Below are 56,430 nucleotides of genomic sequence, written 5' to 3' on the forward strand. Positions count from 1 at the left end.
GTCGTCTCCAGGTCCGGGCCCCGGGCCCGTTCGCCAAATGCAGGTGCGGGGTGTGGACACCGATCGGTGACCACCCCGCTCTCGCATGTCCTAGTCCCGCGTGGCGAATTCGTCGACATCGAACCCACCCGGGTCCGACAGTGGGAAGACCTCGAACTCCAGGTGCGAGGACAGCGGGTTGCCGTACAGCGCGTCGGTGAGTTCCTCGTGGCTGGCCACCTCGTAGACATTCAGCCCGCCGGACTGTCCGGCAATGATCCAGCTGTGCTTGATGATGCCACGCTTCACGAGATCGACGTGGTGTGCGAATCCCTCCGGCAGCCGGTGCCGGAATTCGTCGGCGCTGATGCCGATGGGGTGCTGCTTGGTGAAGACGGCGAAGAGCGCCATGCTCGAAACTCCTTCTGGTGCGGGTGTTTTCTATCGGCCCGGCGCGACGGCAGCGGCCGCGACGCCGGGAGTTGTGCCGTCGAGTGCGACGGGCGTCGAGAAATGCGGCAGCACGTCCTCGGCGAAGAGTTGCACCGAGCGCCGCACGACGGCCTCGGGCGCGGTGCTGGGCGGCGTCTGCAGGCTGATCGTCACGTCGCCGAACGCCTCTCTGATACGAGCGATCTGATCGACGACCTGGGCCGGCGTCCCGACTATGGTCTTGTCGGCGGCGAGCTGGGCGGCGAAGGTCCCGCCCGCGACCCGGTCGACGATCTTCTCGTACCCCTCGTACTGGGTGCTGCGGGCGGTCGACCAGCCGGACACGGCCCGGGCCAGCGCACGGTGGTTGGCGTTCGCGAACTGCTCGCCGAGGCTGCGCGCGTCGCCCGCGTCGTCGGCGAGAAACGAGCTGTAGCTCAGATGCACTTCGGCTGTGGCGGGGTCGAATCCGGCGGCTTCCCGGGCCGCCCGATACCGGGCGATGATGTCCTGCACCTTCTCCCGCGGATTGATCGACGGCACCAGCAGCAGCCCGTACCCGGCCGCGCCGGCCCGCTCGGCGGACTCCGGGGTGATCGCCGTGGCCACCAGGATGCGCGGGTGCGGACTCTGAAAAGGACGCGGCTGCAGCGTCACCGGTCCGAACGAGTGGAAGCCGTTGTCGACGGTGACGTCGGATCCCGTCCACAGCTCCACGATCGCCGCCACGGTGGCGTCGAACCGTGGCCGCGAATCATCCAGGGGCAGTTGGAAAGCCGCGAACTCGTCCGGCAGGAATCCCCGTGCGACACCGACATCGAGCCGCCCGTGGCTGATGTTGTCCAGCACCGCCAGCCGCGCCGCGAGTTTGATCGGATGATCGAACGCGGGCACCACAGCGCCGGTGATCAGCCGGATCCGCTCCGTCCGGGCGGCGACTGCGGTCAGGAAGGTGGTGGGATCCGGGCTGTAGCCGCCGTATTCGAAGAAGTAGTGCTCGACGGTCTTGACGTGGTGGTAGCCGAGCTCTTCGGCGTAGACCGCGATCGACAGCGCGTGGTCGTAGTAGTCGACCGGCGCCTGGTCGTGCGGGCCGACGGTGGGAAAGAGGTTGATGCCGAACTTCATCGCGTCACGTCCTGGAGTGCGGAGGTGGGGGCCGGCAGCGCGAACTCGGCGGCCAGCAGTTCGTAACTGCGCACCCGCGCCCGATGGTCGTGCACCGTGGTGACGACGATGATCTCCTCGACGTCGAGACTCGCGGCGAGCGAACGGATTCGGTCACCGACGCGGTCGGGCGTGCCCCAGAAGTACCGGGGCCATTCGAAGTGCTCGTTTTCGAGGATGTCGCCGTAGCGGGCCAGCTCTGCCAGCGCGGTGTCCGGCTCCGGAATCGGCCGGACATCGTTGCGGAACAACCGATTACGCACCGCGCGCTGGGCCGAGTACAGTCGTGCGGCTTCGGCCTCGGTATCAGCGACCACCGCCGTGATGGCGACGATCGGCGACCGCCCGGGCGCGAGCCGGCGGTATGCATCGATGGCCTCCCGGGTCGCCCCCGGATTGATGAAATGCGCGAACGCGTAGTCGATGTCGGCCCGGCCCGCCGACGCGGCACTCCCGGGGCTGCTGCCCAGCAGCCAGACATCCGGTGCGGGCGCGTCGAGCGGAACCGCGACCGGGGCGCGCCGCGCACCGTCGACGGCCGGGGAGCCGGCCAGATGGGCGCGCAGCTGTTCGACCTTCGCGTCGATCGACGGTCCGCGTCCGGCCTCGGGTGACGGGCGCAGTGCGAGGGTCTCGACCTCGTCGGCGCCCGTGGACCGTCCGATGCCGAGGTCGATGCGGCCCGGATGCAGGGCCGTCAGCGTCCGGAACGTCTCGGCGACCTTGAACGGGCTGTAGTGCGTGAGCAGCACCCCGCCCGATCCGACCCGCAGCGTCGAGGTCGCCGAGGCGATCGCGGTCACCAGGATCTCGGGCGCCGAGATGGCGTGCGAGTACATGGCGTGGTGTTCGGCGACCCAGTAGCGGGTGTAGCCGAAGCGTTCGGCGTGGCGGGCGAGGTCGAGAGAATTGGCCAGGGCCTGCGACTGGGGCGTGCCCTCGGGGACCGGAGCCTGGTCGAGGATGGACAATCTGATGGTCATAGCGCCTCCAGGGTTTCGTCGAGCAGGGCTACCGCATTGCGGTGCAAGGGAAATGGCGTATCCGAGGGCAGTCCGGTGCGCTCCGCGCGGCGCGTCACCGCCGCGGTGATGAGCGCGAATTTGAATCCGGCCAGCACCTCGTAGAAGGTGAGATTTCGCAGCGTCCGGCCGGACAGCGCGGCGTACGCCTCGACGGTTCGGTCCCGGTCGGGCAGCCCGTACAGTCGCTGTGCGCCGATCCCCCGGCTCAGGTACCGGTCCAGGTACAGAAACCAGGCGAGATCGCTCTCGGGTTCGCCGTATCCGGTCATCTCCCAGTCGACGAGGGCGGCGACCTCGGTATCGCGGTAGATGATGTTGCCGAGCCTGGCGTCACCCCACAGCAGCGCGTACGGCGACCGGTGAACCGGAATATTGCCCGCCAGCCACCGCTGGGCCCGCCGGATCACCGGATCGTCCGCACAGCGGTAGAAGTCCAGCGCGTCGCTCCAATACCGCACCTGCGCAGCGGGACCCAGATCGGGCAGATCGGCGGTATCCGCCGTGATCGAATGCAGTCGTTCGAGCGCGGTCAGGGCCGCCCACCAGACCGCCGTGCGTTCGCTGGGCACCAGGTCGGCGACCCAGCCCGACCGGTGGTAGGACGGAAAGTCCGGCGGGACCCGCCCGTCGACGAACTCCATCAGGAAGAACGGCGCACCCAGCACGGTGGCATCGGGTTCGACGGCCAGCACCTCGGGCACGGGCACATCGCTGTGGCGGCGGACCGCCCGCAGCGCATCGGCCTGCGCCACGATCGATTCGGTGGGATAGATCCTCTCTCCGGTGGCGCCGACCCGGATGATCGAACGGTGGGCGCCGCCTGCGATATCGCGCGCGGTCACCTGAATGGTCTCCGCCGAGAAACCGTTGCGCGGCAGCGAGATATCGACGCTGTCCGGATCGATGTCGTACCCGGTCGAGGTACGGGACAGCCAGCCCAGCACCAGATCCCGGGTGCTATTCGGCGATCGCTGCAGTGGCACCGCCATGATGTGGCCTTTCGCCGGTGATGAGCGTGGATGTCGGACCGAGCGGAACTGCGGCGATATCGACGAATCCCACTGCGCGCAGCCACGTTTCGGCCTCCGCGACGGTGTACTCGCTGCCGCCGGAGGACCACACCAGCATGTTCAGGCTGGCGAGCAAGGCCGGTGGGGTGGGGCTGACCGGATCGAGCACCGGGTCGTAGATGGCGATGGTGCCGCCCTCCGGCAGCGCCGCGTAGGCGGCGGCGATGAGCTGCTGCCGCCGATGGACGGGCCAGTTGTGCAGGACATGCCCGAAAATGAGCACATCGGCGCTGGGCAGCGGATCGGTGAAGAAGTCGCCGGGCCGGAAGGCGATCCGGTCGGTCAACCCCAGTTCGGTGATGTGGGCGTCGAATTCGGGCTCGACCTCGGGTAGGTCGAAGACCTGTGCCGTGAGGTGCGAGTGAGCTCGCGCCAGTTCCGCGGCGATATTTCCGCGCGCGCCGCCGATATCGGCGAAGGTGGTGCGCTGCGACCAGTCCAGCCGGGACAGCGCCGCGCCGATGGGGGCGTTGAGCACATCCATCGCCTCGAAGAAGGCGCGACGATCGTCGGCGTCGGTGAACAGGGTGCCGTATGGATCACCGTCCGCCGCATCGGAATTGGCCGGCTTCCCGGATTTCAGGCTGGCGGCGAGCCCGGTCCAGGCCGGATGCAGGGTCTTGTCGAGGAAACGCAGGAATCCGCCGAGATAGTGGGGACGGCCACGCACCAGATAACGGTCCGCATCGGGACTGTTCGCGTAACGACCGTGATCGGTGATGAGCAGTCCGGTGGTGGCGACGGCATCGAGGAAATCGCGCGACCATTCGGGTTGAATCCCGGTGATCGTGGTGATTTCGGCTGCCGGAAGCTCCTTGTCGGCCAGTGCGGTGAACAGGTCGAGCTCCACCGCGGCCAGCACCACCTGGGCACGGCGGGCCCCGGAGACCAGGCCGAGAATGTGGGCGGGCGATCCTCCGGAATCGGTGTTGCCGAAAGTGTCACCGGGAGCGGGGATCAGCGGTGTGGAGACGTGACTCATCGAGTCCTCCTGAGGTTTGGCGTCGGAATCGACCGTAGAAAGCGCTGCTGCACGGCTCCTGGAGGATCTCTGGAGCGTGGATCCGGCATTCGGCCGTGCGCCCGAATTGCCGGATACGCTCCCGCCGTCGCAGTGAATCGCGTTGCAAGGGAGATGATTCGAATGATTCTCGTGGTCGGAGCCACCGGTATCGTCGGCACCGCGACGGTGGGGGAATTGTCGCGGCGGGGTGCGAAGGTCCGCGCCCTGACCAGAAATCCCGGCCGGACCGCCCCGGTGCCGGGTGTGGAATTCGTGGCCGGGGACCTCGATGTTCCCCGCACACTGGATCCGCTACTGGAGGGGGTGGATTCGGTCTTCATCGCGACCTCCGGCCATCTGAAGGCGAGGCAGGACGCCACCGTGGTCGCGGCCGCGGCGGCGGCGGGCGTGCGGCGGGTGGTCACGGTCTCGTCGCTGGCAGTGGACGAGAATCCGGACGGCGCGCTCGGCGGCTGGCATGCCGCGGGCGAGCGAGTGGCCGTCGAGTCCGGCATTCCGTCGATCGTGTTGCGGCCGAACGGGTTCTATTCCAATGCATTCGCGTGGATCCCTTCGATTCTCGGCACCGGCGTGGTCGAGGTAGCGCTGCCCGATCTGCCCGCGGCCCATCTCGATCCTCGCGATATCGGGCGGGTGGCAGCCCGGGCGCTGTCCGCGGAGACCGACCCCGCCGGCGCACCGGTGCTGCGGCTCAGCGGCCCGCGGGCGGTGAGCCCGCGTGAGCAGGTGGCCGTCCTCGCCGAGGTGCTCGGCCGGCCGATCGCCGTGCGGGAGATCTCGATCGAGCAGGAGCGGGAGCGGCTGGCCCGCCGGGTGCCCGCGACGGTCGCGGACGCGGTCACCGCCGCCCGTGCCGCCGCGGGCCCGGTCCGCGGCCGGATCTTCGATGACGTCGAAATACTCACCGGGACACCGCCGATCAGCTATGAGAAGTTCGTGCGCGACCACCGGGCGAGGTTCCTCGGCGACTCGTGAGGACCCTCGCCCGGCGCCGGTCACGGGCGGGCGGGACTGCTTTCGGTGGTCTCCAGAGCGGCATCGGACTCAGGTGCGTCGATCTCCGGCTCCGCCGGGGTCGCCGCCGTCGGTATGGGCGGCGCGACGGTCCGCAGACCGAAGGTGAAGCCCAGCGCTACCACCGCGAAGACCGCGCCGACACCGAACGCGGCGTGATAGCCGGACAGCAGCTCAGCGTGCGACGGCGGGTGGCCGCCGCTGCCGGAACCGGTCCGGGAGGCAGCGATGGTGGCCAGCACCGCCAGTCCGATGGCTCCACCGAATTGCCTGGTGGTGTTGATGATTCCGGAGGCCACGCCGGCCTCGGCGGGCGCCACGCCGCCGGTGGCGGCAATGACCAGCGGCACCATCAGCAACCCCGCACCGAGGGTGATCAGGACCTGGGGGATCAGCACATGCAGCGCGAAGGAGCCGTGATCCGGGACGAACGCGAGCCAGAGCAGTCCGAGCGCGCTCAACGCGGGCGCGCCGGTCAGCAGCGGGCGGACGCCCCCGAATCGCTTGACCAGCGGCGGACCCGAGTACGCGCCGATGGTCATCGCCACCGCGCCCGGCAGGAACGCGATGCCGGTGCGGAAGGCGTTGTAGCCCAGGATGTTCTGCATGTACAGCGACAGGAAGTAGAAGTGCGCGATCACCGCCGCGCCGATCCAGAACATGACGATATTGGCGAAGGCGACCGACCGGATCTTCAAGACGTACAACGGAATCAGCGGCGCGACCGCCACCTTCGCCTCGTGCAGGGTGAACCAGACCAGCAGCGCGGCCGCGCCTGCGATCGGCCCCCAGGTCGAGGATGCGGACCAGCCATGGTTCTGGGAGTCCACCGCGCCGAACACCAGCGCCACCAGCGCCGTGGTGACGAGCACGGCACCGACCCCGTCGAGCCGCTTCCCCGCCGCGCCCCGGCTCTCACCGAGCAACGGATAGGTCAGTGCCAGGGCCAGCGCACCGAGCGGGATATTGACGTAGAAGATCCACTGCCAGCTGGCGATATCGGTCAGTACACCGCCGAGCACCGACCCCAGTGCGGCACCGGCCCCCGAGATCGCACCCCAGGCCGCGGTGGCACGGGCCCGCGCCTTGCCCTCGGTGAAGGTGGTCGACAGGATCGCCAGGGTGGCGGGCGAGAGCAGCGCACCGCCGAAACCCTGGATGACGCGGGCGATCACCAGCCATTCCGACGATCTGGCCAGACCACCGGCCAGGCTGGCGAGGGTGAAAATGGTGAGGCCGATGAGGAACACCCGCCGGCGGCCGATCAGATCGGCGACCCGGCCGCCGAGCAACAGGAAGCCGGCGAAGGTGATGGCGTAGCCGTTGACCACCCACTGCAGTCCGGCGTCGGAGAAGTCGAGCGAACCCTGGATGGCGGGCAGCGCGACATTGACGATCGAAAGGTCGAGGACGACGATCAGCTGCCCCAGGCAGAGCAGGCTCAGCACCGCCCAATCCGGCGGACGGGAAATCCGGGACCGTGTGGTGTCGAGCGACGGAGACGGTGTGGACATGGATTGGGCTCCAATTCCCTTGGACACAAAGGTGATTCGAGTCCGATGGACTCATGGGTCCAATATCTGGACTCGTGAGTCCACCGTCAATCCGGCTCCAGCGGGACTCCAGCAAGACTCCAGCGGGACTCCAGTGGCGCTGCAGATCCCGCGCACATGCTGGAGACACGTGTTCGATCGATGAGAAGTGAGGACGATCGGTGTCCGATCCAACGACCGACCCGGTAGCGGCCGGGCAGCAGTCCGAGTACGTCTTCGTGAATGTCTTGCGTCTGGCGGGTCCGGCGGAGCGATTCGAATCGATCTATGCCGATGTCGCGGACTATTTCTCGCGGCAACCCGGCTTCCGGCATTACGAATTGCTCAAATCCGAGAGCGATCCGGACGTCTACATCAATATCGCTCGCTGGTCCGGCCGCGAGGCATTCCTGCGCGCGACCTCGAATCCGGAATTCCGCACCCGCACCCGGGTCGGTGAGGTGGCGGCCGGAGATCCGCAGCTGTGCCGGATCATTCGATCGGCCGGTCGGTCGGGGTGAGTGCACTCGACGAGGTCGCCGACGACGTCTTCGCCTATATCGAGCGCCCCGGCGGCTGGTGCGTGAGCAATGCCGCGCTCGTCCGCGCTGACGGCGAATCCGTTCTGGTGGACACGCTGGGCACCGAAAGCCGAGCCCGCGGTTTGCGTTCCGCGCTGATGCGGATGGGCGCGGGCTCACCGGCGATGGTGATCAACACCCACTGGCACGGGGACCACACGGCGGGGAACGCGCTGTTCGCCCCGGCTCCGGTCGTCGCGCATCGACGGTGCCGGCCGGCGATGGCTCGCAACGGCTGGGCGGTGCGAGCCCTGTGGCCCGAGATCGATTGGGGGGACCTGCCTTTGGTGCTGCCCGGTGTCGGGGTGGGTGAGCGGGCCCTCCTGCACGCCGGTGAGCGCGAGATCCACCTGCTCACCGGGGGTATCGGACACACCGACGCCGATCTGGCGGTGTGGGTGCCGCACGCACGGGTCCTCATCGCGGGTGATCTCGTCATGCCCGGCACGACACCGTTCCTGCTGTCGGGTTCGGTGCACGGCATGCTCGACTGGATCGATCGGCTGTGGGACCTCGCGCCCGAGACCATCATCGGCGGCCACGGTGAGGTCGCCGACCGTCACGTCCTCACCGAGACCCGCGACTATCTCGGCTGGCTGCTCGCGGTGGCCCGGGACGCGATGCCGTCCGGCGCGACGCCACTCGAGGCGGCCCGCCAGGTCGATCCGGCGCGACTGGGCGGCCATCCGTGGTCGTCGTGGAATGAACCGGAGCGTTTGGTGGCTAATCTCCATTGTGCGTACGCCGAGATCGCGGACACCGCCGCGCCGATCCGCTCGGGACCGGTCCTGGCGGATATGGCGGCCTTCCTGGGGCATTCGATCCCGGCCTCCGCCTGACCTCGGCACGCCCACCCGCCGATTGCCGATGTCACCAATTCGACTGTGCCGTAACAGATTATGAAATACTGACGAAGCCTTCCGATCACGGCGAGCGGGACGATTCCGCACCCGGCGGACGCTGGCTAGCCTGTGGAATCGGATCGCATTTCGAATGAAGGAGTGTGCCCATGGTGTCAGCTTCGTCCCGGGCCGCAGTCGCGCTGGAATCACGCGTGGCGAACAAGCGGTCGGTGATCGTGGATGCCGCCACGGACTCGTTCCTCGAATTCGGTTACGAGCGAACCAGTGTCGAGGCCATCGCCGAGCAGGCCGGCGTGTCCAAGCAGACGATCTACAACTACTTCGGCGACAAACGGACCCTGTTCCGGGTGGTACTCGCCGGGGTGCGGGCAGCGGCCGATACGGCCGACGAACTCGATCCGCGCCTGCTGCGGAATCCGGACACCGTCTTCGAGGATCTGGTCACCGTGGGGCGTTTGTTCCTCGCGGTGACCCTGTCCGAGCGGGTGTCCGCGGTACGGCGGCTGATCGTCGGTGAGGTGGCGCGGCATCCGGACCTGCATCAGGTCTGTGCCGATCAATCCGTGGCGCAGGGGCCGCGGATCGCCGGATGGCTCGCCCATCGCTTCGAAGTGCTCGCCGCGGCGGGCATTCTGGAGACGACCGAACCGGCGGAGGTGGCGGGCCAGTTCTTCGCGCAGCTGTCCCACGACGGCCAGCAGGCCTCGGCCTTCGGCACCATCGCGCTCACGCCGGACCGGGCCGCGGAGATCTCGGCGCGCGCCGCACGACTGATTCTGCGCGCCTACGCGATCGAACGACCAGCGTGACCGGATTTCCGGCGCGCTGAAATCTTCATACAGCTCGGGAGCTACACATGATCAAATTCGGGGTATTGGGATCACTGCAGTGCTGCATCGACGGTGTCGGCGCAGTCCCGAGCGCACCGAAGCAGCGCCAACTGCTCGCCCTGCTGTTGATGAACGCGAACCGGGTGATCTCGGCCGACTACTGCATCGAGGAACTGTGGGAGTCGGCACCGCCTTCCTCGGCGGCCTCCACGCTCCAGACCTATGTCATGCAGTTGCGCAAATGCCTCGGCGAACACAGCTCGAACCTGGATCGGGGCGAGTCCCGGCTGGAGACCCGCGAACGCGGCTACCTCCTGCATGTGGGTCCCGGGGAATTCGATGTCGACGTCTTCGAGGACAAGGTCCGGCTGGCCCGGATGGCACTGGCGGCCGAGGACGACGACAGCGCCGACAGCGCGCTGCGCGCGGCCCTGGCGGTGTGGCGCGGCCCGGTCTTCACCGACATCAAACCCGGTCCGGTGCTGACCATGTGGGCCACCAGCCTGAACGAGGTGCGGCTGTCGATCCTCGAACACCGCATCGAGGTGGATCTGCGGCTGGGCCGTCATCGCGAACTGATCGGTGAACTCAGCGGCATGGTGCAGCGCTCGCCGCTGCTGGAGAGCCTGCACGCGCATCTGATCATCGCGCTCTACCGCTCCGGCAGGCAGGCGCACGCGCTGCAGGTGTACGAGCGGTTGCGGCACCGGCTGGCCGAGGAGCTGGGCCTGGAGCCCACCCCGGCGCTGCAGCAACTGCACCACAAGGTGCTGCGCAGCGCCCCGGAGCTGGCTCCGCCACCGAAAATCGTCGCCGCCTCACGCTATTCGGCCGAGCTCATCGCGGGTCGACTACGACCGCAGGTGGATTCGCTCTGCGGCTGAAGCCGGACCGCGGCGAGCAGGGCCCGGGTGACATCGTGCTGGGGAGTGTCGAAGACCTGGTCGACACTCCCCTGCTCCACGATTCGGCCCGCGGCCATCACCGCCACGGAGTCGCTGAGGTGCTGCACGACCGCGAGATCGTGCGAAACGAACAGCATCGACAGTCCCCGTTGGGCTTTCAGATCCGCGAGCAGATCCAGGATCTGCGCCTGGATCGTGACGTCCAGGGCGGAGACCGGCTCGTCACAGATCAGGACGGCGGGATCGGAGGCCAGGGCGCGGGCGATGGCCACCCGCTGGCGCTGCCCGCCGGACATCTCGCCGGGCCGCCGCCGTTCGAAAGTCTGTGGCAGACCGACGGAATCGAGCAGGCTCAGGATTCGCTTGCGCCGATCGGCGGCGCTGCGCCCGCGCGCGGGCAGGGCCTCACCGATGATCCGGGTGACGTCCCAGCGGGGATCGAACGAACTCGCCGGGTCCTGCCAGACGACGCCGACCTGCGGACGCCGGGCCCGGCGGGCCCGCTCGGGCAGGGCGCTCCAGGGTTGGCCGCCGAGGGTGACGGTGCCGGCGTCCGGTCGCAGCAGGCCGAGAACCAGTGCGGCGGTGGTGCTCTTGCCGGAGCCGGATTCGCCGACCAGGCCCAGCGTGGTGCCGACCGGCAGCTCGAAGCCGACCTCGGTGACGGCCGCCACCGACCGGCCGCGGGCCACGCGGAACGACTTGCACAACCCCGTCACGGACAGGGCGGGCGGGGCGGATTCGGTCCCGGCGGCGGGGCGGGCCGCCGGTTCCGATCGCGCGGCGGCCCGGCCGTCCCCCGACAGCGGCCTGCCTCGTTTCTCGGGAGTCGGGACCGCCGCCAGCAGGCGGCGGGTGTAGGGGTGCTCGGGTGCGCCGAGAACCAGGGCGGCCGGGCCCTGTTCGACAATGCGGCCCTCGTGCATGACCGCGACCCGGTCGGCGATTCCGGCGACCACCGACAGGTCGTGACTGACCAGCAGCAGGGCGGTGCCGTCATCGCGCAGGGCGGCCAGCAGTTTCAGTATCCGGGCCTGCACGGTGGCGTCGAGGGCCGTCGTCGGCTCGTCGGCGATGATCACCTTCGGCCGCCCCGCGAGGGCGGAAGCGATCAATACCCGCTGCCGCTGTCCGCCCGAAAGCTGGTGGGGGCGCAGGGTCCTGCGCAATTCCGGATCGTCGATACCGACCGATCGCAGCAACTCGTCGACCCGGCGGGCGCGGTCGGCCGCGGAGTGCGCGAGCCGGTGCGCGCGGAGCGTGTCGCCTACCTCGGCCGCGACCGGCCGCAGCGGGTCGAGCGAGATCAGCGCGTCCTGCAAAATCAGCGCGATCTCCCGACCGCGCACGGAACGCCACTCGCGCGCGGACAATCGATCCAGATCGATATCGCCCAGGCGCAGGGACCGGGCGGCGACCGTCGAACCCGGTCCGGTCAGGCCCAGCAGCGCGCGGGCGGTGACGCTCTTGCCAGACCCGGATTCCCCCACGATCGCCAGGCATTCACCGGCCGCGAGCTCGAACCCGATGCCGCGCACCGCCGCTACCCGGTCACCGCCCCGGCCGAAGGAGACGTGCAGATCATCGGCGTGCAGAACGGGCAAGGCCGCCCTCCCAACGTTGTTGCAGTGCCCGGCCGAGCACGGTGACGGTGACGACGGTGAGGGTGATGGCGGCTCCGGGCGGAACAGCCACCCACCACGACTTGGACAACAGTTCACGGCCCGCCGCGAGCATCGAACCCCATTCGGGGATGGGCTCTTTCGGGCCGAGGCCCAGGAAACTCAGGGCCGAGCCGATCAAGATCGAGCTGCCGACGCCGAGGGTCGCCAGCACGACGGTCGGGCGCAGCGAGTTCGGGACGATGTGGCGCACGATCCGATATCCGGGCGAGCGGCCCAGCGCGATCGATGCCCGGACGTAGTCGGCGTTCCGCACCACCAGGGCCTGCGACCTGACCAGCCTGGCGTACGAGGCGGATTCGGCGATGGCGATCGCCGCGATCAGGCTGCCCGCCCCCTGCCCGAGCATCGCGATCACCAACAGCGTCAGCAGGACGCCCGGAAACGCCAGCACGATGTCCAGCCCCCGCGCGATGACGGTGTCGATGAGCCGGCCGCCGAGCGCCGCGCACAGCCCGATCAGCGTGCCGCCGAGGACGGCCAGCAGGGTCGCGGTGAGACCGACGAGGATCGAATAGCGGGCGCCGAAGACAATGCGCGCGAAGATGTCTCGTCCGAGCTGATCGGTGCCGAGGAAGTGGTGGCGACCGGGCGTCGCCAGCGCCTGACCCAGATCGACTTCGATGGGCGATCGCGTCGCGATCCAGCCGGGCACGAGGACACAGGCCGCCAGCACGACGGCGACGAGGCCGGGCAGGAGCAGCCGCGCATTCGGCGTCGCGGTCACCGGGCCACCTCCGAGGGCGTCGCCGAGCGCGGATCGATGACCCGGTAGGCCAGGTCCACCACGGAATTGACGGCGATGAACAGTAGCGAGCCGGACATGACCAGCGCGATGACCACCGGAAAATCGTGAGTAGTGACCGCCGACAACAAGACTCGCCCCAGACCGGGGCGCGCGAACACCGTCTCGACCAGCACCGCGCCGCTGAGCAGACCGCCGACCAGCCAACCGCTGACCGTGACGGCGGACAGCAGCGTGTGCCGCAGCGCGTGATGGATTCGGATGTCCAGCTCACCCAGCCCCCGGGCGCGGGCGCTGAGCACGAACGGGGACAGCATGACCGCGTCCACGCCGTCCCGCATCACCTGGGCCAGCAGCGCGCCGATGGGCACGGCCAGAGTGGTCGCGGGCAGGACCAGGGCCGCCGGACCGGACCCGGTCGAGGGAAACAGGTGCAGGCGGAACGAGAGACCCGCCAGCAGCAGGGTGCCGGTCCAAAAGGTCGGCGTGGATACCGCCATCAGCTCCAGCGCATGGGCGATCGCCCGCGGCGCGCGGCGTGTCCCCGAGGTCGCGACCACCGTGACCAGCGCACCCGCGACGCCGAGGGTGATGGCCGCTGCGGCGAGTTCCAGTGTCGGAGCGAGTTGTTCGCCGATCACGTGCAGTACCGGCTGCTGTCTCTGGAAGGACTCGCCGAAATCGCCGCGGGCCAGGCGGCCCAGATAGTGCAGGAACCGCTGCGGCAGCGGCTCGTCCAGGCCCATCTGCGCACGGATGGCGGCGAGGGTCGCCGGGGTCGCGGGCGCATTCCCGAGCATGGCGTAGGCCGGATCGCCGGGCACGAGGGACATGGCGAGGAACGTCACGGTCGCGACCCCCGTGAGGATTCCGGCGATTCCGAGTACCCGGCGCAGGATCGCACCGGCGACGGTCACCAGGGCGGCCATCAGTTCAGCCACGCATCGTAGAAGACCGGGTACGACGCCGGGGCCGCGGCGATACCGTGCAGCCGGGTCCGGGTCGCGACCTGGCTGGCGGGCACGAAGATCGGAACGAGCACCGCCTGATCGATGGCCCAGTGCTGGGCGGCGGCATAGTCCGCGCGCTGCGCGCCCGCGTCGAGGGTGCGCGCGGCATTGCCGACCCACGCGTCTACCTGCGGGTCGTTCACCCACGAAATATTCTGTCCCGCCATGGGTTTGGCGGTCGAGAGCAGGAAGCTGCGCATGATGTCCGGCGAGTTGGATGACCAGCTGGTGTCGAACAGGTCGTAGTCGCCGCGCGCGACGAGCTGGAAGAGCTCACCGGTCTGGACATTGGTGCGGACGATCTCGATGCCGACCTTCTTGGCCGAGGCGACGATGGCCAGCCCGACCAGGCCTCGATAGTTGGATTCGTCCTGTGCCTTGGTGGTCGTCCAGTTCGCGCGGAGCCGGACGCCATCCTTGACCCGGTAGCCCGCTGCGTCCCGCTGGTTCCACCCGGCCTCGTCGAGCAGCCGGTTGGCCTCGTCGGTACTGTAGTTCCACGAATTTTCCAGTGCCGCATCGTAGAACTGGGTGGCCGGGGTCAGGATGCTCCACGACCGGCTGTAGACGCCGAAATAGATCGAGGACAGGATCGAGTCGACATCGGTCGATACTTGCAACGCCCGGCGGACGCGTGGGTCCTGCCACGGACCCCGCCGCGTATTGATGTAGACGCCGTAGCCGGTGCCCTGTGCGTCGTAGCGGGTGTACCGAAGCGAAGGATCCGACTTCAGGTCGCTGACGTTCTGCGCGGGCACCGACAGCAGTCCGTCGACCTGGCCGCTGGTCAACGCCCCGATGCGGGTCGAGTTCTCCGGCACGAAACGGAACTCGACACCATCGAGGCGCGCGGGCCCCGCATGCGCCGAAGTCTCAGGGGCCCAGTCATATCCGGCGAACTTGGCGAGGCTGACGCTCTGCTGCGCGGTATGCCCGGCAAAGGTGAACGGACCCGACCCGACCACGTGATCGCAGAGCTTGCCGGCGTTGTCGGCGAAGTTCTTCGGCGACTGGATACCCAGGGCGGTGGTGCTCGCCGCCGCGAGGAACGGCTGGAATGGCTCGGTGAAGGCCACTTCGACGGTGTGCTCGCCGATCACGGTCGACCGGCTGTACGGTCCCAGCAGCGTTGCCGCCCATTGGGATTTGGTGTTCGGATCGACGATCCGGTCGAAGTTCGCTTTGACCGCGGCGGCGTCGAGCCGGGTGCCGTCGTGGAACACCACATCGTCGCGCAGGGTGAAGACGTACCGCGTCAGGTCATCGCTGATCGTCCAGCTCTTCGCCAGCCACGGGTGGAAGGTGTTGTCGTTGCCCTGCGCCACCAGGGAATCCACCACACCGCGATCGATCAGGGCGGTGGCGTCGGCGGGACTCACCCCCGGGTCCAGGCAACTCGGCTCCGAGGGCAGCGCGAAACGCAGCGTGCCGCCGGCCACCGGCGGCCCGTCCGATCCCCCGCCATCCGTACCCGGGGAGCAGCCCGCGACCAGCGCGGCAGCGGTCAACAGGGCGGCCAGCGGCCACACGGTTCTACCCATCATGGTTCGCAGTGTTGTCGCCGCTGATGCAGCCGCACTCCGGCGCCGCTGGAGGAACGCTGGAAAGCGTCCGGCGCTTGCTGGACAGCGTTGCGCGGCAGTCGTTTTGCTGGATCGCGTGAATACGCGAGACAGGACGGGTGTGCGATGAGAGCGGTAGTGACCACCGGCGACCGGCAGAGGCCGACGCGGCTGATCGAGGTCGGCGAGCCGACGCCGGAGCCCGGTGAGGTGCTGGTCCGGGTGCGGGCCATCGGGATCAACCGGGGTGAGCTGACCCGGGCGGAGCGACTTCCGGCGGGGTCCCGGCTCGGCTGGGACATTCTCGGCACGATCGAGGACGCCGGCGCGGACGGGCCGGCGCACTCGCGGGCCGTCGTCGCGCTCGCGCGCGGCGACGGGTGGGCCGATCGGGTCGCCGTGCCGCGCCGCGACGTCGCGGTCATCGACGACCCCGGCACGGCCGTCGATCTCGCCGCGCTGCCCGTGGCCGGGTTGACGGCGCTCGCGGCCATCCGGCGGGCCGGGCCGATCATCGGCAGGACGGTGCTGGTCACCGGAACGAGTGGCGGCGTCGGCGGGGTGCTGGCGCAACTCGCGCACACTGCCGGGGCCGAGGTGCTGTCGGTCCGGCACCGGTTCACCGGCACCGGTCTCGAAATCACCGGTGCCGGGCTCGATGTCGTCTCTCCGGAAGGCGAACCGGCCGCACCGAGGCCGGTCGACGTCGTGTTCGACAGTGTCGGCGGACCGACGCTGCAGGCGGCTTTCGAGCTGCTGAAACCGCGAGGTGTGCTGGTGAGTTTCGGCAATACCGTCCGCGCGCCGCTCGAGCTGCCGGTCGATTGGGGACATCGGCGGCCCGGGGTGAGTCTGAGCTACGTGAACCTGTTCGACGAGCTCGATGCCGGGATCGGAGCCGCCGACGACCTGCTCTGGCTCGGACGGCGCTGGGCCGCAGGGGATTTGAGCCTCGCCGTGAACCGGACCGGGCCGCTGGACACGCTCGACGACACGCTGTCCGCACTCCGGGAGCGGACCTTTCACGGCAAGGCGGTTCTGCACTGGTAGCAGGCGTCAGAACGCGAGGCCGCCGTTCACCTCGAGCACATGGCCGTTGACGTAGTCCGAGTCCGGACCCGCAAGGAACCGGGCCGCATCGGCGATCTCCTGGGCCCGCCCCGGCCTACCCGCCGCGATGGTCGGTAGGTACCGGCCCCACACCGGTGGATTCGCGATGAGATCGCGGCCCATCCCCTCGTCGACGAAACCGGGAGACAGGGCGTTCACCGAGATGGATTGCGGCGCAAGCTCTATCGCCGCGATGCGGACCAGGGCCTCGATGGCCGCCTTGCTGATCGAGTACGCGCCCGCGCCGGGCGCGATCCGCTGCGCCAGGGCCGACGACAGGGCGATGAACCGGGCGGACGCGGAGTCGGCCAGATAGGGCACCGCGGCCTGCAGGGTGAGAAACGTTCCGACGACATTGGTTTCGAGCACCGTGGTGAAATTCGCCGGCGGCGTGACCGCCAAGGGCCCGGGGCGGCTCACGCCGGCGTTCGCGAACACCACATCGACACCGCCGAGCCTGCTGCCGGCCTCGGCGAAGACCGCCGCCAGCTGCACGGCGTCGGTGACATCCGCAGTCACGGCGCTCCCGGCGGGATGCTCCTGAATCCACTGTGTCGCAGTCGATTCCCTGCCGACGATCATTACGCGCGCGCCGTGGCGGAGCAGATCCTCGGCCACCACGCGGCCCAGCCCGCGGCCACCGCCGGTGATCACGATGCGGCGTTCGGCCAGACCATTCGGCTGCACAGTCATTACTTCTCCTCCAGGTGGACAGTCGCCGCTCGACTGTGCCCACACCCGCCCGGCAACCGCCTACAGGATCGCTGGAGCAACCGATTCCAGTGGTCCTCCAGTATTCGTCGGCGTCGCCTCCAGCAGCCGATGCGAGTGTCGACGCCACTGACACGAAGTCGTGGCGATCGCCGGCAGTTGTTCCGAACTCGAAAGGATGGAACATGGCATACGTTGGGGCGCAAGCAAAGACAACAGAGGCGCACGGACCGCGCCGGGTCGCGATCACGGGAATCGGCGTACTGGCTCCCGGAGCGGTCGGCACCGGCCAGTTCTGGGACCTGCTCACCGCGGGCCGCACCGCCACCCGCCGGATCAGCTCGTTCGACACCGGCGGCTACCGGTCCCGGATCGCGGGCGAGATCGACTTCCGGCCCTACGACCACGGATTGAGCCGGCGCGAGGAGCGGGCCTGGGATCGGGTCACCCAGTTCGCGGTCACCACCGCCCGGGAAGCTTTGCAGGACAGTGGATTCGATCTCCACACAGTGGACCCCGCGCGGATCGGCATCAGCATCGGCAGCGCGGTCGGGTGCACGACGGGCCTGGAACGCGAGTACTCCCTGGTCAGCGATCAGGGCCGGGAATGGCTGGTGGACCCGGCCTGGGCTGTGGCGCAGCTCTTCGACTACCTGGTGCCCAGTTCCATTGCCGCGGAACTGGCTTGGACGATCGGCGCCGAAGGACCCACCTCGGTGGTCTCCACCGGTTGCACGTCCGGGCTGGACGCGGTCGGCCACGGCGCCGATCTGATCCGCGAGGGCGCCGCCGATATCGTCGTGACCGGCGCCAGCGAGGCCCCGATCTCACCGATCACGGTGGCCTGCTTCGATGCCATCAAGGCCACCAGCCCCAACAACGACGACCCGGAACACGCGTCGCGTCCGTTCGACCGGGATCGGGACGGCTTCGTCCTCGGCGAGGGTTCCGCGACCCTGATCCTCGAGGACTGGGACCGGGCCCGCGCCCGAGGCGCGCACATCTACGCCGAGTTCGCCGGATTCGCCACGCGCGGCAATGCCTTTCACATGACCGGCCTGCGGCCCGACGGAGTGGAGATGGCCGAGGCCATCGGCGCCGCGCTGAACCAGGCCCGGGTGAACCCCACCGCGGTCGATTACGTCAACGCCCACGGCTCCGGAACCAAACAGAACGATCTGCACGAGACCGCCGCGGTGAAAAGGGCGCTGGCCGACCATGCCCGGCGCGTTCCCATGAGCTCCATCAAGTCCATGATCGGGCACTCGCTCGGCGCTGTCGGCTCCCTCGAACTGGCCGCCTCGGCGCTGGCCATCGACACCGACGTCATCCCGCCGACCGCCAACCTGCACAACCCGGGCCCCGGCTGCGATCTCGACTACGTGCCGCTGACCGCGCGCGGCCAGCGCACCGACACCGTGCTGAGCGTCGGCAGCGGATTCGGCGGATTCCAGAGTGCCGCAGTGCTGGTCGCGCCATGACCGGACTCGCGGCCACGGTGGATCCCGCCGTCACCGGCATCGGCGTTCACGCGCCGACCGGAGTCACCGTGGCGGACTACTGGCGCAACACCCTCGCGGGGCGCTCGGCGATCGACCGGATCACCCGTTTCGATCCCAGTCCGTACACCGCCACCCTGGCCGGGGAGATTCGCGACTTCGACCCCTCGCCGCTGTCCGGCCGCCTGCTTCCGCAAACCGACATTTCCACCCGGCACGCCCTGGTGTCCTCCGACGCCGCGCTGCGTGACGCCGGCATCACCCCGGACGACCGGGACGACTTCGAACTCGGAGTGGTCACCGCCAGCACCAGCGGCGGCTTCGAGTTCGGGCAGAAGGAGCTGCAGAAACTATGGGCCCAGGGCAGTCGCCATGTCAGCGGGTATCAGTCTTTCGCCTGGTTCTACGCCGTGAACACCGGGCAGCTCGCGATCAGGCACGGCGCGCGCGGACCCTCGAGTGTCGTGGTGGCCGACCAGGCGGGCAGCCTCGACGCGGTCGGTAAGGCGCGCCGGCTGGTGCGCGCGGGCACCCCGCTGGTGCTCACCGGCGGTTTCGATTCCGTGCTCTCGCCGTGGGGCTGGCTGGCCACGCTCGCCGGGGGAAATGTCAGCACGAGCACCGACCCGAAACGGGCCTACCAGCCATTCGCCGACACCGCCGAGGGTTTCGTACCCGGCGAAGGCGGCGCCTTGACCGTCCTCGAACATCCGGACCGGGCACGCGACCGCGGCGCGCGCGTCTACGCCCACATCAGCGGGTATGCCAGCGGATTCGATCCGCGGCCCGGCTCGCCGCGGCCACCGGCGTTGGCCCGGATCATCCGGGCCGCGCTCGCCGACGCCCGCGCCGCGCCCGGGGAGATCGGGGTGGTGTTCGCCGACGCGGCCGGAGTCCGCGAACAGGACGATCACGAAATCGCCGCGCTCGACACGGTATTCGGCGCGCACCGGGTCCCGGTGACCGCACCCAAGACCGGGACCGGGCGACTGTTCGCGGGCGGCGGGGCGCTCGATATCGCCGCGGCCGCCCTCACGCTGGACAGCCGCACCATCCCGCCCACCCCCGGCCTCGAGCACTATCCCTGTCCCACCCGCCTGGACCTGGTCCGGGAGCCGCGTGAGCTGACCACGCCGGCCGCGCTCGTGCTCGCCCGCGGTGGGCGCGGATTCACCTCGGCGGTGGTCCTGCGCGGCGTCCGATGAAAATGCCACTCCCCCAACAGCACCCGACCGAGAAGGGAAGCACATGGTGTCTGCCAACCCAGCCGTGACCACCGATCAGCTGCGCGAGGTACTGCAGCGGGTCGCCGGCGAAGACGAGACCATCGACCTGAGCGGAGACATCACCGATCGCTCATTCGAGGACCTGGGATACGACTCCCTCGCGGTCCTGGAATTGTCCAACCAGATCGAAATCCGTTACGGGATAAAGCTTCTCGACAGTTCGGTGGTCGACGCCGTGACCGTTCGAGATTTTCTCGAGCTGGTCAATACCACCCTCGCGGAGGGCGCCGGCCAGGACGCCGGTGCCTCCGATCCATCCTCAGGAGCACTCGCATGAGCAAGCACGCCATTGTCACCGGCGCCACCAGTGGAATCGGCCTCGAGATCGCCCGCACGCTGGGCCTGGCCGGATATCAGGTCTTCATCAACGCCCGCGATGCGGAGAGGGTCAAGAGCACGGTCGAGGAGCTGAGCGCCGAAGGCATCACCATCGACGGCATCGCCGCCGATGTCCGATCGACCGACGACGTGCGGGCCTTCGTCGCGGCGGCGGTCGCGCGGTTCGGACCGGTCACGGTGCTGGTCAACAACGCGGGCCGTAACGGCGGCGGCGTCACCCGGGACATCGACGACTCGCTGTGGCAGGACGTGCTCGACATCAACCTGACCGGAACCTTCCGGGTGACGCGAGAAGTGTTGTCGCACGGAGGAATTCTCGACGCCCAGGACGGCCGCATCATCAATATCGCGTCGACCGGCGGGAAGCAGGGCGTGGTGCTCGGCGCACCCTATTCGGCGTCGAAGCATGGCGTCATCGGATTCACCAAGGCGCTCGGACTGGAACTGGCCAAGACCGGGGTGACGGTCAACGCCGTCTGCCCCGGATACGTCGAAACCCCACTGGCCGAACGGGTCCGGCGCGGCTACGCCGAGGTGTGGAACACCACCGAGGCCGCCGTGCTCGAGAAGTTCGAGGCCAAGATCCCGCTGGGACGGTATTCGACTCCGCTGGAGGTCGCGGGACTGGTCGGCTATCTCACCACGCCCGCCGCCGCGCCGATCACCGCGCAGGCCATCAATGTCTGCGGCGGACTGGGCAACTACTGAGCCACCGACAGATTGGGAGGTGGCTCGGATGAGCCTCCATCACACCGAACACGCCATCACGATCGCGGCGCCGGCCCAGGCCGTGCACGACGCGTTGCGGTCGGTCGTCAACTGGCCCGACATCTTTCCGCCGACAATCCACGCTGAGACCCTCGAGCACGACGCCTCCGGCGATCACATCCGGCTGTGGGCCACCGCGAACGAGTCGCTGAAGACCTGGACCTCACGCCGCACCTTCGACCCCGAACAGCGCCGGATCACCTTCCGGCAGGTGGTCTCCGCTCCCCCGGTCGCCTCCATGAGCGGGGAATGGGTGGTGCAGGAGATCGACGCCGACACCAGCCGAGTGCTGTTGCTGCACAGCTTCTCTCCCGACGACAGCGCGGGGGCCCGGGAATGGATCGAGGCCGCGGTCGACACCAACTCGACCCGGGAACTCGAATCGCTCAAGTCCGCGGCGGAGGCGCTGGCCCGGCGACCCGAGGCCACCGTCACCTTCGCGGACTCGCTGTGGATCGACGCCGAACCGGCGCGGGTCCGGGAATTCATCGACCGCGCCGACCTGTGGGCGGAGCGACTCGCCCACGTCGACGCCGTCACCCTCACCGAACCGGTACCCGGACACCAGTTTCTGAGCCTGGACACCCGGACACCGGAGGGGGACGTCCACACCACCGCCTCGTGGCGCGTGGTCCTCGACTCCGGCGACATCGTCTACAAGCAGACGCGGCTGCCCGCGCTGCTCTCCCTACACCGCGGTCGCTGGAGTTTCGCACCGCGCGACGGGGGGACGCTCGCGACCTCCGAGCACACCGTCGCCCTCATCACCGAGGCGATCCCCGCGATCCTCGGCACGGGCAAGACCCTCGCCGATGCCACGGTCTTCATTCGAAACGCCCTGGGCCGCAATTCCCTGTCCACCCTCGAGAACGCGAAGAAATGGGCCGAATCCACCGAACGGGGCTCCGATGTCCGACGCTGACCGCACCCGCCAGCTCTATGTCGACCTCCAGCAGTTCTATGCCGCGCACCTGCGCCTGCTCGACGACGGGCGCGTCGACGAATGGGCGGCCGAGTTCGAACCCGACGGGCTGTTGATCCATCCGCAGCGGGCCGCCATCCACACGGGGCGGGCCGAGATCGCCGACGGGCTACGCCGCACCGCGGAGCGACTCCGCGCCGCGGGCCTCGTGCGCCGCCATTGGCTGGGCAACCTGACCATCGAAGATGACGGCGCGGCAACAGGAACCATCCGCACCCGCTTCTACTCCCTGGTCGTCGAAGCCGGCCCCGGGCAGTCCCCGCGGCTGCACCTGAGCACCGATATCCGCGATCACCTCGTTCCGCACCGTGCCACGTGGCTGGTCCGCGAACGCAGCATCACCCACGACCCCATCCTCACCACTCCGAATTGAAAGTCATTCTCTTGCACAAGAACATCGGCCTCGCCCTGCTCACGGCCACCGCCCTGACCGCCCTACCCGCCACCGCACACGCCGAATCCGATACCGCGCCTGCCGACTCCGGCACCACCGGCCGAGTCGACTACACCGCGGTCCGCACCGACAGCGCGCTGACCATCACGACCGACGCCGGCTCCCTGGTGAACGACCACGGCACCTTCAAGATCGAAGCCGCCGACGGCACTACCCTCGCGGGCACCGAATTGTCCTTCCGCGTAGACGATTTCGTCTTTCCCATCACCGCCGATATCACAAACCGCACCGCCGTCCTCACCCCCCGCTTCGACCTCGACCACGCAACCTACCAACCCGTTGCCCTCCCCTACGAGAACCAGGCCCCCTGGAAGAACGAATACGACCGCGAACAAGCCGCCTGGGCCCGCCTCGGCACCACCCTCGTCACCGGCGCCGCCATCGGCACCCTGGTAGGCGGCCTGGGCGGCGCCGCCGTCGGCTGCCTCCTGGGCGGCGCAGCAGGCGCGGCCGCCGCCTCCGCCACCATCATCGGCCTCTTCGGCCCCTTCCTCCCCGCCGCCGCCGTCGGCTGCATCGGCGGCATCGCCGCCATCGCCCCCCTCGGCACCGTAGCCGGCCAACTCCTCATCACCGCCCCGGTAGCCATCCTCGCGGCCGCCCAATACTTCACCACCATCAACCAGCCCTTCACCCCACCGGCCACCAAATAGACCCAAACCACAAAGGAGCCGCAGGTCCCCGACCTGCGGCTCCTCTGATCATGGGCCTGCTCCGACCAATGTGGTGCCGACGTTGACAACCCTCGAGCGAGTTGCCGCCGCTCTCGATGCCGAGTTGTCGGTGTCCCTGGCCGCGTAGCCGCTGCGCGCTACGCCGCACTTCCATGATCGCTCAGAGTGCGGCCTTCTCGGGTTGGGTGGTCACCACGATGACCGTGGTGGTGCTGGATTCGAGCGCGAGCCGGAACTCCTTTTCGAGGTCTGCGGCGGAGGTGACGTCGACGGAATGGCAGCCCAATCCTCGTGCCACGGAGGCGATATCGAGACCCGGGAGGTCGAGTCCGGGGACACCCGGTGTCTGTTCCAGAGCGGCAAAGGATTTGAGGATGGAGTACTCGTGGTTGCGCATCACGACGTACACGATCGGCACATTGTGTTGTACTGCGGTCCACAGCGATTGGACCGAGTACTGGAACGAGCCGTCCCCGATCAGACCGATCACCGGGCGCGTGACACCACGGTCGCGGTCACCCAGTGCGACACCTACCGCAGCCGGTGCGGCCCAGCCGATACCACCACTGGCCGTGGCGAACATCGAGTCCGGCTCCACAGCCGGCAGCCAGTTGGCGTGCTGGGTCATGGTCGAGGTGGACTCGTTGACGAAGACGGCGTGTTCGGGACGGACTTCGCTGAGAGCCGCGTAGACCTCGGCAGGCGTGAGCGTCCCGTTCGACGTTTCCGGCAGCCTCCGGTCGCGCGGCATGGGCTTGGGCACCTCACGGCCGGCGCCGTCGCCCACCAGTTCGGTGAGGAGCTCGATCGACAGCCGGGCATCGCCCAGGAGGCTGTCCCCGACACGGGCGGCCGCGGCAATCCCCGGATCGTCGGTGATCTGCAGCAACTCGGTTCCGGCGGGCAGGATGTCGCCGGGTACGTAGGGGTAGTAGCGGAAGACCTCGGCCCCGATCACCACGACGAGATCGTGTCCGGCCAGCCGTTCGCCGATGGCCTTGACCGACATACCGACCGAACCCTGGAACAACGGGTGGTCCTCGGGGAAGGAGGCACGATCCGGAAGCGGAGGGCTGTACACCGAGGCCCGCAACTTCTCCGCCAGCGCGACGCCGGCGTCCCACCCTCGGGCCCGGTCCACGTCGGGCCCGAGGATCAGAGCCGGCCGCCGACTCACCGTGATGCGCTCGGCGAAGCGCCGCAGACGCTCCGGATCGGGTGCGTAGGTCGTGCTGACATCCCGCAGTACCGCGGGCCCTTCCAGTGGCTGGTTCCAGTCGTCGAGCGGGATCGACAAGAACACAGGTCCGGCAGGCGGCTGCACTGCCATCGCATAGGCACGCATGAACGCTTCGGGCACGGCCTCGGCGCGTGCGGGCTCATAGGACCACTTCACCCACGGCCTCGGCATCGCCACCGCGTCGCGGTTACTCAGGTACGGGTCGCCGATCAACAACTCGCGGTGCTGCTGACCGGCCACGACGATCAGCGGCGTGTGTCCGTGATAGGCCGCGACCAGGTTGCCGATACTGTTGCCCAGCCCCGCCGAAGAATGCAGGTTCACCAACGCAGGACGCCGCGTGGTCTGGGCGAAGCCGTCCGCCATGGCGATGACAGACGCTTCCTGCAACCCCAGAACGTAGGTGAAATCATCGGGGAAGTTCTTGAGAAATGTCTCCTCCGTCGAACCCGGATTACCGAAGATCGTTGTCAGGCGCAGCGACCTCAGCAAATCGTAGGTGACGCTCTGTACGGACGACTTCGTGGTCATGATGATCCATCAGCCCCTTTCTCCAGTGGACACCGGCAATCGAGCGTGCTATCCATGCGGGCGCGGGATCAACGGACGAAGAATTTCGCCCAGGGATCGTCGGCTCGTGCGGTCCAGTAGTTGCTGAACAGGAACTGTGCAGCCGCGATGTCTTCTGGCGCCGGCTCTTCAGTTCTCGGGGGGAGCTCACGCTTCGGCGCCGGTCTCGCGAGCCCCTTGATCACTTGCTCGAAACCGGCCGGGGTATAGCCGTTGAGCACGCGGCAGACATCGCTCGTGACATTGAAGCTGTGCACGGTGCCCCGAGGAATCCACAGCGAGTCGCCATCTTGCCCCGACGACGTCTCGCCCTCGAGTTCGAAGTCGACGGTGCCGTCGAGGACGTAAAACCACTCGTCGACATTGTGCACGTGCTTGGTATGTGCGCCGGAGTCTTTCGGCATCCACTGCTCGGTGACCGAAAACATGCCCCCGGTTTGATGGGCCTCCAGCAGCGGAATCCACAGCAGATCGAGCATCCAGAACGCCGGTGCGTCTCTTCCGCTGCTCGAGAGGGCGGGAAGTTGTGCCTCGAAGAACGAGGGTGTGGTGGGGGTCATCGGCCTGCCTTCCAGGAGGTGGAGTCAAACCACACGGACGGGAGCGAAGTCAGCTATCCGCGGTACCGGCTTCGTCGGCGGGGGCCGTCAGCGGTGCCTCGCCCTGCCCGATCTGCCTCATCAACGCGTCCATGTCGGTGTAGTCCCAGACCTCGGCGAATTTGCCGTCTTCGAGGTGATAAAGAGTGAACTCCGAAATAGCCACCCGACGACCGGACGCCTCAATTCCCCGGAATGTCCCCCGATGGGTACCGGTTACTGTGAAGTGCACCGCAATATAGTCGCCGTCAACGACGAGGTGGCGCATCTCCCAATGCCAATCAGGAAATCCGGAGACAAGAGGCGAGAATTGCGCCGTAACAGCGGCTGGATCCATAGGGATGTCATCGACTTTGATGGTCGGCGTATAAAACGACGCCATACTCTCAAAATCGTGCTCATTACAGTACCCGAGATAAGACAGGTACAGGGATCGGTGTTCGTTATCCTGGGTCACCATATGCTCGCCGCCTCACGTGGTCGACTCACTTACCCTCGCAAGCATCCTAGCCTCGATAGTTCTTACGGGTGTGACTAGTCGCCCCATGTCAGCGGGCGACTGCCGGGTTCCACGAGATTCTGCCGAAGCTTGTTCTCTACCAGCAGTTTTCACAACCACCGTTCAATCAGAGCATTTGACAAATACGCATCAATGCCGTTCGCATTGCCTGAACACACCTAGACGCGAAATCCATTGTCGTGTCAAGGATTTCGCGTCTCGTCTTTCCGAATCCGAATTGAACCCCCACCAGGACAGGGAGGGGTCAACGGGTGGATCGAGATTGGGTCATCGGGTCCAGATCGGCCCGCGTGCCTCGTATTCCAGGATCTCCTCGACGCGGGTCGCGGTTTCGGCGCCAAGCTCGCGGCGCACCAGCCAGAGGGCCAGGTCGATCCCCGAGGTTATGCCGCCCGCTGTCACCAGATCGCCGTCGTCGACGACGCGTGCCTTCGTAAGGACGCCACCTTGTTGTTTCAGTGTGTCGAAAGCACCGTGATGGGTCGTACAGGGGCGGCCGTTGATCAGCCCGGCTGCGCCCAAAAGCATTGCGCCGGTACACAATGAGCTGATCGTCAGTCCGGCGCGGGGCGCGGCTGCCAGAGCTTCGGGTAGGACGCCACGATTGATCTCGGCCCAGACGCCCGGCGCGTCGCGGTGCGTGTAGCCGCCGCCGGGTACGACGAGCACATCGGCGTTCTGGGGCGCCCACGGTTCGGTGACTTGCACGACAGTGCCGTAGGAAGCGCGGATCGTTCCGGGTTGACCGGTAGTCACGTACCGCAGGTCCACGCCGCGCTCGGCGAGCATGGCGGCCAGCGAGAACACCTCGAAGGGTCCGATGAAATCCTGTTCTTCGACACCGTCGAACATGACGATATGGACGCGGAGAGGCCCGGCTGGGCCTTGTCCGTCCGCCTTCGCTTCTGGTGCGCCGATCCTGGGCGAGGTGGTTGCGAACGTGGCGGCACCGCCGGCAGCCATCAGCGCTCGCAACACGACTCGTCGTTCCAATTCCCTTCTCCTCCAGTCCTACTCATCCCCGAGGGGGTTGTCAGTGCGTGCGATCCAAGGCAGGGGCGGGTGGGCGCCTCGGTGCGCCGATCATGCGGGCGGTCGTGGCAATGACCAGTAGGAAGGTGAGAATGACGGCGGCGGTGCGGATGTCGTGGTCGGTGTCGAAGCGGTGCAGCATGGACAGGTAGTCGGCGGGCGGATTGCTCGGGTTCCACGAGCGAACCTCTTTGTTGTAGAGACGTTTCCGAACTGCGCGTGTATCCCGGTGCGCCCCACGGCATTTTCGGCGCATACCGCACCGCGCCGGAAACCGATCTGCTCGCCTTCCTCAACAGCTGACCCAACCCCCGCCGTGGTAGGGGCGATGTTTCACAGTCGCGAGACCTGGTAATGACCGATAGCCCAGCACGAGATCCTCGGCGAGGTGGCGGGTCTCGAGGATTCGATACTCGGGCGCCAGTGACCGCCACCGCTCAAACGGAGAGGAACGACCGGATGGCTTGGGCTATGTCGTGCGCGTGGGTTTCGAGGGCGAAGTGGCCGGTGTCGTAGAAGTGAATCTGGGCCTCGGGGAGATCGCGTCGGAAAGCCTCGGCGCCGGCAGGGAGGAAGAAGGGATCGTTCTTGCCCCACACTGCGAGGAGTCGGGGCGTGTAGGTACGGAAGTAGGACTGGAATTCGGGGTAGCGGGCAACGTTGTCGCTGTAGTCGAGGAACAGGTCCAGTTGCACGTCGTCGGCGCCGGGGCGGGCCAGGTAGTGGTTGTCGAGGGCGATGCCGTCGGGGGAAACCAGGGCATCGTCGGATACGCCGTGGGTGTACTGCCAGCGGGTGGTTTCCGGTGCGAGGAACTGCCGCAGCGCTTGGCGATTGGCGTCCGAGGGGTCCTCCCAATAGGCGCGGATCGGGTTCCAGCCCTCGCTCAACCCTTCAGCGTAGGCGTTGCCGTTCTGGGAGACGATGGCGGTGATGCGGTCGGGATGTTTGACGGCGAGCCGGAATCCGGTCGGGGCGCCGTAGTCGAAGACGTACATCGCGTACCGGTCGAAGCCCACCACTTCGGTGAAGCGGTCGACGTCCTTTTCGTCGGGCTCGTCGAAGTCGGTGCGGTCCGAACGGTTGACGAACCCGCCGTTGGAGATGGCCGGTTATCGCTTCCGGATTTTGACCGCGGTGCCGTACGCGCAAATCTCCTGGCCGCCGTCGCCGAAGTCATTGGCGTCGAAGCGCATTGCGAGAACGGCGTGTGCACCGCGTTGCTGAGCGCTGTCGATCAGCCTGTCCCTGGCTTCGATCCGGCTGTCGTAGAGCATCTTCGTCATGCCTTTGAGCTCGCCACCGAACATCGACTTGATGCCGGCTCCAATCTGCGACCCCAGGTGCCGACTGCGTACCGTCAGGCCGACGACATCACCGAGCACCTCGACCACCTCATAGCCCGGCAGATCGTTCATCGTGCTGATGATCATGCTGTTTGTGCCGGTGCTTCCACGGTTATCAAACTCATTGATGGACACGGACATCCCTTCATCGATGTGCTTACCCCTCGATCGTCACCGATCCGAGCTGGCTTCCACATCACTCACGGGTCGCGAAACAAGTCGTCCTACGGTCGCTGTCCCCCTACGACTCCGGACTCACATCCGACCCTGAGATTCACCCAGACATCGGATCGACCGCACGGTACCTGGCGTCCTTCATGAGAACAGTTCCGTGTGTTCGGCTATGTACTGCCCAACCGTGGATGGCGGCTGTCCCGTGATCTTCTCGACGTCGTCGGTGGCTCGGTCGTAGCGTCCGGCGCGGTGTAGCAGTGCCAGTGTGGTCAAATGCTGCTCGACGTGCGCGGGCAGACCTCGGGGTTCGAGGACCTCCCGGACCCAGGTTTCATGGGGAATGTCGGTACCGCGAATCTGCCGGTGAAGTCCCAGGGTGTACTCGGCGGCCAGGCCATCGATGTCCAAACGCGCCGGGCCGGTCAATTCGTAGACGTCGCCGATGCGGTGGGTGGGATCCACGAGCACTGCCGTAATCGTGCGGGCCACGTCGCTGGTAGCTATCGGTGATGTACGACCCGTTCCGAAAGGCAGGGCCAACAGGTTTCGCTCTCGCAGCGACGGTGCCGCGAGTCCGGTGAATATCGGATTGTCCAGAAACACCGTCGGCCTGATGTGCACGACCGGGACACCCGACCAGTTCAAGACATGCTCGGCGAGGTAATGCAGTCGATGTTGACGAGACTCCCCCACACTGGTCAGCGTCATTTGAGAAACAGTCATCTGGGACATGTTCACGACCACCTCGAGACGGCCGTACTCCAACGCGGCATCGCAGACGACTACCGTTGCCTGCAGGTAGTCCGGAGAGACACCCATCGAAAAGAACATGCGATCGGCACCGGCCATCGCATCCACGACATCTCGTGGATCGGTCAAATCTCCGACCACGACATCAGCGCCGAGTGCGCGTAACGGCTCAGCTCGAGCGTCGTCGCGGTGCACCAATGCGCGAACGCGATCCCCGCGTTCCCGCAATTGCTCGATCACCTGCCGGCTCACGCCACCGGTGCCACCACCCGCCCCGGTGATCAGGTACAAGGGCGCATTCATACCCGCTCCTCACGGTGTGTTTTCCCAGTGCTTGGCAAGGGGTGTGCCGGCGAACCTCTCGAGCATCACGCGGGACAACAGCAGCAATGAGCTGCGTGGACGGTGGTTCACCACGAGACGCTGGGCCTTTCCGGCGGCGTTGAAGGTGACCAGAACGATGACATGAATCGGTACGCCGCGTACAGATGAGGTGTAGTCCTCGAGGAAACTGTTCTCGCCACACGGGCCGGCGTAGTGAAAGTCTTGGAACTCGTATATTTCGCGGGCGGCGACCACGACTTCATGGACGGCCTCTGCGCCTTCGATGACGCCGTCCCACGCGGCGCCTTCCCCGGTTACGTCGTCGGCCAGGTTGTCCAGCCACGCTGGATAATACGGCTTCCCCATATACGTCGATGTCATGCCGCGCCTCCCGTGAAATCCGGCAGCGAGCCGGCTCGCCGACACGCGCCGACAATGTGTGACCAACGACCATCGACCACCCGGTACGGCTGCGGCGAGGAGGAGTGAGCGACTCCCGAGTTCTCGCTACCCCAGTGACCGCCGGGAGACCGTGAATCGTAGGGAAATGTCAGGTTTCCTTGGACTTCACCGGGCCGACGGTCCCCTGGGACGGCTATGCACCGCTGCCGGTCTCGAAGACGTACCCCTTCGGATCGCCTGCGGCGGCGGGCTTGAATTTCGCGCTGACCCTATGCGTCTGCGCCGAGGAGATCCCGCCGCCGATGGCGACGACATACGCCTTGATGCCCGCCTCGCCTTCGTCTTTCACGGCGATGTTCAGCTCGATGGCGCATTCGTCGAGCGTCAACTTGGATCCGTCACCCGAGCCCGCTTGGGCCGCGGTCAGCTCGGACTTGAGATAACGGATCATGTCCGAAAGTTCGATTCTGCCATCGGCTGGAATGGTCATGCCGCAATGCCTCTCGCTTGACGGATATTTCCCAAGCCAGTTCCAGGGTCGAACCCAAGAGTATTTGACCGCTGCCCCGACGTGCCTCGAGACGCGCCGGATCCGGATCGGTTTCGCCACCACCCCCTACTTCAGGCTCATGCCCGCCATCATGGCCGCCGGGCGGCAGTCGGGCCACGGCGGCGGTGGGCATGTCCTGTTGTCGCGCAGGGTTTCTCACTTCCCGGGCGGGCCCGCTGGCGGGTCTGCCGGGAGCAGGGCGTCGGTGAGCCCGCCCGCGGCGGCCAGCGAGGATCACGGGCTGCGGTGGGTCAGCCCGGGATACAGTTGCGATGAGGTCGATTCGGTGTTCGACCACCGGACCTGTATCGAGGGCAGGCCGACACGCTCGTTCATCGCACTGCCCCGGTCCGGTGGGTCGCTCGCTCAATCAGCGGGAATGGTAGCCCTATACCCGTGCGCCACAGCAGATTTCATCGCCGCCGATGAACCTACAGCGGGCCCGCCGTCAACGAACGTGTCACCAGGTGCAGGCTGCTTCCAAAGGTGGCCCCAGCCGCAGGGCGGCCGGGCAGGCTTGGGGGTGACTTTTCGCAGATCTGGACCTCACGCCCCGTATCAGAATCCGGCGCTACCGGAGCTGAGGAGATTCGAGCTGCCGGATCCGCTGCTGTCATGGCAACTGGACTGTGTCGGCGGTTGCGGGGTGCCGGACCCCGGCGGCGCGGCGACCACGGTCACCGTGATGGACGAGGAACCTCGTTGGTTCACGGTGATCTTGTGGGTTCCGGCGGTGGTCGGAACCCAGAGGACATCCGCGAAGAGGTGGCCGGGGTCGGTGTCCGACGGCGCGATAGCGCCCGCGACACATTGTCCGTTGTCGTAGAAGGACACGAAGGCGTTGTCCCCGTTGACGTTGGGCGTGATCGGCGAGTCGAGCATGTAGGTCTGGCCGACGACATACGACGGCGGTATGACGCAAGGCGGTCCCGGGTACGACGAGGACGTCGGGTCCGACGTGCATTGGTAGACCTGGACCGGCCCGATGGCGGAGGCTGTGGGCGCGGACAACGCGGCGATGGTCGCTGTCAGCGCCAAAGTGGTTGCGCCCCAACCGATGCGGCGGATAGATCGAGTTTCGGCGTGCATTGGTGGACTCCTTTTCCACCCCTTCGTTCGGGGTCGACAGAACATAACTTTCACCAACTATGAAATTCGCCCACTTCAAAAAACCCCTGTGGCCCCAACTTTCTTGGGCGATATTTCCGGGGTCAGCTCTTCGGGTGGAGGCTTCGCTCTCGGGCGAAGGTCTCGCGGTGATGCGGCCTCTTCCAGAATCAAGCCCACCTGGTGACCGTCGGTCGACCCCGCCGTGCTCGACGCCGACTCGAATCTGAACGCACACGTGGTCGCATTCATGCGCTGGCTCGTGCGCGAGACCGACGAGCTGCCGATTCGGCCGGCGGCGCCAACCTCATGGGATGGCCCAGCAAAGTTCCGGCGTGGGAACCGAGCAGAACCAGCGGACCGGCCGACACTGGACATACTGCCAACGAACCAGTGCAACTCGAAGTACCGCGCCGCTCTCGAACAGGTGCGGTCGCACGCCTGGTGACTCATGCAACTTCTCCCAAGCCCCCCGCGCTCCCGGATCGAGGCATCATGGCGACCGAAGAATCTCGACCTCACCCCTCAGACCACACTGTCTCCCAACAGGTGCCTGAACCGCCGAACTCACCTTCACGCACACTCCAGCAGGAGCTCCAAGTCGCCTCACGCAACGGACGTAACGCGTTGACGGTCGCAGTCCTGGCCGCTGTGGCAGCCCTGTTGTCGTCCGGAGTTTCTGCATGGTCCTCCATGCACGTGAGCAGCACCCAGATAGACCGGCAAGAAAGGCTCGCACGTGAGCAGACGATAAGGGCGGACCGATTACGCGCTTATACGGACTTCGGCACCGCCTATATGGACCTCGGACTGAAATTAGGCGAGCTCAGAGGGGTCCTGGGACGCCCTGCGAACAACGACACGCTCCAAGGCGTCGAGACGAAAGTGCAAGATTCGCTTGTGCCATATCAGCACAGCTTGGCCATGCTGTATATCGTCATGAGCTCCTCCACGAATAAAAAGCTCAATGGAATCAACGCCGCAATGAGCGCGCTGTGGGAAGGCCCGGACTCCTTGGCTCCGACCTTCAACTACGCCAGCACCCATCAGATCGCGACTGATGAGAACTGGCCTCGCCTTGCCAACGCCGGCATTGCCGCGATCGATAAATTCGTGAACGATACCGCTATCGACAATTTCGTCGAGGCCGCGCGAAAAGACCTAGGATCCGGCTAGACAGCCAGCTGTGCCTGTCGATCACAACGGATGCCGGGCACGCAACTGGCCCCAAATCGATTCGATAGTGGTGATTTGAAGAACTGTTGGAGACTCCGGTACTGGCTGCGCGCGTATCGCGGCGACAGCGGCTCGCCGGTCCGCCGGTTCGTTCGCGCAGCAACGTCTCGACGTACCCACCGACGTGGTCGCGAGTGATGGCAGGCGCTTCGATCGGAAGTGCTTCGGAGAGTAGATGATCGGCGAAGTGCCCGATGTGCAGCAGGTACACATCGATCGTCTTCTTGGCTCGGCTCTTCCGCCTCCCATAATCTATTCGTGGAAGAGCGCTGTTCTAGATTGAAACCTCTCCAGAAAGAGCAAAACCCCCTGCTCAGAGGGGGTTTGTGGGGCGGGCGGGGCTCGAACCCGCGACCAATGGATTATGAGTCCACGGCTCTAACCGACTGAGCTACCGCCCCCGACCGCTTCAGATCACTGCGGGCTCCGCGAGATGCTACCGCCTCGGGAGGGTCGATGCCCAGTTGGACTCGCTATGCGGCGTAGCGGTCGGCGATCTTGTTGAGTTCGAGCTGGTAGTAGAGGATGCCGAGGCCGAGGATCAGGTTCAGGACGAAGCCGAGGAGGGGGTTGCAGGTGCCGTCGAGGCCGGCGGCTTCCTGGGATTGGCGGATTCGGGTGCCGGTGCGCCAGAAGCTGATGATGGCGGCGATGCCGGTCCAGGAGAGGAAGAGCATGACCAGGAGGGGGCCCGCGACCGGGGCCTCGGGGTCGCGGCGGAGTTCGGCCATCTCCTTGTGGATCTTGTAGTACCAGACGAAGAAGTAGATGCCGAGGGTGATGAGCGGCCAGACCAGCCACACCAGCACCGGGTTGCGGGGCTTGATCGGCGTGGCGAGAGCGGTGGTCATGGATGAATCCTTTTGTCGTCGTGCAGTTTTCGTAATCCCGGGTGAGCCGGCTCGGGAAACGTATCCACAAGATCGTGACCGGATCGTGAAGCGTTAATCTGGGGCAGTCCACGACCGCAGGGAGGATCACGATGGCGAGTCTGTTCGCGAACGTGCTGAAGGCACATCAGTGGATCTACGAGAACAGCAACGGCCTGGTCGGCCACAAGCTGCTGTTCGGGAACCCGACGCTGCTGCTGCGCACGGTCGGCCGCAAGACCGGCCAGGAGCGCACCAACGCGCTCACCTACGCGCAGGACGGCAAGGACTACCTGGTTACCGCGTCCAATGGCGGGTCGCCCAGGCCGCCGGGCTGGCTGGCCAATGTGAAGGCCAAGGCGGACTGTGACATTCAGATCGGCACCAAGCGGATTCCGGTCACCGCACAGGCCACCTATCCGGACGATCCGGAGTACGCGCGCCGCTTCCAGCTCGTCGACAAGGTGAACCAGGGCCGCTACACCCAGTATCAGACGATGACCTCGCGGCCGATCGCCGTGGTGGTGCTCACACCGCGCTGACACCAGCACGGGGTGGACCTCGCGGGTAAGGGTCGACTATCCTTCCTGACCTGAGGGGAGTACTTCCCGAGAATCACTCCGGTCAGTACGGGCCGCGCCGACGCGTCCCCCGGATGGTTGCCTGCGACTGTGGCATTCGAAGACGCAGGTGAAGGAGACCTCGGCTGGTTTACCCTGCCCGAGGAGGTCCCATGAGTCCTACCCTGTCCGTTCTCGCGAGTTCCACCACCATCCACAGCGTCGGGACGCCCTGGCTGTGGGGCGGGACGATCGCCGCGGTGCTGGCGCTGCTGATCCTCGATTTCGCGCTCACCCGCCGCCCGCACGAGGTGTCGATGCGCGAGGCCATCGCCTGGACCGTCTTCTACATCGCCCTGCCGATCGCCTTCGGCGTGTTCCTGTGGTTCAACAACGGCGGCACCCCGGCCGTGGAGTTCTTCACCGGCTACCTGCTGGAGAAGTCGCTGTCGGTGGACAACCTGTTCATCTTCATGCTGCTGCTGTCCGCCTTCGCGGTCCCGGCGGCGCTGGCGCAGCGGGTGCTGCTGTACGGCATCGCGGGCGCGCTGGTGCTGCGCGGCATCTTCATCGCGCTCGGTGCGGCCGCCCTGGCCACCCTGGACTGGGCGTTCCTGCTGTTCGGCATGATCCTGCTGGTGACCGCGGTGAAGCTGCTGGCCGACGCGGCCGGCGGGCACGAGCAGGACCTCGATGTCGCCACCATGAAGTCGGTGCGCCTGCTGCGCCGCATCTGGCCGGTCACCGACGACTACCGCGGCACCAAGATGGTGGTCCGCGAGGCGGATCCCGCCCAGCCCGGTAAGTTCCGCCGGGCCCTGACCCCGCTGGCGCTGGTGGTCGGCGCGGTCATGGCCACCGATATCGTCTTCGCCGTCGACTCGGTGCCCGCGGTGTACGGCGTCACCGGCGACCCGTTCCTGGTGTTCGCCACCAACGCCTTCGCGCTACTCGGTTTGCGCGCACTGTATTTCGTCCTGCACGCCGCGCTCTCCCGCCTGGTGCACCTGGCCTACGGCCTGGCCGCCATCCTCGCCTTCATCGGCGTGAAGCTGGTCCTGCACTGGGCGCACGGCATCTGGAGCGGTGTTCCCCAGATCCCCACGGCCGCCTCGCTACTGGTGATCGTGGTGGTGCTCGCGACGGTCACCTTCACCAGCCTCCGCTCCACCCGCGGCGACAGGGGACACACTGAGGAGACCGCGGTCGACGTGCAGTGAACCGCGCGGCAGGGACCGGCGAATATCGCTCGCGAACCGCGCCGGTGCCGACGTAGCGTGAAACCATGCTGCTGCACCGTTCCCGGCCGCCTCGGCTCGAGCAGGTCAATCGCGCCGTGGATGCGCTGGAACTTCCCGAGGCGGTGTTCAAGACCTGTCCGTGGCAGCCGCGCGAGCTGGTGGAAACCGGTCTGCGGCAATGGTTGCGCTGTTGTGGAGCGGCGATGCGTGACGATCGGGTGATCGGTATGCCCTCGCATGCGGTGGACGAGGCTTGGCACGGGCTCATCCTGTGCACCAAGCGGTATGCGCGGTTGTGCGACAGTGCGTACGGCCGGTTTCTGCATCACTTCCCCGACGGCGAGGGCACGGGTTCGGGTGACCCGATGGCGGAGCAGTTGGGGCGCACGGTGGTCGCGTGGTCGTTCGTGGCGCGACCGGGCGAGAAATGCGTGCTGTGGGACCTGGATACCGTTGTGGGAGTGGACCATCCGTGGGGCATCCCATCGGAGCGGGTCCACTCCATCGAGACGGCGCTACGGGCGGGCTGACCGCCGCTCGGGCCGGCGTCGCGGCGGTCGGCTAATTGCCGCCACCGCCGCCGCAACCACCGCCGCCACAGCCGCTACCGCCGCCGCAACCGCTGTGCCCACCGCCGCACCCATGACCGTGGCCGTGGCCGCCGCCCCCGTCGGACCATCCGCCGCCGTCGCTCGAACCGCCGCCCCAGTCGCCTCCCGCCGAGCCGTATCCCCAACTCCGGCTGCGACTTCCACGGCGGCGATCGCGCTCGCCCCGGGTGGCGACAACCGTCACGATAACCAGAGCGATCACAACGGCAACTACGATAATTCCGCCAACCATCGTCGGCCTCCTCCCCCACCTCACGGCCCCTCCGACCGCGGGATATAGCCGAAAACTACGCCGGGGAGAATCGGTCCGACAAACCCATTTTCTGGGGGGCTCACCGCTGGTGTGAGCTCCCGCGACAGTGGGTACTCGCTACGTCAGCTTCACCCGCGCCGCGAAGAAGCGGGCGACGGCCGGGGCGAAGCGGTTGAAGCGGTACTGGAGCCAGGCTTCGGGGGTGACCGGGACGACGTCGCGGCCCTGCTCGACGGCCTTGACGATCTGGGCGGCGACCTTCTCCGGGCCGTAGCGTCGGGCAGCGTAGAGCTTGTCGTAGCGCTGCTGCTTGGCGGCCTCTTCCTCGGCGGAGACACCCGAGAAGCGGGTTGTGGCAACGATATTGGTGTGCACGATGCCGGGGCAGATGGTGTGGACGCCGATGCCCTTGCCCGCCAGTTCGGCCCGCAGGCAGTCGGAGAACATGAAGACCGCCGACTTGGAGGTGGAGTAGGCAGCGAAACCGCGCTGGGGGGTGTAGGCGGCCATCGAGGACAGGTTGACGATACTGCCGCCGAGGCCACGGTCGGCCATGGCCTTGCCGAAGGCGCGGCAGCCGTTGATGACGCCGTGCAGGTTGATATTGAGGACCCGGTCGAATTCGGCTGCGGGAGTGTCGAAGAAGTCGCCCGCCGCGCCGACACCGGCATTGTTGATCAGGATGTCGGGCACACCGTGCGTGGCGATGACCGCGGCGGCGTGCTCGGCGACGGCTTCCTCGCTGGAGACGTCGAGCTGGTAGGCGTACGCGGTACCGCCCTCGGCGGCAATGAGATCCGCGGTCTCCTTGGCCGAGTCCACGTTGATGTCGGAGAGCACGACGTCCGCGCCCTTGCGGGCGAAGGCGAGCGCCGTCTCGCGCCCGATGCCGCTGCCGCCGCCGGTGATCACCAGCAGCTGGTGCTCGAAAGGCCGCTGCTCCCGGCCGACTTCGGCACGGCGCAGGGTACGCGGCGTTTCCCCGGTGCGCAGCGAGTCGATGAGCTCGACGGTGGAGGTGGCCAGCAGTTCCGGGTGCGAGAACGGCAGCCAGTGCCCGCCGCCGACCTCTCGCCGGTACAGGTTGGGCGCCCAGTCCTTGGTGTCGTCGTAGCCGGCCGGGCGCACCGCGACATCGCGGCGCGCGATGATCAGCTGCACCGGCACCTCGGTGCGGCGCTCGCGCGGATCGCCCAGGCGCTGCAGGATATTGGCGCGGTAGATGCGCATGCCGTCGAAGAAGTCGCGCCGGAATTCCGGTCCGAGCTTGATGTTCTCCGGCGAGGTCTCGTTCATCAGCCCGACGAAGCGCGACCACATCTTCTCGGTGCCCAGCGGCTTGAGCACCACCCGCGGCACACCCGGGGTCATGAACAGCCCGGTGTACATCGACGACAGCAGCTGGGTGAACGGCCCCCACACCTTGCCGCGCGACAGGCTCGACCGCACCCACGCGCCCAGGTGGTCCAGGTTGGGCCCGGACACCGAGGTGAACGAGGCGACCCGCCCGGCGGCCTGTGGCTCGCAGACGGCCTCCCACATCTCCACCGAACCCCAGTCGTGGGCCAGGATGTGCACGGGCGCGTCGGGACTCACCGCGTCGGCGACGGCGAAGAAGTCGGCCGCGAAGTGCTCGAGCCGGTAGTCCTCGGTGCGGTCGGTGCGGGTGGAACGACCGTGCCCGCGGGTGTCGTAGGTGACCACGTGGAAACGGTCGGCCAGCAACGGCACCACCCGGTCCCACAGGTGGTTGTCGTCGGGCCAGCCGTGCACCAGCACGATGGTCTCGGCGGAGGGCTCACCGTATTCGTAGACGGCGATATCGAATTCACCGCTGCGCACCAGGCGTTCGGCGGCGGGGATGACGGTGGGTTGATCGGTCACGATCTTCTCCTCGTTGAGAGACGGCGCTAGATGTCCAGCACCAAACGGTCCCCGCCGCAACGGGATACACAGATGAGCATGTCGCCGGCCGCGCGCTCGGCATCGGTGAGAACGGTGTCGCGATGGTCGACCTCGCCGGAGCGCACCCGCACCACACAGGTGCGGCAGAAGCCCTGCCGGCACGAATACGACGAGTCCGGGCGGGCCTTCAGCACTTCCCCGAGCACCGACCTGTCGGCGGGCACGTCGAGGACCTCGCCGGTGCGGGCCAGCTCCACCTGGAAGGCGGTGCCGTTCACCACGGGCGGCGGCGAGAAACGCTCGGAATACAGTTCCACGCCGGGCATTTCGCGCACGGCGTCGGCGATGAGCTGGGTCATCACGACCGGCCCGCAACAGTAGACGGAGGTGTCGGGACCGACGTCCGGCAGCAGCTGCGCGGCCGTGGGAATGCCGTGCTCGTCATCGGTGCGCACGGTCACCCGCGAGCCGAACGACTCCACCTCCGCCAGGAACGGAATGGTGTCGCGGGACCGCCCGGCGTACACCATGCTCCACTCCACGCCCAGCCGGTCGGCCATCCGGATCATCGGCAGGATCGGCGTGATGCCGATGCCGCCCGCCACGAAATGCACTCGCGCGGCGGAGGATCCGTACCCGGGCAGCACGAACGGGAAGGCATTGCGCGGCCCCCGCACGGTGACCGGGGTACCGACCGCCAGCCCCTCGTGCACCTCGAGCGAACCGCCGTTGCCGTCCGGAATGCGCCGCACCGCAACGCGATACGCGTGCCGGTCGGCCGGGTCGCCGCACAGCGAGTACTGCCGCACCTTTCCCGAGGGCAGTTCCAGATCCAGGTGCGCGCCCGGCCGCCACTCCGGAAGCTTGCCTCCGTCCGGCGCGGTCATCAGCAGGCTGATCACATCGGTGTCGTGCGCCTCCACCCGGCGCTCCACCACGACCAGCGGAATCCGCCAGTCGTCCACCCGTGCGTCCGGCTCACGCCGGTTCACGAAAGTGGTCCAGCGCAAACGGCTCTCGGCGATGAAATCCAGCACCCGCGTGGTGCGATCGGCACGACCCTTGCCGAACAGATCCTGCGGCGGCGCGACCGGGACGGGACGAACCGCGCTCACGAGGCCAGCGCCCGGGCGGCCGGGGACTGCGCCAGGTAGGCCACGGCCTGCGCGGTCGAGCCGACGGTCTCGGGGGTGTAGCCGGGCTTGAAGGTGGACAGCGCACTGATCAGCAGCGACGGGATCCCCGGAATCGACCCCCGCCACATGCCCGCGAAGATCCGCCCGATCAACATCGGGTAGCGGTGGTTGGGCAGCGTCGGATCGGCGTGCACCAGGAACTTGGTGCCGCGCAGGATGAGTGCGATGAAGATCGGGAACACCAGCAGCATGAGCGCACCGCGGCGCACGTAGCCGATCTCGAAGTACTCGGCCACGTCGTGGGCGACCATGCGGTGCTCGACCTCTTCGGCCCCGTGCCAGCGGAACAGGTCCAGCATCTGCGGATCGGTGTCGAACTGTTCGAGGTCGGCGTTGATGATCCAGTCGCCGAGGAAGGCGAAGAAGTGCTCCAGCGCGGCGATGACGCCGAGACGCTCGACCAGTTGCTGCTGCCGCGCCGCCTCACTGGCCGCCGCCTTCGGGCCCAGCGTCTTGCGGAACAGGAATTCCGTCTGCCGCACATAGGGTTCGATATCGATCCCGTGCGCGGACAGCACCTCCTCGAGCGCCCCGTTGTGACTCTCGGCGTGCATGGACTCCTGCCCGATGAAGCCGATCATGGCCTCCCGCAACTTCTCGTCCTTGACCAGTTCGAGGGCTTCGCCGAAGGTCACCAGGAACATGCGCTCGCCTTCGGGCAGCAGCATGCTCAGGGCATTGAGGAGGTGAGAGGCGATCGGTTCCTGCTTCATCCAGACCGGTTCGGTCCGGGACCAATCGAACTGCACATTCCGGGCATGCAGGGCTACCTCTCCGGGTTCGGTCACCGGTCGGCGGCCCAGCTTCGGAAGCAGCTTCATCGGTACTCCTGGTCTCGTATCGCGTTTGCTGCGTGAGCGTAGCAATATTCTACGCATGCATGAAACCCTGAGTTACACCTAAATTTGCGAGCCATCCCCTGTACGAAACGACAAGGGAGCTCTCACTGCGGAAATTCGTCCGATTCCCCGCGGTGAGAGCTCCCTCGTGCGGAGCTAGCTGTCGACGTGGACGTGGGGGCGCTGGGAGCGGCGCGGAATGGCGCGGCGGAGGATCTCGCGGGTTACGGGGGCGACCTCGCCCTCACCGAAGAACATGAAGCGCACCAGGTTGACCAGCGGATTGCCCTCGGTCCATTCGAAGTACACGTGCGGGCACTCGCCGGTGCGGTCGCGGATCGCGATCAGGATGGACGCGATGCAGTTCGGCACGGCCGCGGCCTCGACGGTGAGGATGTGGTAGTCGTCCACATCCACCTCGGTCACGTGCAGCGTGGTGCTGAATTCCGACGGGTCCTTCACGATGACCTCGAGGAAGAGGATGGGCTCCGACTCCGGGATGTGGCTCTCGCGCCGCTGATCGGCTTCCTTCTCCGCGTACTCCTCGGGCGAGCGGCCATCGGTGATGTCGTGGGTGACGATGCGGATCTCGCCGCGCTCGGCCAGCTGGTCGATCATCTGACAGGCCTTCTCGTCGAAGATCACCTCGACGGCCCGCAGCTCGAAGGCCCGGCGGATGCGCGAGGCGAAGGACACCACCATGATCGCGACCACGAACAGGATGGCCAGATGCAGACCGGCCGGCTTCTCGATGATGTTGTCGATGGTGGTGTAGACGAAGATGAGCGACACCACGCCGAAGCCAAGCACCCGCGAGTACTGCTGCTTGCGCCAGGCAGAAATGGTCACCGCCACGGCCGCGGAGGTGATCAGCACCAACACACCGGTGGCGTACGCCGCGCCCTGCGCGTCGACACTGGCGTCGAAATACCAGGTGATGCCGAAGGACACCAGCGCGAAAACCAGGACCAGCGGCCGGATCTGGCGCGCCCATTCGGGAGCCATACCGAAGCGCGGCAGGTAGCGCGGCACCAGGTTGAGCAGGCCCGCCATGGCCGACGCACCCGCGAACCACAGGATGGCGATGGTGCTGACGTCGTAGACCGTGCCGAACGCATTGCCCAGGTACTCGTGCGCCAGGTAGGCCAGCGCGCGGCCGTTGGCCTGCCCGCCCTCCTCGAACTCCTTCTCCGGAATGAGGATGGTGGTGATGAAACTGGTGACGATGAGGAACCCGCTCATGATGAGCGCGGCGGTGGTCAGCAGCTTGCGGGTGCCGTTGATCCGGGTGCGCGGGTATTCCTTGGAGTCGGCCGGATCGCCCTTGATCTGCGGCATGACCGCGACACCGGTCTCGAAGCCGGACAGACCCAGCGCCAGCTTCGGGAACACCAGCAGCGCCACGCCGATCATCGCGAAGATATTGCCGTGCTTGGCCGTGAGCAGATGCGACCAGTCGGTCACCAGGTGCGGCGCCTGCAGCACCTTGACGATGCCGACCGCGGCGACCACCAGATTCAGCGCCAGATACGCGCCGACGAGACCGACCGCAATGCCGATGGCCTCACTGAAGCCCTTGAGGAACACCGCCGCCAGCAGTGCCAGCAGGACCAGGGTGATGGTCATGTTCTGGTCCTGCAGGAACCCGGGCACGTACGGGTTCTCGACGATATGGGCCGCACCGTCGGCGGCCGACAGCGTCATGGTGATGGTGAAGTCGGTGGCCGCGAAGCCCAGCAGCACCAGGATGAAGATCTTGCCCCACCAGTTCGGCAGGAAGTTGGCGAACATGGCGATCGAACCGCCGCCGTTGTGGCTCTCCTTGGCCACCCGGCGATACACCGGGAGCGCGCCGAGCAGCGTGAGCGCGACCAGCACGATGGTGGCCAGCGGGGACAGCACGCCGGCGGCCAGGGCCGCGATGCCGGGCTGGTAACCGAGCGTCGAGAAGTAGTCGACACCCGTCAGGCACATGACCTTCCACCAGGAATGCTGATGCTCCTTGGGAGCCTTCTTGGCCATCGGGCCCTGAATCTGCGAGTGATGCTCACCCGCGTCCTCTAGTAGCCAGTTCGCAAAGCGCGAGCGCGGCTGTGCCTCGGTCGTGGTCAAGGAGTCCTCCCCGGAACTCTGTGGGTCCGGTTTCCCGAAATCGGTCGGTAAATGACGTGACGAATGTACTCACGGCAAATCGGGCGCAGACAGTGCCCGCGCCATGAGCCGTACAGTCCGGTGTGCTAGCCCAGATAGGCCGCGACGGCGGTGGCGATGGCCTGCGCGAATCGCGCGCGGCCATCCGGTGATTCGATGACCGCGGCGTCGCCGGGATCTCGCATGTTCCCACACTCGACGAGGGCGGTCGGGCGCTCGGAGAAATTCAGCCCGGCCAGATCCGCCCGCGGGTTCAGCCCGTCCGAGCCGACATAGGTGGAGGTGGCCAAGCCCGCGCCGACCATGGTGTCGCGCAGGGTGGTGGCGAGCTGCACCGACGGTCCGGACTGGGCGTCGTTCAGCGCGGGCGAGGAGTAGGCGACGTGGAAGCCGTGGGCGCCGGCGGGCGCACCGTCGGCGTGGATGGAGACCACGGCCGCCGCGCCGACCCGATTGCCGAGGGTGCCGCGGTCGTTCACGCAGGGGCCGACGCCGGTGTCGCTGTCGCGGCTCATGATCACCTGGTAACCGTGGGCGCTGAGCAGGTCGCGGACGCGCTGGGCCACATCCCAATTGAATTCGTGCTCGGTGTAGCCGTCGTCGCCGCTGGTGCCGGTAGTGTTGCAGGGCTTCGTCCCGCCGCGGCCGTCGGGCACCTGGGCATTGATCTCGTCGGTGTGGGCCGCGCCGCCGCCGTTGTGGCCGGGATCGAGGACCACGGTCTGGCCGGCGATCGGAAACAGCGGGCGGACAGGAGCTTCCGGCGCCGGGCGCGCGAGCGACCCCGAAACCGGTGCGGCGGCGAGGCTCTGGCCGGGGCCCGCGATCAGCAGGGCGCCGCAGAGGGCCGCGAGGGACTTCCAGGTTCGGTGTCGCACGGGACAAACGATAACGGTTGAATCACGAACGGGTAAGTCAGTGTTCGAGTTTGCGCAGGAGTCCGTGGAGTGTGCGCAGGTCGGCGGGGGTCAGGGCGGCCAATTCGGCGGGCGCCGGGTCCGGCGTGGCGAGCGCCTCGGCCACCACCTCCTGGCCCGCGCGGGTGAGCGAGATGAGCTTGCAGCGCCGATTGGTCGGGTCGATCTCGCGGATCACCAGGCCGCGCTCCTCGAGATCGTTGACCACGACCGTGGTGGCGGGGGCATCCATGGTGGCCGCCCGCGCCAGCTCCTTGGCGGTGAGCGGGCCGGGCAGCAGCCGGCGCAGGATGCGAATCCGGCTGAACGGCATGCCGGTTCGCTCCACCACCGCGCGCTTCCAAGTGTCGCGGGTGTCCATCACCAGGTGGGTGAGCTGCCGCCAGACCTCGTCGGTCGTGGGCGTGTCATCCGGCATGAGCGGGGACCTTCTGTTCGAGCAGGGGGGCGACGCGATCTCGCGAACGGTACGCCCAGTCGGTATTGGCGGCCATGCCCAGCGCGGTGACCGCGGCGGCGAAACCGGCGAGGGTCCACCACAATCCCGCGCCCGTGAGCGCACCACACAGTGCCACACCGAGACTCACGCCGACCTGGCGGCTGGTGGAAGCGACCGCCGCCGCCGCACCCGCGCGATCGAGCGGCATGCCGCTCACCGCGGTGGTGGTGATGGGCGCGTTCACCATGCCGAAGCCGATGCCGAACAGCGCGAAGGTGATGACCAGCTGCCAGATCGGGGTGTCCGGGTGCAGCAGGGTGAGGCCGATCGCGGCCACCGCCATCAGGATGCCGGAGGCCAGCAGTGACGGGCGGGTGCCGTAGCGGCCCACCAGCCGCCCCGACAGCGGCGAGAAGAACAGCATGCCCAGCGCCATCGGCAGGTACAGCAGACCGGTGTGCACGGCCGAGAAGTGCCGGGTCCCTTGCAGATACAGCGACATGTCGAACAGGAACGCGCCCAGCGCGGCGAACGAGCAGACCGCGATGACGGTGGCCGAGGAGAACGGGAAGCTGCGGAAGAAGCGCAGGTCGATGAACGGCGACGGGTGGCGCGCCTCGTGCCGGATGAATCCGGCCAGCGCCAGGGCGGACACCACGAAGACCGCGGGCTCCCGCTCGATCAGGCCGTACACGAGGGTGAACAGCACCACGATCGCCAGCGCCTGCCCGATCGGATCCATGCCGCGCGGCCTGGCCGACTTCGATTCCGGCACATAGACGGTGGTGAGCGCCAGCGCGACCGCCACGATGGGCAGGTTGATCCAGAACACCGACTGCCAGCCCAGGCTGTCGATGAGCACGCCGCCGACCATGGGTCCCAGCGCGGTCGAGATGCCGACCACCGCGCCCCACACGCCGACCGCTCGGGCCCGCTCGATCCGGCCGGTGAAGGTGGTCGTAATGATCGACATGGCAACGGGATTCAGCATGGAACCGCCGATGGCCTGCACGAACCGCGCGCCGATCAGGACGTCGATGGTCGGTGCGATGCTGCACAGCAGCGAGCCGAGCGCGAAGGTGAGCAGCCCGATGCGGAACACCCGCTTGCGCCCGAAGCGGTCGGCGGCCGCGCCGGAGAGCATGAGCAGGCTGGCGAGGGTGAGCGTGTAGACGTCGACGATCCACTGCAACCGCGACAGCGGCGCGCCCAGATCGTCACGGATGGCGGGGATGGCGACATTCACGATGGTCGCGTCCATCGACGAGATCAGCAAGCTCAAACAGCAGGTGATCAGGATGATCGTCTTCCGGCGCGAGCTCAGCTCGTCGACAGTTGTAAGCACACAACGATTGTGTAGACACAACTGTTCCGGGCGCAAGGGGTCGCGCCGATGGCACGGATCACACGAGGCGTTGGCGGACCATCCGAGCCCGCAGCGCATTCCGCGCGTTCTCACGAGTGGCAGCCTGTTGTCACAAGTTCACGAATGAACGGGCTATTGCCTACGTCAGTTCCTATGGCGCGAGCATGGATTGGGTGGATCAACGATTGCGCGGTGTGCCGGTGGACGGAACATGTGCCGCGGCATCCGGCGGACGGTGACACCGCCGGCACCACGCGGATTGTCAGTGTCTGGGAGTCACCGGGTTCGTCAGCGCCGACCAGGCGCCGAGCACATCCTCGGTCTGCTGCTCGGCGGTGCCGTAGGTGTGGGCGGCGACGGTGAATCCGGGGCCGAAGGACACCGATGCCACTTCCGGAGCGCCGACATCGGACCAGCCCCACTTGGTTCCGTACACCTGCGGCAGTCGCGCGGTGCCCCAGTCCTGGCGGGTGCCGTCGGCCGCCCGCTCGCTGGGCTGTTCCATCCAGGCCAGGATCAGGCTGTCCGGTTCGTCGCGGATTTTCGCGGCCAGGAAATCGGCCACGTCGGCGACGCTGGTGGTCGACAGTTCCCACCCGCCGCCGCCGTGGGTGGCGCGCAGGCCGTACTCCTGGGCGACCGCGTCGATGGCGTACGGATATTTCGCGGCGATCCGGTCGGCGGCCGCGTCGTCGGACTTGCAGACCATGCGCTCGCCGAGTTCGCGATCCTCGGCCGAGCCGTCGCCGTGCCGCAGGGCGAAATCCGCCAGGAACAGCTTGGCGATGGACAGGGCCGCGCGCTCCTGGGTCTCGTTGTCGGTGCCCCAGCCCGCGCCCGGCACCAGCGTGCGCACCGAGAGCGCGGTGCGCGGCGGGATGTGAACGGGCTGCAGGATGTCCGGGTCGAAGCCCGGTTGTGCGCACGCGGCGCCCGCCACGGCCATCCAGACCCCCGCCACCACGGCCGCGATCGCACCGGCTCTCGTACCCATCACCACCTCCGCATCGTGTTCCGCCCGATGCCACCTTGCTCTCCGAGGCCGGGCGGAGGTTCACGACACGCCGATGACTCTCAGACCGTGAGGATGGTCCGGCCGACGGCGGCTCGGGACCCGATAGCGGTGTGCGCGGCGGCGGCCTGATCGAGGGAGAAGGTCTGGCCGATGACGACCTCGAGGCGACCGGCGGCGACCTCGGCCTGGGCGCGGTCGTGGAGGGTGAGCCAGTCGGTCTCGGGGGTCGCGATCTCGAACAGCGAGACGATGGTAATGCCCTGGGCGGCAGCGGATTCCGCGTCGACCGCAGCGAAGCCACCGGCGGAGTTGCCGTAGGCGATGAGCAGGCCTCCGGGAGCGGTGGCGGCCAGGGCCGCACGGCCGATATCGCCGCCCGCGCCGTCGAGGACCACCTGCACGCCGCCGGTCCGTTCCCGGACCTGCTCGGCCCAGCCGGGTTTCGAGTAGTCGACCACCTCGTGTGCGCCGAGCCGTTGCGCCAGAGCGAGTTTCGCCTCCCCGCGTGCGGCGGCGATGACCTGCGCGCCGGCCGCGCGGGCCAGCTGGATGAGCAGGGTGCCCAGACCGCCCGCGGCGGCGGTGATCAGCACCCACTGACCCGGTTGGATCGCGGCCCGGTCGGCGACCGCGAGCACGGTGCGTCCGTCGTGCACGAGGGCGGCGGCCTGCTCGAAGCTCAGCTCGTCGGGGATGACGGCCAGGGTGCCGGCCTTGGCCAGGGCCAGTTCGGCATAACCGCCGACGGGCAGGCCGCCGCCGATGCCGCTGGCCGCCGTCGGGGTGGCGACCCGTTTGCCGACCCACGCGGGGTCCACGTCGGGCCCGACCGATTCGACCGTGCCCGTGACCGCGCCGCCCGGCACGAACGGGGTCTCGACGGGGAAGTAGTCGCGCGCCGAACCGCTGCGCAATGTCGTGTCCAGGAACATGACGTCGGCGGCGGCGACCCGCACCACCACTTCGCCCGGGCCGGCGACCGGATCCGCGACCTGCCGCACGGTCAGCACCTCGGGTCCACCGAACTCCTCGGCCTGCACTACACGCATCTCGTTGCCTCCCTTTCGCTTTCGACGGGGTGTCGATGACTCCAGCATCGAACCTCTACTTATGTTGAGGTCAAGTGCGCGGGCCGCGATTCCGCTCTGGGCGAACTGTGGGTGGCTCATGGGCATACCGAAACCGAGGCTGCGTCATGTCCCGGAGCCGGGGAGGAGGCGTGCGAGAATCGAGCGGTGGCGGGATCATCACCGAGGCCGAGGCGCAGCGCGCCGGATCGGGCAACGCCATCCCGCAGCGCACCACATGGCAACTGCCTGAGGCCGTTCCGGTGAATACCGCCGTGCCCCTGCTGGCCGCGCTGCTGTCGCTCGCCGCGGCGGGGGCCCGGCTGCGGCGCCGGCGGGCTCGCGACTCGCGGCCGTTCACCATCGCCATGGTGTTGCTGGCGGTGTGGGCGCTGCTGCGCACCCCGGCCATCAATGGTTCGGCCGGCGAATTGGCGCTGCCGAGCGGGCATCTCGAGGGCTTTCCGGGTTTGGTCGCCGATCTGGCGCTGGTCGGCGCGGGCGCGCTGATCGGGGTGACGGTGGCCGGCGTGTGGGGAAAGCCGCTCTTGAAGCGGGCGTTCTATCTGGGGCTCGTGACGATGGAGGCGGGGCTGCTGCTCACCTATGACCCGCTGCATCCGTCGTATATGACCGTCGAGACCCATCAGTGGATCCTGGCGCTGTCGGGCCTCGCGGTGAACGGCGCGGTGGTGATCGCGGCGGCGCCGAGTTATCGCATCATTCCGGCGCGGTTCCGGCTGCCGTTGTCGCTGTTCATGTTCGGCGGGCTGAGCGGGGCCACGCTGGCGGCGATCCGGGTGGTGACGCTGCTGCGACCGGCGGGGCCGCAGGTGAATTCGTGGTCGCCGATCGTCGCCGTTCCGATCTTCGGGTTCGCGCTGGGCTCGCTCGTCGCCGGTGCGCGCATACGCGAACAGGAACTCGAGGACATCGAACCCGGCACGCGCACTCGATAATGACCGCATGCAGTACCCCGAATCGCGGCTTTCCGACACCACCCGCGTGGAAGCCTTCAGCGACGGCGTCATGGCCATCGCGATCACCCTGCTCGTGCTCGAGATTCGCCTTCCGGAGACCGATGACGGCTCGCTGTGGCATGAGCTGACCGGGCTGTGGCCCAGCTACCTCGCCTATGCCGGATCGTTTCTCACCATCGGTGTGATCTGGCTGTGCCATCACCGCTTCTTCGGCCGGGTTCGGCGGATGGACGGGCTGCTGCACTGCGGCAATCTGCTGTTGCTCCTCGCGGTGGCGTTCCTGCCGTTTCCGACGACCGTGCTGGCCCATCATCTGGAGGACGGGGGCTGGAATGCCAAGGTGGCGACCGCCTTCTACGGCGTGGTGGGTGCGGTGCAGGCGGCGGCCTGGTTCGTGATGTGGATTGCCCTGCGCCGCAACCCGGATCTGTTCGAGCCGGGCTACGATGCCGACTACGCGCGGCGGGAGGGCCGGCAGGCGGTGATCGGCTTCGTGGGCTTCGACCTGATCGCGGCCATCGGGCTGGTACTGCCCGCGGCGGCGTTGCTGCTGTATCTGGTGGCGGTGCTGGGCTACGGGTACCTGAGTACGCGCCCTCAGGTCTTCGCCCGCGTCTGAACCGCCTTCCCGCTCACCGGGACTCATGATCGCCGGCGGGTGCACGCTCGGGTAGCGCGGCCCGCCCGGTGCGCTTATGCTGCGTCCGGCAGATCCGAATCCGCTTGCCGGTCCGGGCATTTGGCACGGATCCCGGATGCGGGTTGCGGTTGGGGGCACCGGGGTATTCGCCCTGGTGGACGTCGGTTCGGAAGTGCGGAGCGTGTCGGAATCAGTGAATCCGCCGGGCGGGGGACAGCAACCCGTCCTGCGACAGCGACCGCCCCTGTCCATACTGGCGGGATCCCTGGCGCTCAGTACGGTCGCGGTGGCGGTCGCGGTCTTCAACTCCCCCATCGATTTCCGGCTGCCGCTGGCCATCGGCGCGAGCGTGGCGGCGCTGTTGCTGACCGCCGCCCTCACGGCCGCCGCCTATTACCGGGGCCGGGTGCAGGCGGTGCGGCAGGAGGCGCTGGCCTACACCGCGCAGGCCGATGCCCAGGTGGCCGCGACTGTTTCCGCCGCTCAGGCGCGAATAGCCGAGTCCGAGGCCAGGATTCACGGCATCCGCGAACAGGCCGCGGCCGAGGCCCGCGCGGCCAAGGAGAGCGAGAGTCGCCGCGTCGCCGCGATGGCCGCGTTCGCCGGCGCGGCGGGGCGCATGCAGGCCATGAGCACCAGCATGCTGGCGGAGCTGCGCGAGATGGAGCACCGGCACGCCGACCCGAAGGTGCTGGCCGACCTGCTGGAACTGGACCACCGCACCGCGCAGGCGGGCCGGCTGGCCGACAGCATCGCGGTACTCAGCGGTGCGCGATCGGGCCGCCGGTGGGCCAAACCCATTGCCATGGAATCGATCCTGCGCGGCGCCATGGGCCGGGTGGCGGGCTATCAGCGCGTGCGCCTGCGAGCGATCACCGAGATCGCCGTCGCGGGCCATGCCGCCGAGGGCGTCATGCACGCCCTGGCCGAGCTGCTCGACAACGCCTGCAACTTCTCCCCGCCCACCACCGAGGTCCACGTCTACGCCGCCGAAGTCCCCGCCGGTGTGGTCATCACCATCGAGGACTCCGGCCTCGTCATGAGCGAATCCGCCCTCCGGCGAGCCGAATCCGCCGTCTCCGGCCCCCGCGCCGGCTCCGACCTCTCCACCCTCTCCGGCACCCGCCTCGGCCTGGCCGTGGTCGGTCACCTGGCCCGCAAACACGACCTCACCGTCAGCTACCGCCCCTCCGCCATCGGCGGCACCGCCGTGGTCGTCGTCATCCCCCGCGAACTCACCACCCGCCTGGAACGCCAATCCGGCACCTTCGGGCGCCTCACCCCGGTCACCACCCGCCCGCACCCCGGCACTCCGGCGAGGGATGTCCCCGCCGCGCCCGCAACGGCACCGCCGCCGAAACCCGCCTTCGCCTCCACCGCCCAGGACCTTCTTCCGGCCCAGCCCGAAATCGACCAGCACACAGCGACTTCCAGCGGCCTGCCGAAGCGCCATCGCGGCAGCACGCTGGCCGCCGTCCACCCGGACGGCCTGTCCGGCCCGGCACAACCCGAGGCGCCACGCGCGCCGTCCGCGCCCTCGGCCATGGCCGCCTTCCAACGCGCCTTCACCACGAACTCGTTCCCCGCCCCTGCGACCCCATCGGAGACCGATCGATGACACCGTCCGCCACACATCTGGGTTGGCTGCTGGAGCAGTTGCTGGCGCGTACGCCGCGGGCGCGGCATGCGCTACTGCTGTCCGGCGACGGGTTGAAGATCTGTCATACGGCCGGGCTGGGGAACGACAGCGCGGATCAGCTGGCAGCGATCGCCGCTGGGATCCAGAGCCTTTCGCACGGGGCCTCGGTGGAGTTCGGGGACGGGCGGGGCGGGGTGCGCCAGTCGATGACCGAGTTCTACGGGGGGATCCTGTTCATCGTCGAGGCCGGGGTGGGGGCGCACATCGCGGTGGTGGCCGCGGAGGACGCCGATGCCGGGCTGGTCGGCCACACGATGCGGGAGCTGGTCGAGCAGCTCGGCGAGCATCTGGCCGCCGCCCCGCGGGTGCCGGGGGCGAGCGTGTCGTGACCAGGCCAGACGAGGATCCGGATCGGCTGTACACGCTGACCGGCGGTCGCAGCCAACCGGATTCGGACGCGTTCGATCTGGTGACCCTGGTGGTCAGCGAATGCGATCCGGTGCGCGGCATGCAGTCCGAGCATGCCGCCATCCTCGACATGTGCCGCGCGCCGACGGCGGTGGTGGAGATCGCGGCCGAGCTGCGGCTGCCGGTCGGCATCACCGTCGTCCTGCTGTCGGACCTGCTGCACGCCGGCAAGATCACGGTGCGTCATCCGGATCATGCCGCGCGGCAATGGAATTCGCTGCCCGATACCGACATGCTGGAAAAGGTGCTCGTTGGACTCCGTAAGCTCTGACATCCGGTGCGCCGGCACCCAGGACCCGCGTCCGGCCCGCGCCGACGCCCCGCTGCACGCCGATGCCCGGCAGGGCCTGAAGATCGTGATCGTGGGCGGCTTCGGCGTCGGCAAGACCACCATGGTCCGCTCGATCAGCGAGATCCGCCCGCTGGACACCGAGGCCACCATGACCCAGGCCGGCCAGGGCGTCGACGATCTCGCGGGCGTGCCCGGAAAGACCACCACCACGGTGGCTTTCGACTTCGGCCGCATCACCATCGACACCGAGCACGTGCTGTACCTGTTCGGCGCGCCCGGCCAGGAACGCTTCTGGTTCCTGTGGGACCGCCTGTTCGCGGGCGCGCTGGGCGCCATCGTGCTGGTGGATCAGCGGCGGATCGCCGACTCCTGGTACGCCATCGACCGGCTCGAGCACCAGCGCACCCCGTTCATCGTGGCGTGCAACAACTTCGGACCCGGCCCGGCCCTGCCCGCGGTGCGCGAGGCGCTGGATCTGGACCCGCACATCCCGCTGCTCGACTGCGACGCCCGCGACCGCGACTCCTGCAAGAACGTCCTGATCGCCCTGGTCGAATACCTCTCTCACCCGGAGACCGCGCTGTGGAGGAATCCCGCATGACATCGCCCGCGCCTGGTTCCTGCCCCGTGCCCCACGAGCCCGGCGTGGTGCCGTTGAGCGGCCCCCGCTTCCACACCGACCCGCATTCGCTGTACCGGGAGATGCGCCGCGACCACGGGCCGGTGGCCGCGGTCGAGCTGCCCGGCGGGATTCCGGCCTGGCTGGTGCTGGGGTATCGGGAGATGCACCAGGTCACCAGCTCTCCCGAACTGTTCCCCCGCGATGTCAGCCTGTGGAATCAGTGGCCGAACATCCCGCCGGACTGGCCGCTGCTGCCCATGGTCGGCTCGCCCATGCCGTCGATCTATTTCACGGCGGGCGCGGAGCATCGGCGGCACCTGGCGATGGTCGAGCCCGCGCTGGAATCGGTGGATCCGTTCGAATTGCGCCGGGTCTGTGAGGGTTTGGCCGATCGGCTGATCGACTCCTTCTGCGGTCGCGGCCAGGCCGACCTGGTGGGCGAGTTCGCCGAACCACTGCCCGTGCTCGTCCTGGCCTGGCTGCTGGGCATTCCCGACGCCGAGGGCCCCGGGCTGGCGCGGGCCATGAAGGTGATGGCCGACGGCGGCGCGGACGCCCAGGCGGCGCACCTGCAGTTCATGCAGTACATCCAGCATCTGCTGGCGGTGAAGAAGACCGCGCCCGGCGATGATCTGGTCTCGCGCATGCTGGCCTTCCCGGCGCCGTTCACCGACGAGGAGTACGTCAACGACCTGATGGCCGTGACGGCCGCGGGACACCTGCCGACGGCGGACTGGCTGGTCAATTCGGTGCGCCTGATGCTCACCGACGACCGCTTCGCGGCCGCGCTGGGCGGCGGGCGGCGCAGTGTGGACCAGGCGATGAACGAGGTGCTCTGGGAGGACTCCCCCACCTCGATCCTGGCCGGGCGCTGGGCCGCGCGCGATACGCGCCTGGCGGACCGGACGATTCGCGCGGGCGATCTGCTGTTGCTCGGGCTGGCCGCCGCGAACACCGATCCGCACGTGCGGCAGGCGGTCGGCGAGGCCGCCACCCATACCGGCAACAACGCGCACTTCGCGTTCAGCCACGGCGAGTACCGCTGCCCGTTCCCGGCGCAGCAGATCGCGGAGGTGGTGGCGCGCACCGGCATCGAGGTGCTGCTGGACCGGCTGCCGGACATCGATCTGGCGGTGCCCGCGCAGAACCTGGTGCGGCGGCCGTCGCCGTTCCTGCGCGGAATGACTTCCCTTCCTGTTGTTTTCACTCCCGTTCGTGCTCTCGGAGGTTTCCAGTGAGTTCCCCCTGCCCGCATGCGATTTCGATAGATCCGATGGTGGGTGATCTCGCCGGCGAGACCACCCGCCTGCGCGCCGCCGGGGCGATCACCCGGATCGATCTGCTCGGCGCCCCCGCCTGGACGATCACCGACCACACCATTGCCCGCCGGCTGCTCACCGACACCAGGCTGGTCAAGGACATCAATGCCTGGAAGCTGTGGCGGGACGGCGTCATCACCCGGCAGTGGCCACTGATCGGCATGATCGACGCCGGCCGCTCCATGTTCACCGTGGACGGCCCGGAGCACCGTCGCCTGCGTATCAAGACCACTCAGGCGCTGACCCCGCGCCGCCTGGAAGCCTTGCGCCCCACCATCGAACGGCTCACCAAGGAGCTGCTCGACGATCTGGACGAGGCGGGCCACGACGGCGCGGCGGTGGATCTCAAGCAGGTCGTCGCCTACCCACTGCCCATGCGGGTGATCTCCGAGCTCATGGGGGTGCCGCGCGCGGACCACCCGATGCTGCTCGACTGGTACAAGAAGTTCTTCTCCATGGTCACCCCGCAGGACGAGCGCCTGCGGATCATCGAGGACATGGACGTCTACTTCACCGAGATGGTCCGCCGCAAGACCGCCGCGCCCGGCGATGATCTCACCAGCGCGCTCATCCTGGCCGACGAGGGCGGCGAGCCGCTCACCGAGGAGGAGGTGGTCGGCAACCTGAAGGCACTGGTCGCCGCCGGGCACGAGACCACCGTGAGCCTGATCCTGAATGCGGTGCGCGCCTTGCTGACCCGGCCCGAACAGCTGGCCCGGGTGCGCTCGGCGGAGGTGGAGTGGAAGCAGGTCATCGAGGAGACGCTGCGCTGGGACGGCCCGGTCACCCATCTGCTCATGCGCTTCGCCACCGAGGACATCACCGTCGGCGACACCGTGATCGAGCAGGGTGAGGGCGTGGTCATGTCCTACCGTGCCATCGGCCGCGACACCGCGGTCTTCGGCGAGGACGCCGACGATTTCGACATCACCCGGCCGAGCGCGCACCGCAATATCTCCTTCGGATACGGCCCGCACATCTGCCCGGGCGCGGCGCTGGCCCGCCTCGAAGCGGGCATCGCGCTGCCCGCCCTGTTCGACCGCTTCCCGGAGCTGCGGCTGGCCACCCCGGTCGAGGAGATCGTCAATCTTCCGGTCATGACCCAGAACGACATCGCCGCCATGCCGATCCACGTGGGCTGAGCCGGGATTCGGCGCGCGAACGGCTGTCCGGGCCGCACGATCACGACTCGGTGATCGCGGCCCGGGCGGGTCACGGGCGCATGCCGGACTCGGTCCACCTCCTGAAGACGTCCACCTTCTCCGTCGACCAGGCGCTGTCGCAGGGCATGGTGCCGGCGGCCAGGCGGTCGAGGATCTCGGCGGCGTGCTTGGTGACGTCGTCGAGGGACCACAGGTCGAAGACGAAGCTCATGGAGCGCTGATCCTTGTCCCGGAACAGGGGTTTGATGTGGGCGGCGAAGCCGACGGCCGCCTCGGGTCCGGGTAGGGCAGGGTCGGATGATTCGGCGGACAACTTCGGCGCCCCATAGGACGGCGGTCCGGCCGGGCCCCAATCCCAGTCGGGCGCACGGCCTTCGGCGGTGACCGCCCATGCCACGAAAGCGGCGAAGGCGGAGCGGAATTCGGGATCGTCCGGGAGTCCGGACTCGCGTGCGGCGCGCAGCATCAGCTGTCCCCAGCGCTCCTGCTGTTCCTCGGCGAGGTCGGGCCTGGACCGCTGTTCGTCCGGCTCCCGGGGCGCACCGAACGCGATCGCCAGCCAATCCGCCTCCAGGCGTGCGTAATCAGCGTCAGGATCGTTGAAAGCCGCTGCCAGGACGGTATCGTCCGGGATCAGCTGTTCGTAGAGCAGCGCGGTCATCCGCCGCAGTGCCGGATAGCCGCCCGCCCACTCGAACAGCGTCGGCTCCCGGCCCGGCACGGGCACCGGATCCTGGAAGCCGACATGCCAGTGCATGCCGCTGCAGAAGGGCTTGTTGCGCGACCGGCCACACCGGCACAGCGCGTAGTGCTCGGCGGAAGCTCCTGTGGCACGGTCGATGTCGCCGCCTTCGGGGCCGGTCAGTGGGATCCCGCCGCGAATCCGGTAGGGCCCGTCCTTGGTCACCTCGATGACCGGCTCGCGGGTGCCGTGCCAATCGGAGACCTCGCGCGCCTCGACACCGTCGAAGGCCATGCCGAGCGCGCCCGACGGACAGGCGCGCACGGCACGCACGATCTCATCCATGCGGCCGCCATTCGGCGCGACGAAAGGCTCAGCGCCGGTATGGAATACCGTGGCGAGGCGGTCGGTGCAGAGTCCGGAGTGCTGACAGATGCCGCGGTTGTCGAAAACGGTGACCTGACCCCCGGCATAAGTGTCACGCCGGTCCGCCGCCCGCGCCGGGTCTTTCGCGTCATTGAAGCCGATACGCGTGTGGCTGCCGTCGCACAGCGGTTTGAGCGCGGACGCACCGCACCGGCACAACGCGACCGTCGGGCCGAGCTCGATAGGCAGACCGAGGTGATCCACCAGAGTCGCGTTCGTGGCCAGGTAGGGGCCATTCTTCGCCGTACGGATCGAGCGAGGCAACCCGGACTGCAGTTGCGCGAATTCCGCACGCAACCTGGGTCGTTCGCCGACCGCGGCGACGGCGCAGGCGAGATCCTGGAGCGCAGCCGTGGCCTCGAGGAGCTCCGGCAGGTCGGCCCCGGCCCGCAACCGGGTCGCAGAGAGAGCCAGCGCGCGCAGCCGCTCCGGCACTCCTGAATCAGGCTCGGGCTCAGCCCTTTTACCCGCAGCCGTGCCGACACAAGTCACGCTTGCGCCGACATGAGTCACGCTTCCGGGTGCCGTTTCCACCGCGTCGCGCGACATTGGCTCCGCCGCATCGCCCGATACTGGCTCTGCCGCGCCGTCGAGAGCGGTCGTGCTCGGGTCGAGGCCGTGGCGAATCAGCGCCTCCGACAGGGGACGCAGCACGCTGTCGGCCAATCGCGGCAGT

The 56,430-nt window shown here is 67.8% G+C and carries 58 protein-coding genes and 1 tRNA gene (1 of these 59 running past the window's edge); 25 read left to right on the forward strand and 34 right to left on the reverse strand.

The genetic code is table 11. From position 1 onward, the window contains the following. Window positions 1–90: 90 nt before the first annotated feature. The 5 genes from ACFXKA_RS14660 to ACFXKA_RS14680 are packed head-to-tail and all read right to left on the reverse strand — an operon-like array spanning window position 91 to window position 4,655. On the reverse strand, window positions 91–390 hold the full coding sequence (locus ACFXKA_RS14660; RefSeq protein ID WP_354838102.1) for a muconolactone Delta-isomerase family protein: 300 nt from the start codon (window positions 388–390) through the stop codon (window positions 91–93). Between the two features lie 30 nt (window positions 391–420). After that, window positions 421–1,539 carry an LLM class flavin-dependent oxidoreductase gene (locus tag ACFXKA_RS14665; protein ID WP_379427581.1) on the reverse strand — a complete coding sequence of 373 codons (1,119 nt, stop codon included), beginning with the start codon at window positions 1,537–1,539 and terminating at the stop codon, window positions 421–423. Next, a complete protein-coding gene (locus ACFXKA_RS14670; RefSeq protein ID WP_379427582.1) occupies window positions 1,536–2,561 on the reverse strand; it encodes an LLM class flavin-dependent oxidoreductase in 1,026 nt (341 codons plus the stop codon). Before ACFXKA_RS14670 ends, ACFXKA_RS14665 begins: the two co-directional genes overlap by 4 nt. Continuing rightward, window positions 2,558–3,592: a phosphotransferase family protein gene (locus ACFXKA_RS14675; RefSeq protein ID WP_379427583.1), complete on the reverse strand. Its 1,035-nt coding sequence runs from the start codon at window positions 3,590–3,592 to the stop codon at window positions 2,558–2,560. The genes ACFXKA_RS14670 and ACFXKA_RS14675 overlap by 4 nt, the downstream gene beginning before the upstream one ends. Next, window positions 3,561–4,655, reverse strand: coding sequence for a methyltransferase (locus ACFXKA_RS14680; protein ID WP_379427584.1), 1,095 nt, complete (start codon window positions 4,653–4,655; stop codon window positions 3,561–3,563). Before ACFXKA_RS14680 ends, ACFXKA_RS14675 begins: the two co-directional genes overlap by 32 nt. Window positions 4,656–4,817: 162 nt before the next feature. Here ACFXKA_RS14680 and ACFXKA_RS14685 point away from each other — a divergent pair, with 162 nt between their 5' ends. Continuing rightward, complete coding sequence (locus ACFXKA_RS14685; RefSeq protein WP_379427585.1) at window positions 4,818–5,672, forward strand: NAD(P)H-binding protein; 855 nt, start codon at window positions 4,818–4,820, stop codon at window positions 5,670–5,672. Between the two features lie 20 nt (window positions 5,673–5,692). Here ACFXKA_RS14685 and ACFXKA_RS14690 read toward each other — a convergent pair whose 3' ends face one another. Further along, complete coding sequence (locus ACFXKA_RS14690) at window positions 5,693–7,225, reverse strand: MFS transporter (RefSeq protein WP_379427586.1); 1,533 nt, start codon at window positions 7,223–7,225, stop codon at window positions 5,693–5,695. Between the two features lie 200 nt (window positions 7,226–7,425). Between ACFXKA_RS14690 and ACFXKA_RS14695 the strand changes: the two genes are divergently transcribed. The 4 genes from ACFXKA_RS14695 to ACFXKA_RS14710 all read left to right on the forward strand — a co-directional run bounded on the left by ACFXKA_RS14695 (window position 7,426) and on the right by ACFXKA_RS14710 (window position 10,401). Then, the gene (locus tag ACFXKA_RS14695; RefSeq protein WP_354838088.1) at window positions 7,426–7,764 is read left to right on the forward strand and encodes an antibiotic biosynthesis monooxygenase family protein; all 339 of its coding nucleotides are present in this window, start codon (window positions 7,426–7,428) and stop codon (window positions 7,762–7,764) included. Next, a complete protein-coding gene (locus ACFXKA_RS14700; RefSeq protein ID WP_379427587.1) occupies window positions 7,761–8,663 on the forward strand; it encodes an MBL fold metallo-hydrolase in 903 nt (300 codons plus the stop codon). The genes ACFXKA_RS14695 and ACFXKA_RS14700 overlap by 4 nt, the downstream gene beginning before the upstream one ends. 170 nt (window positions 8,664–8,833) lie before the next feature. Next, window positions 8,834–9,496: a TetR/AcrR family transcriptional regulator gene (locus tag ACFXKA_RS14705; RefSeq protein ID WP_379427588.1), complete on the forward strand. Its 663-nt coding sequence runs from the start codon at window positions 8,834–8,836 to the stop codon at window positions 9,494–9,496. A 47-nt stretch (window positions 9,497–9,543) separates the two neighbouring features. After that, window positions 9,544–10,401, forward strand: coding sequence for an AfsR/SARP family transcriptional regulator (locus ACFXKA_RS14710; RefSeq protein ID WP_354838082.1), 858 nt, complete (start codon window positions 9,544–9,546; stop codon window positions 10,399–10,401). On the opposite strand, the gene ACFXKA_RS14715 is transcribed toward ACFXKA_RS14710, so the two are convergent. From ACFXKA_RS14715 to ACFXKA_RS14730, 4 genes are read right to left on the reverse strand one after another with little or no spacing between them, the layout of a single operon-like run. Beyond that, the gene (locus ACFXKA_RS14715) at window positions 10,341–12,026 is read right to left on the reverse strand and encodes a dipeptide ABC transporter ATP-binding protein (RefSeq protein WP_379427589.1); all 1,686 of its coding nucleotides are present in this window, start codon (window positions 12,024–12,026) and stop codon (window positions 10,341–10,343) included. The two genes, ACFXKA_RS14710 and ACFXKA_RS14715, sit on opposite strands and share 61 nt — an antisense overlap. Then, window positions 12,004–12,831, reverse strand: a complete 828-nt coding sequence (locus ACFXKA_RS14720) for an ABC transporter permease (RefSeq protein ID WP_379427590.1) — start codon at window positions 12,829–12,831, stop codon at window positions 12,004–12,006. Before ACFXKA_RS14720 ends, ACFXKA_RS14715 begins: the two co-directional genes overlap by 23 nt. Then, window positions 12,828–13,790: an ABC transporter permease gene (locus ACFXKA_RS14725; protein WP_354838076.1), complete on the reverse strand. Its 963-nt coding sequence runs from the start codon at window positions 13,788–13,790 to the stop codon at window positions 12,828–12,830. The genes ACFXKA_RS14720 and ACFXKA_RS14725 overlap by 4 nt, the downstream gene beginning before the upstream one ends. After that, window positions 13,778–15,403, reverse strand: a complete 1,626-nt coding sequence (locus ACFXKA_RS14730; RefSeq protein ID WP_379427591.1) for an ABC transporter substrate-binding protein — start codon at window positions 15,401–15,403, stop codon at window positions 13,778–13,780. The genes ACFXKA_RS14725 and ACFXKA_RS14730 overlap by 13 nt, the downstream gene beginning before the upstream one ends. A gap of 144 nt (window positions 15,404–15,547) precedes the next feature. Between ACFXKA_RS14730 and ACFXKA_RS14735 the strand changes: the two genes are divergently transcribed. Beyond that, the gene (locus ACFXKA_RS14735; protein WP_379427592.1) at window positions 15,548–16,471 is read left to right on the forward strand and encodes a zinc-binding dehydrogenase; all 924 of its coding nucleotides are present in this window, start codon (window positions 15,548–15,550) and stop codon (window positions 16,469–16,471) included. Between the two features lie 6 nt (window positions 16,472–16,477). Here ACFXKA_RS14735 and ACFXKA_RS14740 read toward each other — a convergent pair whose 3' ends face one another. Then, complete coding sequence (locus tag ACFXKA_RS14740; protein ID WP_379427593.1) at window positions 16,478–17,224, reverse strand: SDR family NAD(P)-dependent oxidoreductase; 747 nt, start codon at window positions 17,222–17,224, stop codon at window positions 16,478–16,480. Window positions 17,225–17,427: 203 nt separating this feature from the next. Here ACFXKA_RS14740 and ACFXKA_RS14745 point away from each other — a divergent pair, with 203 nt between their 5' ends. The 7 genes from ACFXKA_RS14745 (at window position 17,428) to ACFXKA_RS14775 (ending at window position 23,223) form a co-directional block, all read left to right on the forward strand. Continuing rightward, window positions 17,428–18,723: a beta-ketoacyl-[acyl-carrier-protein] synthase family protein gene (locus ACFXKA_RS14745; protein WP_379427594.1), complete on the forward strand. Its 1,296-nt coding sequence runs from the start codon at window positions 17,428–17,430 to the stop codon at window positions 18,721–18,723. Next, a complete protein-coding gene (locus tag ACFXKA_RS14750; RefSeq protein WP_354838066.1) occupies window positions 18,720–19,946 on the forward strand; it encodes a ketosynthase chain-length factor in 1,227 nt (408 codons plus the stop codon). The genes ACFXKA_RS14745 and ACFXKA_RS14750 overlap by 4 nt, the downstream gene beginning before the upstream one ends. Window positions 19,947–20,010: 64 nt before the next feature. Next, a complete protein-coding gene (locus ACFXKA_RS14755) occupies window positions 20,011–20,304 on the forward strand; it encodes an acyl carrier protein (RefSeq protein ID WP_379427595.1) in 294 nt (97 codons plus the stop codon). Further along, window positions 20,301–21,074, forward strand: coding sequence for an SDR family NAD(P)-dependent oxidoreductase (locus ACFXKA_RS14760; protein WP_354838062.1), 774 nt, complete (start codon window positions 20,301–20,303; stop codon window positions 21,072–21,074). The genes ACFXKA_RS14755 and ACFXKA_RS14760 overlap by 4 nt, the downstream gene beginning before the upstream one ends. Window positions 21,075–21,102: 28 nt before the next feature. After that, complete coding sequence (locus ACFXKA_RS14765; RefSeq protein WP_379427596.1) at window positions 21,103–22,056, forward strand: aromatase/cyclase; 954 nt, start codon at window positions 21,103–21,105, stop codon at window positions 22,054–22,056. Continuing rightward, window positions 22,043–22,489: a nuclear transport factor 2 family protein gene (locus ACFXKA_RS14770; protein ID WP_379427597.1), complete on the forward strand. Its 447-nt coding sequence runs from the start codon at window positions 22,043–22,045 to the stop codon at window positions 22,487–22,489. The genes ACFXKA_RS14765 and ACFXKA_RS14770 overlap by 14 nt, the downstream gene beginning before the upstream one ends. A gap of 5 nt (window positions 22,490–22,494) precedes the next feature. Then, window positions 22,495–23,223: a hypothetical protein gene (locus tag ACFXKA_RS14775; protein ID WP_379427653.1), complete on the forward strand. Its 729-nt coding sequence runs from the start codon at window positions 22,495–22,497 to the stop codon at window positions 23,221–23,223. A gap of 181 nt (window positions 23,224–23,404) precedes the next feature. On the opposite strand, the gene mdlC is transcribed toward ACFXKA_RS14775, so the two are convergent. The 11 genes from mdlC to ACFXKA_RS14830 form a co-directional block, all read right to left on the reverse strand. Continuing rightward, complete coding sequence (gene mdlC, locus ACFXKA_RS14780; protein ID WP_379427598.1) at window positions 23,405–25,015, reverse strand: benzoylformate decarboxylase; 1,611 nt, start codon at window positions 25,013–25,015, stop codon at window positions 23,405–23,407. Between the two features lie 68 nt (window positions 25,016–25,083). Then, window positions 25,084–25,614 carry a cupin domain-containing protein gene (locus ACFXKA_RS14785; protein ID WP_354838054.1) on the reverse strand — a complete coding sequence of 177 codons (531 nt, stop codon included), beginning with the start codon at window positions 25,612–25,614 and terminating at the stop codon, window positions 25,084–25,086. A gap of 49 nt (window positions 25,615–25,663) precedes the next feature. After that, a complete protein-coding gene (locus ACFXKA_RS14790; RefSeq protein ID WP_379427599.1) occupies window positions 25,664–26,113 on the reverse strand; it encodes an ester cyclase in 450 nt (149 codons plus the stop codon). 327 nt (window positions 26,114–26,440) lie between these two features. Further along, entirely contained in the window at window positions 26,441–27,166 is a 726-nt protein-coding gene (locus tag ACFXKA_RS14795) for a DJ-1/PfpI family protein (RefSeq protein WP_354838050.1), read from the reverse strand. 40 nt (window positions 27,167–27,206) lie between these two features. Beyond that, a complete protein-coding gene (locus tag ACFXKA_RS14800; protein ID WP_379427600.1) occupies window positions 27,207–27,347 on the reverse strand; it encodes a hypothetical protein in 141 nt (46 codons plus the stop codon). A 295-nt stretch (window positions 27,348–27,642) separates the two neighbouring features. Beyond that, on the reverse strand, window positions 27,643–28,311 hold the full coding sequence (locus tag ACFXKA_RS14805; protein ID WP_379427654.1) for an alpha/beta fold hydrolase: 669 nt from the start codon (window positions 28,309–28,311) through the stop codon (window positions 27,643–27,645). Window positions 28,312–28,317: 6 nt separating this feature from the next. Next, window positions 28,318–28,686, reverse strand: a complete 369-nt coding sequence (locus ACFXKA_RS14810) for a YbjQ family protein (protein WP_379427601.1) — start codon at window positions 28,684–28,686, stop codon at window positions 28,318–28,320. A 180-nt stretch (window positions 28,687–28,866) separates the two neighbouring features. Next, window positions 28,867–29,778 (reverse strand): NAD(P)H-binding protein, encoded by a 912-nt coding sequence (locus ACFXKA_RS14815; protein WP_379427602.1) that lies wholly within the window; start codon window positions 29,776–29,778, stop codon window positions 28,867–28,869. Window positions 29,779–29,787: 9 nt separating this feature from the next. Then, complete coding sequence (locus tag ACFXKA_RS14820) at window positions 29,788–30,180, reverse strand: hypothetical protein (RefSeq protein WP_379427603.1); 393 nt, start codon at window positions 30,178–30,180, stop codon at window positions 29,788–29,790. 214 nt (window positions 30,181–30,394) lie between these two features. Continuing rightward, window positions 30,395–30,691 carry a trypco2 family protein gene (locus ACFXKA_RS14825; RefSeq protein ID WP_379427604.1) on the reverse strand — a complete coding sequence of 99 codons (297 nt, stop codon included), beginning with the start codon at window positions 30,689–30,691 and terminating at the stop codon, window positions 30,395–30,397. A 618-nt stretch (window positions 30,692–31,309) separates the two neighbouring features. Then, entirely contained in the window at window positions 31,310–31,840 is a 531-nt protein-coding gene (locus tag ACFXKA_RS14830) for a hypothetical protein (protein WP_379427605.1), read from the reverse strand. 717 nt (window positions 31,841–32,557) lie between these two features. On the opposite strand from ACFXKA_RS14830, the gene ACFXKA_RS14835 reads away from it, so the two are divergent. Continuing rightward, window positions 32,558–33,034 carry a hypothetical protein gene (locus ACFXKA_RS14835; protein WP_379427606.1) on the forward strand — a complete coding sequence of 159 codons (477 nt, stop codon included), beginning with the start codon at window positions 32,558–32,560 and terminating at the stop codon, window positions 33,032–33,034. Window positions 33,035–33,421: 387 nt separating this feature from the next. Here ACFXKA_RS14835 and ACFXKA_RS14840 read toward each other — a convergent pair. Together ACFXKA_RS14840 and ACFXKA_RS14845 are read right to left on the reverse strand one after the other, a co-directional pair. Further along, window positions 33,422–33,495 (reverse strand) — tRNA-Ile (locus tag ACFXKA_RS14840). Between the two features lie 72 nt (window positions 33,496–33,567). Then, complete coding sequence (locus ACFXKA_RS14845; RefSeq protein WP_354838028.1) at window positions 33,568–33,945, reverse strand: DUF4234 domain-containing protein; 378 nt, start codon at window positions 33,943–33,945, stop codon at window positions 33,568–33,570. Window positions 33,946–34,076: 131 nt separating this feature from the next. Here ACFXKA_RS14845 and ACFXKA_RS14850 point away from each other — a divergent pair, with 131 nt between their 5' ends. From ACFXKA_RS14850 to ACFXKA_RS14860, 3 genes are all read left to right on the forward strand, one after another. Then, window positions 34,077–34,505, forward strand: coding sequence for a nitroreductase family deazaflavin-dependent oxidoreductase (locus ACFXKA_RS14850; RefSeq protein ID WP_354838026.1), 429 nt, complete (start codon window positions 34,077–34,079; stop codon window positions 34,503–34,505). 191 nt (window positions 34,506–34,696) lie between these two features. Beyond that, window positions 34,697–35,743, forward strand: coding sequence for a TerC/Alx family metal homeostasis membrane protein (locus ACFXKA_RS14855; protein ID WP_379427607.1), 1,047 nt, complete (start codon window positions 34,697–34,699; stop codon window positions 35,741–35,743). Between the two features lie 65 nt (window positions 35,744–35,808). Continuing rightward, entirely contained in the window at window positions 35,809–36,294 is a 486-nt protein-coding gene (locus tag ACFXKA_RS14860) for a hypothetical protein (RefSeq protein WP_354838022.1), read from the forward strand. Between the two features lie 451 nt (window positions 36,295–36,745). Here ACFXKA_RS14860 and ACFXKA_RS14865 read toward each other — a convergent pair whose 3' ends face one another. The 9 genes from ACFXKA_RS14865 to ACFXKA_RS14905 form a co-directional block, all read right to left on the reverse strand. Beyond that, window positions 36,746–38,515 carry an SDR family oxidoreductase gene (locus ACFXKA_RS14865; protein WP_354838500.1) on the reverse strand — a complete coding sequence of 590 codons (1,770 nt, stop codon included), beginning with the start codon at window positions 38,513–38,515 and terminating at the stop codon, window positions 36,746–36,748. A 23-nt stretch (window positions 38,516–38,538) separates the two neighbouring features. Beyond that, window positions 38,539–39,648: a PDR/VanB family oxidoreductase gene (locus ACFXKA_RS14870; protein WP_379427608.1), complete on the reverse strand. Its 1,110-nt coding sequence runs from the start codon at window positions 39,646–39,648 to the stop codon at window positions 38,539–38,541. Then, window positions 39,645–40,550 (reverse strand): metal-dependent hydrolase, encoded by a 906-nt coding sequence (locus ACFXKA_RS14875; RefSeq protein ID WP_354838018.1) that lies wholly within the window; start codon window positions 40,548–40,550, stop codon window positions 39,645–39,647. Before ACFXKA_RS14875 ends, ACFXKA_RS14870 begins: the two co-directional genes overlap by 4 nt. Before the next feature lie 174 nt (window positions 40,551–40,724). After that, the gene (locus ACFXKA_RS14880; RefSeq protein WP_379378638.1) at window positions 40,725–42,680 is read right to left on the reverse strand and encodes an amino acid transporter; all 1,956 of its coding nucleotides are present in this window, start codon (window positions 42,678–42,680) and stop codon (window positions 40,725–40,727) included. 125 nt (window positions 42,681–42,805) lie between these two features. Continuing rightward, the gene (locus ACFXKA_RS14885) at window positions 42,806–43,597 is read right to left on the reverse strand and encodes an N-acetylmuramoyl-L-alanine amidase (protein ID WP_379427609.1); all 792 of its coding nucleotides are present in this window, start codon (window positions 43,595–43,597) and stop codon (window positions 42,806–42,808) included. Between the two features lie 37 nt (window positions 43,598–43,634). Next, entirely contained in the window at window positions 43,635–44,054 is a 420-nt protein-coding gene (locus tag ACFXKA_RS14890) for a MarR family transcriptional regulator (protein ID WP_354838014.1), read from the reverse strand. Then, entirely contained in the window at window positions 44,044–45,420 is a 1,377-nt protein-coding gene (locus ACFXKA_RS14895) for an MFS transporter (RefSeq protein ID WP_379427610.1), read from the reverse strand. The genes ACFXKA_RS14890 and ACFXKA_RS14895 overlap by 11 nt, the downstream gene beginning before the upstream one ends. Before the next feature lie 283 nt (window positions 45,421–45,703). Then, complete coding sequence (locus ACFXKA_RS14900; RefSeq protein WP_354838010.1) at window positions 45,704–46,435, reverse strand: hypothetical protein; 732 nt, start codon at window positions 46,433–46,435, stop codon at window positions 45,704–45,706. 80 nt (window positions 46,436–46,515) lie between these two features. After that, a complete protein-coding gene (locus ACFXKA_RS14905; RefSeq protein WP_379427611.1) occupies window positions 46,516–47,505 on the reverse strand; it encodes a zinc-binding dehydrogenase in 990 nt (329 codons plus the stop codon). Window positions 47,506–47,675: 170 nt separating this feature from the next. Here ACFXKA_RS14905 and ACFXKA_RS14910 point away from each other — a divergent pair, with 170 nt between their 5' ends. The 8 genes from ACFXKA_RS14910 (at window position 47,676) to ACFXKA_RS14945 (ending at window position 54,625) form a co-directional block, all read left to right on the forward strand. Beyond that, window positions 47,676–48,482 carry a hypothetical protein gene (locus tag ACFXKA_RS14910; RefSeq protein ID WP_379427612.1) on the forward strand — a complete coding sequence of 269 codons (807 nt, stop codon included), beginning with the start codon at window positions 47,676–47,678 and terminating at the stop codon, window positions 48,480–48,482. Between the two features lie 7 nt (window positions 48,483–48,489). Next, on the forward strand, window positions 48,490–49,122 hold the full coding sequence (locus ACFXKA_RS14915) for a TMEM175 family protein (protein WP_379427613.1): 633 nt from the start codon (window positions 48,490–48,492) through the stop codon (window positions 49,120–49,122). Between the two features lie 202 nt (window positions 49,123–49,324). Then, the gene (locus tag ACFXKA_RS14920; RefSeq protein ID WP_379427614.1) at window positions 49,325–50,761 is read left to right on the forward strand and encodes a sensor histidine kinase; all 1,437 of its coding nucleotides are present in this window, start codon (window positions 49,325–49,327) and stop codon (window positions 50,759–50,761) included. Beyond that, window positions 50,758–51,171 carry a roadblock/LC7 domain-containing protein gene (locus ACFXKA_RS14925; RefSeq protein WP_354838000.1) on the forward strand — a complete coding sequence of 138 codons (414 nt, stop codon included), beginning with the start codon at window positions 50,758–50,760 and terminating at the stop codon, window positions 51,169–51,171. Before ACFXKA_RS14920 ends, ACFXKA_RS14925 begins: the two co-directional genes overlap by 4 nt. Beyond that, window positions 51,168–51,521 (forward strand): DUF742 domain-containing protein, encoded by a 354-nt coding sequence (locus ACFXKA_RS14930; RefSeq protein ID WP_364615320.1) that lies wholly within the window; start codon window positions 51,168–51,170, stop codon window positions 51,519–51,521. The genes ACFXKA_RS14925 and ACFXKA_RS14930 overlap by 4 nt, the downstream gene beginning before the upstream one ends. Before the next feature lie 76 nt (window positions 51,522–51,597). Continuing rightward, window positions 51,598–52,143, forward strand: a complete 546-nt coding sequence (locus tag ACFXKA_RS14935) for an ATP/GTP-binding protein (protein ID WP_379427655.1) — start codon at window positions 51,598–51,600, stop codon at window positions 52,141–52,143. Beyond that, window positions 52,140–53,402, forward strand: coding sequence for a cytochrome P450 (locus tag ACFXKA_RS14940; protein ID WP_354837996.1), 1,263 nt, complete (start codon window positions 52,140–52,142; stop codon window positions 53,400–53,402). The genes ACFXKA_RS14935 and ACFXKA_RS14940 overlap by 4 nt, the downstream gene beginning before the upstream one ends. A gap of 35 nt (window positions 53,403–53,437) precedes the next feature. Continuing rightward, window positions 53,438–54,625, forward strand: a complete 1,188-nt coding sequence (locus ACFXKA_RS14945; protein ID WP_379427615.1) for a cytochrome P450 — start codon at window positions 53,438–53,440, stop codon at window positions 54,623–54,625. A gap of 70 nt (window positions 54,626–54,695) precedes the next feature. Here the strand turns inward: ACFXKA_RS14945 and ACFXKA_RS14950 are convergent, their stop codons facing one another. Beyond that, a protein-coding gene (locus ACFXKA_RS14950) for a ferritin-like domain-containing protein (protein WP_379427616.1) crosses the window boundary here: on the reverse strand, window positions 54,696–56,430 show its 3' portion. It continues 1,526 nt past the right edge of the window; 1,735 of the gene's 3,261 nt are visible here — the last part of the coding sequence; its start codon lies off the right edge, out of view; its stop codon occupies window positions 54,696–54,698.

It is taken from the genome of Nocardia sp. NPDC059228 (assembly GCF_042754245.1).
GTDB lineage: Bacteria > Actinomycetota > Actinomycetes > Mycobacteriales > Mycobacteriaceae > Nocardia.

Coding starts and splice junctions, on each gene's coding strand:
- ACFXKA_RS14850 (WP_354838026.1), top strand. CDS start 34,077: ATGGCGAGTCTGTTCGCGAACGTGCTGAAGGCACATCAGTGGATCTAC.
- ACFXKA_RS14830 (WP_379427605.1), bottom strand. CDS start 31,840: ATGCACGCCGAAACTCGATCTATCCGCCGCATCGGTTGGGGCGCAACC.
- ACFXKA_RS14710 (WP_354838082.1), top strand. CDS start 9,544: ATGATCAAATTCGGGGTATTGGGATCACTGCAGTGCTGCATCGACGGT.
- ACFXKA_RS14790 (WP_379427599.1), bottom strand. CDS start 26,113: ATGGTGACCCAGGATAACGAACACCGATCCCTGTACCTGTCTTATCTC.
- ACFXKA_RS14875 (WP_354838018.1), bottom strand. CDS start 40,550: ATGAAGCTGCTTCCGAAGCTGGGCCGCCGACCGGTGACCGAACCCGGA.
- ACFXKA_RS14740 (WP_379427593.1), bottom strand. CDS start 17,224: ATGACTGTGCAGCCGAATGGTCTGGCCGAACGCCGCATCGTGATCACC.
- ACFXKA_RS14890 (WP_354838014.1), bottom strand. CDS start 44,054: ATGCCGGATGACACGCCCACGACCGACGAGGTCTGGCGGCAGCTCACC.
- ACFXKA_RS14760 (WP_354838062.1), top strand. CDS start 20,301: ATGAGCAAGCACGCCATTGTCACCGGCGCCACCAGTGGAATCGGCCTC.
- ACFXKA_RS14670 (WP_379427582.1), bottom strand. CDS start 2,561: ATGACCATCAGATTGTCCATCCTCGACCAGGCTCCGGTCCCCGAGGGC.
- ACFXKA_RS14730 (WP_379427591.1), bottom strand. CDS start 15,403: ATGATGGGTAGAACCGTGTGGCCGCTGGCCGCCCTGTTGACCGCTGCC.
- ACFXKA_RS14915 (WP_379427613.1), top strand. CDS start 48,490: ATGCAGTACCCCGAATCGCGGCTTTCCGACACCACCCGCGTGGAAGCC.
- ACFXKA_RS14800 (WP_379427600.1), bottom strand. CDS start 27,347: ATGCTGCACCGCTTCGACACCGACCACGACATCCGCACCGCCGCCGTC.
- ACFXKA_RS14660 (WP_354838102.1), bottom strand. CDS start 390: ATGGCGCTCTTCGCCGTCTTCACCAAGCAGCACCCCATCGGCATCAGC.
- ACFXKA_RS14765 (WP_379427596.1), top strand. CDS start 21,103: ATGAGCCTCCATCACACCGAACACGCCATCACGATCGCGGCGCCGGCC.
- ACFXKA_RS14845 (WP_354838028.1), bottom strand. CDS start 33,945: ATGACCACCGCTCTCGCCACGCCGATCAAGCCCCGCAACCCGGTGCTG.
- ACFXKA_RS14945 (WP_379427615.1), top strand. CDS start 53,438: ATGGTGGGTGATCTCGCCGGCGAGACCACCCGCCTGCGCGCCGCCGGG.
- ACFXKA_RS14925 (WP_354838000.1), top strand. CDS start 50,758: ATGACACCGTCCGCCACACATCTGGGTTGGCTGCTGGAGCAGTTGCTG.
- ACFXKA_RS14745 (WP_379427594.1), top strand. CDS start 17,428: ATGGCATACGTTGGGGCGCAAGCAAAGACAACAGAGGCGCACGGACCG.
- ACFXKA_RS14815 (WP_379427602.1), bottom strand. CDS start 29,778: ATGAATGCGCCCTTGTACCTGATCACCGGGGCGGGTGGTGGCACCGGT.
- ACFXKA_RS14825 (WP_379427604.1), bottom strand. CDS start 30,691: ATGACCATTCCAGCCGATGGCAGAATCGAACTTTCGGACATGATCCGT.
- ACFXKA_RS14820 (WP_379427603.1), bottom strand. CDS start 30,180: ATGACATCGACGTATATGGGGAAGCCGTATTATCCAGCGTGGCTGGAC.
- ACFXKA_RS14900 (WP_354838010.1), bottom strand. CDS start 46,435: ATGGGTACGAGAGCCGGTGCGATCGCGGCCGTGGTGGCGGGGGTCTGG.
- ACFXKA_RS14940 (WP_354837996.1), top strand. CDS start 52,140: ATGACATCGCCCGCGCCTGGTTCCTGCCCCGTGCCCCACGAGCCCGGC.
- ACFXKA_RS14675 (WP_379427583.1), bottom strand. CDS start 3,592: ATGGCGGTGCCACTGCAGCGATCGCCGAATAGCACCCGGGATCTGGTG.
- ACFXKA_RS14685 (WP_379427585.1), top strand. CDS start 4,818: ATGATTCTCGTGGTCGGAGCCACCGGTATCGTCGGCACCGCGACGGTG.
- ACFXKA_RS14665 (WP_379427581.1), bottom strand. CDS start 1,539: ATGAAGTTCGGCATCAACCTCTTTCCCACCGTCGGCCCGCACGACCAG.
- ACFXKA_RS14855 (WP_379427607.1), top strand. CDS start 34,697: ATGAGTCCTACCCTGTCCGTTCTCGCGAGTTCCACCACCATCCACAGC.
- ACFXKA_RS14690 (WP_379427586.1), bottom strand. CDS start 7,225: ATGTCCACACCGTCTCCGTCGCTCGACACCACACGGTCCCGGATTTCC.
- ACFXKA_RS14770 (WP_379427597.1), top strand. CDS start 22,043: ATGTCCGACGCTGACCGCACCCGCCAGCTCTATGTCGACCTCCAGCAG.
- ACFXKA_RS14680 (WP_379427584.1), bottom strand. CDS start 4,655: ATGAGTCACGTCTCCACACCGCTGATCCCCGCTCCCGGTGACACTTTC.
- ACFXKA_RS14785 (WP_354838054.1), bottom strand. CDS start 25,614: ATGACCCCCACCACACCCTCGTTCTTCGAGGCACAACTTCCCGCCCTC.
- mdlC (WP_379427598.1), bottom strand. CDS start 25,015: ATGACCACGAAGTCGTCCGTACAGAGCGTCACCTACGATTTGCTGAGG.
- ACFXKA_RS14735 (WP_379427592.1), top strand. CDS start 15,548: ATGAGAGCGGTAGTGACCACCGGCGACCGGCAGAGGCCGACGCGGCTG.
- ACFXKA_RS14860 (WP_354838022.1), top strand. CDS start 35,809: ATGCTGCTGCACCGTTCCCGGCCGCCTCGGCTCGAGCAGGTCAATCGC.
- ACFXKA_RS14905 (WP_379427611.1), bottom strand. CDS start 47,505: ATGCGTGTAGTGCAGGCCGAGGAGTTCGGTGGACCCGAGGTGCTGACC.
- ACFXKA_RS14750 (WP_354838066.1), top strand. CDS start 18,720: ATGACCGGACTCGCGGCCACGGTGGATCCCGCCGTCACCGGCATCGGC.
- ACFXKA_RS14705 (WP_379427588.1), top strand. CDS start 8,834: ATGGTGTCAGCTTCGTCCCGGGCCGCAGTCGCGCTGGAATCACGCGTG.